Genomic DNA, 57,671 nt, shown 5'->3' with positions numbered 1-57,671 from the left:
ACGGGTTCGTACGTCGTCCGCAGGGGTGGGTCGCCCGAGTCCGCGAGTTCCACCGCCACGACACCCACGCCGGCGACGAGGCCCGCGTAGGAGACCCGGCCGGCGGCCACCGCCCGGACCTGAGTGCCCGGCGGGGCCGCCAGGTCGACGCCGCGGTGGCCGCGGCCGTAGACCGTCACTGGCGGCTCCCAGCCCCGTACCACCGTCGGGCGCGTGCCCACGGGCCACGCCCGGCCGAGAGCCGGGACCGCGGGTTCCGCGGGCGGCCCCGCCCCCACCGCGGCCCCCGCGGGCGGCCCTGCGCCCGTCCCAGCCGCCCTTGCGGCCGCCGTCCCCGCCGGAGTCGCAGGCGCGAGCGCCAGCCCCGCACAGATCAGCAGCGCCGCCCCCGCCCGGGTGATCCGCGCCGAAGCCACCATCGAGGCCGCCGTCGAGCCCGAAGCCGCCACCGAAGCCACCACCGAGGCCGCCGTCGAGCCCGAAGCCGTCACCGAGGCCGCCACCGAGGCCGAACCCGTCACCGAACCCGTCACCGAATCCGCCCCCGACCCCATCGCCGATGCGAATGCCGATGCCGACGCCGATGCCCCTGTCGGCACCCCCGCCGGCCCCTCCGTCCCACCCGTTCCCCACGTCATGTGCCGAGCCTGTCGCAGGCACCCCGTTCGTGCTCGGGTCTGTGGACAGAGGCGGGGTTGTGGACAGCGGCGTCACCCGCTGGTCCGAGGGTCCCGTACACTTCTCTTGGCGATCCGGGTCACCGGGTCGACTTCGCACGCCCCGACACGGCGACCGGCGACGGTCCCTGTCAGCGCCCCTCGGTCCTTCGTGGCACGGCGCACCGCGGGCGTCAGGCGTACAGGCCGCCGGCCTGTGCGGCACAACCGAGAAATTCAAGGAGATACGGCCATGGCCGTCGTCACGATGCGGGAGCTGCTGGAGAGCGGCGTCCACTTCGGTCACCAGACCCGTCGCTGGAACCCGAAGATGAAGCGCTTCATCTTCACCGAGCGCAACGGCATCTACATCATCGACCTGCTCCAGTCGCTGTCGTACATCGACCGCGCCTACGAGTTCGTCAAGGAGACCGTCGCCCACGGCGGCACGGTCATGTTCGTCGGTACGAAGAAGCAGGCGCAGGAGGCCATCGCCGAGCAGGCGACGCGCGTCGGCATGCCCTACGTCAACCAGCGCTGGCTGGGCGGCATGCTCACCAACTTCTCGACCGTCTACAAGCGTCTGCAGCGCCTCAAGGAGCTCGAGCAGATCGACTTCGAGGACGTCGCGGCCTCGGGTCTGACCAAGAAGGAGCTTCTCGTGCTCTCGCGCGAGAAGGCCAAGCTGGAGAAGACCCTCGGCGGTATCCGCGAGATGCAGAAGGTGCCCAGCGCCGTCTGGATCGTGGACACCAAGAAGGAGCACATCGCGGTCGGCGAGGCCCGGAAGCTCAACATCCCGGTCGTCGCCATTCTCGACACCAACTGCGACCCCGACGAGGTCGACTACAAGATCCCGGGCAACGACGACGCGATCCGCTCCGTCACCCTGCTCACCCGCGTGATCGCCGACGCCGTCGCCGAGGGCCTCATCTCCCGCTCGCGCGTCGCCACCGGTGACAAGGGCGAGAAGGCCGCCGGCGAGCCCCTCGCCGAGTGGGAGCGCGACCTCCTCGAGGGCGAGAAGAAGGACGAGGCCGTCGAGGCCGCGGTCGAGGCCGCCGCCGAGGCTCCGGCCCCCGACGCCCCGGTCGCCGAGGCTGTCGAGGAAGCCGCCGCCGAGGTCAAGGCCGAGGCCGAGGGCGACCAGGCCTGACCTCAGCGTCAGCGTTGACGGCGGGGGCAGCGACACCATCCGCGCCCCGGGCGTGATGAAAGTCCGCCCCCGCCGTTCACCCGTAGGTCCAAGGACGGTCCGCGCTCTGCCGTAGATGTGGATCGCTGACCCACCTGATCTTCGATCTTCCGGACTTCCAGAAAGATTCACAGACTCATGGCGAACTACACCGCCGCCGACGTCAAGAAGCTGCGTGAGCTCACCGGCGCCGGCATGATGGACTGCAAGAAGGCCCTGGACGAGGCCGACGGCGACGTCGACAAGGCCGTCGAGGCGCTCCGTATCAAGGGCCAGAAGGGCGTCGCCAAGCGCGAGGGCCGCTCCGCCGAGAACGGCGCCGTGGTCTCCATCATCGCCGACGACAACTCCTCCGGCGTCCTCGTCGAGCTGAAGTGCGAGACGGACTTCGTCGCCAAGGGCGACAAGTTCCAGGCCGTCGCCAAGCAGATCGCCGAGCACATCGCCAAGACCTCCCCGGCCGACCTCGAGGCGCTGCTCGCGTCCGAGATCGAGGCCGGCAAGACGGTCCAGGCGTTCGTGGACGAGGCCAACGCCAACCTCGGCGAGAAGATCGTGCTGGACCGCTTCGCGCAGTTCGCCGACGGCTACGTCACCGCGTACATGCACCGCACGATGCCCGACCTGCCCCCGCAGATCGGTGTCCTCGTCGAGCTGGACAAGCCGAACGCCGACGTGGCCAAGGGCATCGCCCAGCACATCGCCGCCTTCGCGCCGAAGTACCTCTCCAAGGACGAGGTCCCGGCCGAGGTCGTCGAGTCCGAGCGCCGTATCGCCGAGGAGACCACCCGCGCCGAGGGCAAGCCCGAGGCCGCGATCGCCAAGATCGTCGAGGGTCGTCTCAACGGCTTCTTCAAGGACGCGACGCTGCTCGGTCAGCCGTACGCGCTCGACAACAAGAAGTCGGTCCAGAAGGTTCTGGACGAGGCCGGTGTCACCCTGAAGCGCTTCTCGCGCATCAAGGTCGGCATCTGAGTCTGAGTCCGTACCGCGTTCGACGCACGACCCGGATAGGGTCGACAGCAGTCGTCCGGGACGCCGTCACGCACGCGCGTGGCGGACGACAGCAGATCTGACGAGGAGGCCATTGCCGAGCACGGGAGCGAAAAGCGACCCCACCGGCAATGGCCTTCTTCGTATGTGCAGCACCACGTAACAGAGGCGGGATCCCATGACCACCAAGGCCCAGAAGAGCGACGACGGCAAAGTACCCGGCCGGTTTCTGCTGAAGCTGTCCGGAGAGGCATTCTCCGGTGGCGGGGGTCTGGGTGTGGACCCTGACGTGGTGCATGCCATCGCCCGTGAGATCGCGGCCGTCGTCCGGGACGGCGCGCAGGTCGCGGTCGTCATCGGCGGCGGCAACTTCTTCCGCGGCGCCGAGCTCCAGCAGCGCGGCATGGACCGTGCCCGTTCGGACTACATGGGCATGCTCGGCACCGTCATGAACTGCCTCGCGCTCCAGGACTTCCTGGAGAAGGAGGGCATCGACAGCCGGGTGCAGACCGCAATCACCATGGGCCAGGTCGCCGAGCCGTACATCCCGCTGCGCGCCGTGCGCCACCTGGAGAAGGGCCGCGTGGTCATCTTCGGCGCCGGCATGGGCATGCCGTACTTCTCCACCGACACCACCGCCGCCCAGCGTGCCCTGGAGATCGACGCCGAGGCGCTGCTGATGGGCAAGAACGGTGTGGACGGGGTCTACGACTCCGACCCGAAGACCAACCCCGACGCCGTCAAGTTCGACTCCCTCGGGTACGGCGAGGTCATCACCCGCAACCTGAAGGTCGCGGACGCCACCGCCGTCACGCTGTGCCGCGACAACAGCCTGCCGATCCTGGTCTTCGAGCTTCTGGTGGCCGGGAATATCGCGCGGGCCGTCAAGGGTGAGAAGATCGGCACGCTGGTGGGCGACCAGGGCGGCCGGGACTGACCCGGGAGCACTCGTTCCGGTCGTACGGTCTGGTCAGGCAGTACCCGATCCGGTCGTACGTTCCGATCCGGGAGCACCCCGTTCCGGTCGTACCGTCCGGTCCGGGCGACGGACCCTGACCGGGGGATGGACAATGTCCTGCCGGTCGGGAACCGTGCAGGAAGAAGACGCGACGCAGCCGGCCGCCGCCCCAGCGGGGAACCGCAGCCGGGCCTTACTCAAGACACGCAGGAGCAAGTGGTGATCGAAGAGACCCTCCTCGAGGCCGAGGAGAAGATGGAGAAGGCCGTCGTGGTCGCCAAGGAGGACTTCGCCGCGATCCGCACCGGCCGTGCGCACCCGGCGATGTTCAACAAGATCGTGGCCGACTACTACGGCGCGCCGACGCCGATCAACCAGCTGGCTTCGTTCTCCGTGCCGGAGCCGCGCATGGCGGTCGTGACGCCGTTCGACAAGACCGCGCTGCGCAACATCGAGCAGGCGATCCGGGACTCCGACCTGGGCGTCAACCCGAGCAACGACGGCAACATCATCCGTGTGGTGTTCCCCGAGCTCACCGAGGAGCGCCGCCGCGACTACATCAAGGTCGCCAAGGGCAAGGCCGAGGACTCCCGGGTCTCGATCCGTTCCGTGCGCCGCAAGGCGAAGGACACCATCGACAAGCTGATCAAGGATGGCGAGATCGGCGAGGACGAGGGCCGCCGTGCGGAGAAGGAGCTCGACGACACCACGCACAAGTACGTCGCCCAGGTGGACGAGCTCCTCAAGCACAAGGAAGCGGAGCTTCTCGAGGTCTGATGAACGACTCTTCCTGGGGGGCGCCGCAGCAAGCCGGGTACTGGGGGTCCTCTGAGCGAGGGCCTGTCCAGGGGGCTGCTCCGGCGGGTCCCGCGTACGATGCGCCTGAGGCGCAGCACACTCGCCCCATGCCCATCGTGCCCGACGTACCCGCGTTCGGCGGAGACCAGGATGACGGCCAGGGGGCCGCTCGGCCGAGCGGCCCCCTGTTCCGAGACGAGACGTTCCGCGACCAGACGCCGCAGGCGCAGTCCTACGAGATGCCGCAAGCGCAGTCCTACGGGACGGCGCCGCAGAATCCGGAGCCCATGCCCGACTCCTCGCAGCCGGCGCCCGCCCCGCAGAAGAAGAGCGCGGGCCGGGACCTGAGCGCGGCCATAGGGGTCGGCGTCGGGCTCGGTGTCGTGATCATCGCGTCGCTGTTCGTCGTCAAGGCCGCCTTCGTCGGTGTCGTCGCCGTCGCCGTCGTGGTGGGCCTGTGGGAGCTGACCAGCAGGCTTCAGGAGCGCAAGGAGATCAAGGCGCCCCTGGTGCCGCTCGCGGTCGGCGGAGCGGCGATGGTCGTCGCCGGCTATGTCCGCGGTGCCGAGGGCGCGTGGGTGGCGATGGCGCTGACCGCGCTCGCCGTCCTGGTCTGGCGGATGACCGAGCCGCCGGAGGGCTACCTCAAGGACGTCACGGCGGGTGTCTTCGCGGCGTTCTACGTGCCGTTCCTGGCGACGTTCGTCGCGCTGATGCTCACCGCGGACGACGGCCCCTGGCGGGTCCTCACGTTCCTGCTGCTGACCGTGGTCAGCGACACGGGCGCGTACGCCGTCGGCTGGCGCTTCGGCAAGACCAAGCTCGCCCCGCGGATCAGCCCCGGCAAGACCCGCGAGGGCCTGGTCGGCGCGGTCGCCTTCGCGATGGTGGCGGGCGCGCTGTGCATGCAGTTCCTGATCGACGACGGCGCCTGGTGGCAGGGCCTGCTGCTGGGCCTCGCGGTCGCGGCCAGCGCGACCCTGGGCGACCTGGGCGAGTCGATGATCAAGCGGGACCTCGGCATCAAGGACATGGGCACCCTGCTCCCCGGCCACGGGGGCATCATGGACCGCCTGGACTCCCTGCTCCCGACGGCCCCGGTGGTCTGGCTCCTGATGGTCCTCTTCGTGGGCTCCGCCTGACCGGCCCGTACGGCTGTACGACGGCCCCCGCCCGATTCCCGGGCGGGGGCCGTTCGCTGTTCCGGACCGGGGCTACACGGGCGGCGCGAAGGGGTTCCCGTCCGGCGGCGGGGGAGCGTTCCACCACGTCGCCGCCGGCGGCACATAAGTCCAGTCCGGGCCCCGGTGCTCCAGCCACCACCTGCCGATGGTGTGGAACTTCTCCTCGAAGCGGCGATCCCAGTTGAGGAACCCGCTGATCGGCGCCCGCAGCCGGGTGGTGCGGCCCCCCGCCTCGTAGAGCACGACGGTCCGGCTGCCCGCGAAGGACTCGATACGGACGGCCTGGACGTCGGCCCACCGGACGGTACGGCGGTGCAGCCCGTGCACGACGGCCTCCGACGGCGTCAGAGTGACCCCGAAGCCACGCGACACCAGCAGCCCCAGGCACGCCAGAACCGCCCAGAAGACCATCCCCACCAGGTAAGGGGGAACGGACGCTCCGTCGCCCCACCACGCGGTGGAGTACAGGGTGAAACCGATGAGACTGGGCAGTATCGGCACCACGTTCTGCAGGAAGGTCAGCCGGAAACGAACGCGCTCCGGCGATCCCGCCTCACCCTGCGACCTCTCCACGGATCATCCCCGCCCCTCACACCCCGGTCGATCATGATCCGAACAGCATGGCGGAGCGGGAACACCCTGTCCATGCACCGGCCCCCGGACACCGCCCGCCCCACCCCGCCACCCGACCGTCCCAGGTCACCCAAGTGGATCTGAGACACTGGTACCACCATGCCCATTCCCGGAGAACTCACTTTCGTCGCCCCCCGCGGAGCCCAGAAGCCGCCGCGGCATCTTGCCGATCTCACTCCTGCCGAGCGCAAGGAGGCGGTCGCCGGGATCGGGGAGAAGCCGTTCCGTGCCAAGCAGCTCTCGCAGCACTACTTCGCGCGGTACGCGCACGACCCGGCCGAGTGGACCGACATCCCCGCCGGTTCGCGTGCCCGGCTGCAGGAGGCGCTGCTGCCCGAGCTGATGACCGTCGTACGGCATCTGTCGACCGACGAGGGCACCACCCGCAAGACGCTGTGGCGGATGTTCGACGGGACGCTGGTCGAGTCGGTGCTCATGCGCTACCCGGACCGGGTCACCATGTGCATCAGCTCGCAGGCCGGCTGCGGGATGAACTGCCCGTTCTGCGCGACCGGGCAGGCGGGTCTCGACCGCAACCTGTCGACCGCGGAGATCGTGCACCAGATCGTCGACGGGATGCGCGCGCTCCGGGACGGCGACGTGCCCGGCGGGCCCGCGCGGCTGTCGAACATCGTCTTCATGGGCATGGGCGAGCCGCTCGCCAACTACAAGCGGGTCATCGGCGCCATCCGCGCGCTCACCGACCCGAACCCGGACGGGCTCGGTCTGTCGCAGCGCGGCATCACCGTCTCCACGGTCGGCCTGGTCCCGGCGATCCACCGGTTCGCCGACGAGGGCCTGAAGTGCCGCCTCGCGATCTCGCTGCACGCCCCGGACGACGAGCTGCGCGACACCCTCGTGCCCGTGAACACGCGGTGGAAGGTGCGCGAGGTACTCGACGCCGGATTCGAGTACGTCGAGAAGTCGGGGCGCCGGCTCTCCATCGAGTACGCCCTGATCCGCGACATCAACGATCAGGCGTGGCGCGGTGACCGGCTCGGGCGGCTGCTCCGCGGTAAGCCCGTACATGTCAACCTCATCCCGCTGAACCCGACGCCGGGCTCGAAGTGGACCGCGTCGCGTCCCGAGGACGAGAAGGCGTTCGTCGAGGCGATCGCCGCCCACGGGGTACCCGTGACCGTGCGCGACACCCGTGGCCAGGAGATCGACGGAGCCTGTGGTCAGCTGGCGGCCACCGAGCGGTAATCTGGCCCCGTAGGTTTCCGGTCGGATCATCGCCCCGCGATGCCGTCGGCCGGATCGTCACTCCACATCTTCATATTCCGACAGGGGAGCGCCACAGCGCTGAGAGTGCGGCATCGGGCCGCAGACCCTCTGAACCTCGCCCAGGTCATTCTGGGTAGGAAGTTCGGTCTTCACTCAAGCTGTTGTGCCCTGTCCGGGCTGCGCCCGGGCAGGGCCGCGTTCTTCCTGGTGAATCCCAGGAGGAAACAAGTGCACACCAAGGTGTTCGTGGCCGCGGCCGTGGGCCTCGGTCTGGTCACGCTGTCCGCGTGCGGCTCCGGCTCCACCGGCTCCGGCGCGGCGGACTCCAAGACGGTCACGCTGGTCAGCCACGACTCGTGGGCCGCGTCCAAGAGCGTGATCAAGGACTTCGAGAAGCAGTCCGGGTACAAGGTCAAGGTGCTCAAGGACGGCGACGCCGGCCAGGCCGTCAACAAGGCGATCCTGACCAAGGACAACCCGCAGGGCGACGTCTTCTTCGGCGTCGACAACACCCTGCTCTCGCGCGCCCTCGACAACGGGCTGTTCCAGTCGTACACCGCCAAGGGCCTGGACACCGTCGGCGCGTCCTACCAGCTCGACCAGTCCGGCCACCGCGTCACGCCGATCGACTACGGCGACATCTGCGTCAACTACGACAAGGCGTACTTCAGCAAGCACAAGCTGACCCCGCCGCAGTCCCTCGACGACCTCGTCAAGCCGGAGTACAAGAACCTCCTCGTCACCGAGAACGCGTCGACGTCGTCGCCCGGTCTCGGGTTCCTGCTCGCCAGCGCCGCGCACTACGGCGACTCCGGCTGGCAGGGCTACTGGAAGAAGCTCAAGGCCAACGGCGTCAAGGTCGTCGACGGCTGGGAGCAGGCCTACAACGAGGAGTTCTCCGGCTCCGCCGGCGGCAAGAAGGCGCACGCCGACCGCCCGCTCGTGGTGTCGTACGCCTCCTCGCCGCCCGCCGAGGTGATCTACGGCGACCCCAAGCCGAAGACCGCGCCCACCGGGACGTCGTACGGCACCTGCTTCCGGCAGATCGAGTTCGCGGGGCTGCTGAAGAACGCGAAGAACAGCAAGGGCGGCAAGGCGTTCATCGACTTCCTGATCTCCCGGGAGTTCCAGCAGGACATGCCGCTGAACATGTTCGTGTACCCGGTGGTCAAGGGCGCCTCCGTGCCCGCCGAGTTCACCAAGTACGGTGCCGCGGCGACGGATCCGGAGACCATGGCGCCCGCGAAGATCGCCGCCAACCGTGACCAGTGGGTCAAGTCGTGGACGTCACTCGTACTGAACTAGCGCCCGCGGCGAGGGAATCCCGCACGGGCCGCAAGGGGAACGCGGCGCGGCTCGGCCTCATGGCCCTGCCCGTCGTGTTCTTCGGCGTGTTCTTCGCCTACCCCGTCGCCGCGATCGTCGCCCGCGGTCTGCACGCCGACGGGGTATGGCAGTTCGGCCGGATCGGGGACGTCCTCGCCGACCCCGGCATCCGGCACGTGCTGTGGTTCACCACCTGGCAGGCGCTCGCCTCCACCGCGCTCACCCTGCTCGTCGCGCTGCCCGGCGCCTATGTCTTCGCCCGCCTCGACTTCCCCGGCAAGGGGGTCCTGCGGGCCGTCGTCACCGTGCCGTTCGTGCTGCCCACGGTCGTCGTCGGTACGGCGTTCCTCGCGCTGGTCGGCCGCGGCGGACTGCTCGACGCGTGGTGGGGCGTACGCCTCGACACCACCGTGTGGGCGATCCTGATCGCCCACGTCTTCTTCAACTACGCCGTCGTCGTACGGACCGTGGGCGGCCTGTGGGCCCAGCTCGACCCGCGCCAGGAGGAGGCCGCGCGGATGCTCGGCGCCTCCCCGCTCACCGCGTGGCGCCGCGTCACGCTGCCCGCGCTCGCGCCCGCCGTGGCCGCCGCCGCGCTCATGGTCTTCCTCTTCACGTTCACCTCCTTCGGCGTCGTGCAGATCCTGGGCGGGCCGACGTTCTCGACCCTGGAGGTCGAGATCTACCGGCAGACCTCCGAGGTGTTCGACCTCGCCACCGCGGCCGTGCTCACCCTCGTGCAGTTCGCCGCGGTCGGCCTGATCCTGCTCGCCCACGCCTGGACGGTACGGCGCCGGGAGACCGCGCTGCGGCTCGTCGACGCCTCCGCGACCGCCCGGCGCCCGCGCGGCGCGGGCCAGTGGGCGCTGCTCGCCGGGGTCCTCGCCACCGCCGCCGTGCTGCTGGTGCTGCCGCTCGCGGTGCTGGTCCAGCGCTCCTTCGGCGGCGGCCTCGACTACTACCGGGCGCTGACCCACGAGGACGGCACCTTCCTCGTCGCGCCGATCACCGCGATCGCCACCTCGCTGGAGTACGCCGCCGCCGCGACCGTCATCGCCGTCGCGATCGGCGGACTCGCCGCGGCCGCCCTCGCGCGGCGCGACGCGGGACGGCTCGTGCGCGGCTTCGACGCGCTGCTCATGCTGCCGCTCGGCGTCTCCGCCGTCACCGTCGGCTTCGGCTTCCTCATCGCGCTCGACGAGCCGCCGCTGGACCTGCGTTCCTCGTGGATCCTGGTGCCGCTCGCGCAGGCGCTGGTCGGTGCCCCGTTCGTGGTGCGGACCATGCTGCCGGTGCTGCGGGCCACCGACGCCCGGCTCAGGGAGGCCGCCGCCGTGCTCGGCGCGTCGCCCTGGCGGGTGTGGCGGGAGGTCGACCTGCCCATGGTGCGGCGCGCGCTGCTGGTCGCCGCCGGGTTCGCGTTCGCCGTCTCGCTCGGCGAGTTCGGCGCGACCGTGTTCATCGCGCGGCCCGACCGGCCGACCCTGCCGGTCGCCGTGGCCCGGCTGCTCGGCCGGCCCGGCGATCTCAACTACGGCCAGGCGATGGCCCTGTCGACGATCCTGATGGTGGTGTGCGCGGTGGCGCTGCTGGTGCTGGAGCGGCTCCGCCCGCGGACGGCGTCCGCCGGGGCCGCCGACGGAATGGGGGAGCTGTGACTCTGCTGGGGCTGAGGGGCGCGACCGTGCGGTTCGGCGAGCGGACCGTGCTCGACGCCGTCGACCTCGATGTCGCCGAGCACGAGGTGGTGTGCGTGCTCGGCCCGAGCGGCAGCGGCAAGTCGACGCTGCTGCGCGCGGTCGCGGGGCTGCAGCCCCTGGACGCCGGACAGGTGCTGCTGGACGGCGCCGACCACGCGGGCGTGCCCGCGCACCGGCGCGGCGTGGGGCTGATGTTCCAGGACCACCAGCTCTTCCCGCAGCGGGACGTGGGCGGCAACGTCGCGTTCGGGCTGCGGATGCACGGCGTCTCCCGCGCCGAACAGGACCGCCGGGTCGCCGAGTTGCTCGACCTGGTCGGGCTGCCCGGCGCCGCCCGCCGGCCGGTGGCCGCGCTCTCCGGCGGCGAGCAGCAGCGGGTCGCGCTCGCCCGCGCGCTCGCGCCCCGGCCGCGGCTGCTGATGCTCGACGAGCCGCTGGGACAGCTCGACCGGTCGCTCAGGGAGCGGCTCGTCGTCGAACTGCGGGAGCTGTTCGGGCGGTTGGGCACCACCGTGCTGGCCGTCACGCACGACCAGGGCGAGGCGTTCGCGCTCGCCGACCGGGTCGTGGTGATGCGGGACGGACGGATCGCCCAGTCGGGTACGCCACTTGAGGTGTGGCAACGGCCCGCGGACGCGTTCGTCGCGCGCTTCCTCGGCTTCGACAACGTGGCCGAGGCGACCGTCGCCGGTACGGCGGCGATCACGCCCTGGGGCAAGGTCCCGGTCGGCGAGGCCGCCCCGCAGGGCCCGCGCACGGTGCTCGTGCGGCCCGCGGGGGTCCGGGTCGGCACCGCGGGCGAGGGCCTGCGCTGCACGGTCGCCGCCCGTACCTTCCGCGGCACCCATGTCGCCCTCCAGCTCCAGCCAGAGGACGCGCCCCGCCTGGAGGCGGCGTGCGCGCTGCGGGACGCGCCGGAGGTCGGGGCCGTGGTGGGCGTGGAGTTCGACGCGGCGGAGGTCGTGGTGCTGGGCTGAGCGCCCGCGCCGCCCCCTCGGCGGGACGGCGGCGTACGAAGGGCCCGCTCCCGTTGCCGGGGGCGGGCCCTGCGCGTGCGTGCGGGTGCGGTGCCGGTCAGCTGTCCGACTTGGCGCCGCGGCGGCGCATGCCGAAGAAGACGGCTCCGCCACCGACGACGACCAGCGCGGCCGCGATGCCGGCGATCAGGCCGGTGTTGGAGTTCGCACCGGTCTCGGCGAGGTTGGAGGTGCCGGCCGCCGGGGACGGGGCGTTGTCCGAGGCCTCCGCGGGCGCGGTGCTCGAACTGTCCGAGGCGGACGGGGACGGCGAGTCGGACGAGGCCGGCGCCGAGGCGGAGTCCGACGGGGACGGCGAGGCCGACGGGCTCGGGGACTCCTCGGCCGTGCACGCCTTCGACGGGGTCGTCAGGTTCGGCGTGATGTCCTTGTCGACGATCTTGCCGGCCGTGACGTGGACGCGGTAGGTGGCGTTCGGCTTCCAGTCCTCGCTGAAGGAGATGGTGACGCCGGCCTTGGAGCCCTTGACCGTCTGCTCGCCGATCTTCTTGGCGTCGGCGCCGTTGCTCTCGAGGAAGACGGAGACGACGGCCGACTGGCCGGAGGCGTCCGTGTCGGTGACGGTGATGACACCGTTGGCGCCGTCGCAGGAGGCTTCGGCGGAGAAGTCGGCGATGTTGCACGCGAGTGCGGTGCCGGCGGCGCTCAGCGCGAGCGCGGCCGACGCGGAGGCGATGCCGAGCACGCGCAGGGGGCGTGCGGTGCGGCGGGATATGGAGATGATGGCCACTGTGCCCTTCACGGGGTGCGCAATTGCGGGGGGCTGGGACCTGGGGAGGGCGACACGCCGGCGGCGCACGGAACGAACGGCAGTCACCGAGGACTTCACCACCCCCAGAAGACTCACAGGTCTATAAGCGCTCCGTAAGAGGTGTCAATGCATAGGCCCGTCAAGTGCGTTGACTTTACCCGCTTATTAACCGGCGAGACGTTTCAGCGCGCCCGCGGCGTCGTCGATCCGGTCAACGAGGGCGATTCGGGACTCCATCGGCCGTCCCTGCGCAAGAGACCGCAACAGTGGCCATACGGGCAGCCGTTCGGTCCAGTGCACGCGGTCGACGAGCACCATGGGAGCCGGTTCGCCGCGTGACGCGTAGTAGTTGGGCGTGGCGTTGTCGAAGACCTCCTGCACCGTTCCCGCGGCACCCGGCAGGAAGACCACCCCCGCGTTCGAGCGGGCCAGCAGGCCGTCCTCCCGGGTGGCGTTGGCGAAGTACTTGGCGATGTGTGCCGCGAACGCGTTCGGCGGCTCGTGGCCGTAGAACCAGGTGGGGACACCGATCGAGGTCCCGCCGCCCGGCCAGCGGGTGCGCACGTCGAACGCGGCGCGTGCCCAGTCGGTGACGGACGGTTCGAACGACGGTGTTTTGGCGAGGAGTTGCAGGGCCTCCGCCAGCATGGCGTCGTCGAACGGGGCCGCGTACGCGCCCAGGTTGGCCGCCTCCATGGCGCCGGGACCGCCGCCGGTCGCCACGGTGAAACCGGCCCGGGTCAGCTCCCGGCCCAGCCGGGCCGCGCCCGCGTACGCCGCCGTGCCGCGGGCCAGGGCGTGGCCGCCCATCACCCCCACCACCCGTGCCCCGGCGAGGAGTTCGTCGAGGGCGTCGGAGACGGTGTCGTCGTGGACGGCCCGCAGCATCGACGCGAACACGTCGCCGTCCGCCTTGGTCCGCTGGAACCAGGCGTAGGCGCGGGCGTCGGGCGTCGCCGCGTACCCCCGCTCCAGCGACGTGAACAACTCGTCGGGGGAGTAGGCGGCGGCGCGGTACGGGTCGAAGGGGAGACCCGGCACGGGCGGGAAGACCAGCGCTCCCGCGGCCCGGACATGGGCGGCCGCGGCGGGTTCCATCGGGCAGCCGAGGAAGACGGCGCCCGCGCAGTCGGCCGACAGGAGCACCGCCGTACGGTCCGTCAGGTCGACGGCCTGGACGCGGTAGCGGGCGAGCGAACCGCCGCCCGAGACGACCTCGTCGAACTCGGCGAGCGACTCCAACTCGCGGTCGTGGGCGGCACGGTGGGGCAGGGCGGGGGTCTCGGTCACCCGCCCATGCTGTCAGACGGCCCCCGGGACCGAGCCGCCCCGCGCCCGGTCCGCGCCGGGGGCCGGCCCGCCCCGCGCGAGGACCGGCCCTGCCCCCGTGCCCGGTTCAGCCCTGCACCGCCGCGGGGTCCATCCACATGACCTCCCAGGTGTGCCCGTCCAGGTCGTCGAAGCTGCGGCCGTACATGAAGCCCTGGTCGATGGCCTCGCTCGTGCCCGCACCGCCCGCCGCGATCGCCCGGTCGACCAGCTCGTCGACCTTCTCGCGGCTCTCCGCGCTCAGACACAGCAGCACCTCGCTGGAGTGCGCCGGGTCGACGATCTCCTTCTTGGTGAAGGTGGCGTAGTGCTTCTTGCTGAGCAGCATCGCGACGATGGTGTCGCTGATCACGACACACGCGCACTCCTCGGTGCTGAACTGGGGGTTGATCGTGTAGCCCAGCTCGGTGAAGAACCTCCGGGACGCCTCGACGTCGTCGGTGGCCAGGTTCACGAAGATCATCTGTTGGTACATGGGAGCCTTCCCTCGCGGTGGATGCCGTGCGACGAGAGGGACCGGCGGCCGCCGCGAAAGTCATCGGCGGCCTCCCGGATTTCCCTGCGCGGCCGGGACCTGGCCCTCAGTGGGCCAGCGGCAGCGCCGCGAGGTCCGCGACGGCCAGGGTGAGCGGACCGAACACGGCCAGCAGCGCCCCGGCCCTGAGGGCGGCGGCGCCGCGCAGCATCGACGCGGGGGCGCCGAGCCGTACCAGCGCGGCCGTCGTCTCGGCCCGTGCGTGCTTGGCCTCGACGGCGGCGGTGAGCAGCGTGGCCACCGTGCAGCCGGCCACGACGAGGGTGCCCAGCGTGGTCAGCGGGCCGATGGACGGGCCGTGCGGGTCGGACAGCGAGGCCATCGCGTACCCGCCCGACGCCACCGCGCACACCACGCCCAGCGGGCGGCCGACGCGGGTGGCCTCCGCCATCAGGATGCGGCCGGCCAGCAGCCGCAGGGCGCCCGGCCGTACGGCCTGGAGCAGCCGCCCGCACAGATGGGTGAGGCCGGGCCCGGCGAGGGCGAGGCCGAGGGCGGTCAGGGCCCAGCCGAAGAAGACGCCCACCGGGCCGCCGGGCAGGGCGCCGGGCAGGGCCAGCGCGGTGCCCGCCGTCGTACGGGACGCGTAGGCCTCCACGGCGAGTCCGACGGCGAGCACCGCCACCCCCCACGGCAGTCCGCGCGGCGCCTCGCGGGGCACGGGCGGGCGGTGCGGGTCGGGCCGCCCGGCGGCCGCGCCGTCCGCGGCGGCCAGCAGCGCGCCGGCGTCGAGGACGGCACCGGCCGGGACCGCCCCGGCCACCGCGTCCGCCACGCCGTCGGCGGTCGGACCGGTGGCGGCCTGCGCGGCCGGCCCGGGGCCGCTGATCCGGCCGCGCACGGCCGGCGTACGGCCACGGGATCCGCCCCGCAGGGCGGAGGTACGGCCGCCGGACCCGGCGCCCGTGGGGCCGTCCGCGGTGTCCGGCCCGGCCGCCGCAGCGCCGTCGGCCGTCTCCGGTCCGGCCGGCGTGCGGCCGTCGTCCGCCGTCTTCGCGGCCGGTGCCCGGTCGCCGCTCCCGGCACGCGCGACGGCCGTACGGCCGCCGGACCCGCCGCGCGCGCGGAAGGGCCGGTACGCCGCCGAGATCCCGCGGCCCGCCGCCGCGCCGGAGCGCCTCTCGCGCGGCCGCAGGACGACCGCGACCGCCACCGACGCGGTCACCGGCAGCAGTGCGAGCAGGGTGAGCGTCGCGGGCAGCGGCAGCGGCACGTCCCCGGCGAGGAACCGCGCGGCGGCGCCGTCGAACGGCAGCCCCGTCACGTCGCCGCGCAGATGCAGGAAGAGCAGCAGGGCGAGCGCCGAGCCGACGGTGCAGGCGAGGGCCGTGGTGAGGGCAGAGATCGCCATCAGCCGGCCGGGGCCGAGGCCGACCGCCGACAGTCCGGGGCGGGGCCTGGTGCCCGGGTCGGTGCGGGCGACGGCGGTCGCCAGGTGCACGGTCGCGGCCAGCGGCACGGCGCACCACGCGAGGCGCAGCGCGGCGGCGCCCGACTGGAGCGGATGGCCCAGGGCGTAGCCGAGGGTGCACAGCAGCAGGAAGGCGGTGCCACCGGACGCGAGGGCGACGAGGAGGCGGCGCAGCTGGACGGCGGGGCGGCCGCCGCGGGTCAGACGGAGAGCGAGCACGCGGCCCGGCCCTCCGTCTCGGCCACCGGGGGCAGGTGGACGGTGGTGACGCGCCGCCCGTCCAGCAGGGACACCGTGCGGTCGGCGAGGGCCGCGGTGTCGGCGTCGTGGGTGGCGAGCACGACCGTGATGCCGTGCGAGCGGGCCGCGGTCGTCAGGGTGCGCAGCACATGGGCGCGGTCGGCCCGGTGCAGCGGGGCCGTCGGCTCGTCCGCGAACAGCACGGTCGGGCCGGGGGCGAGGGCGCGGGCCAGCGAGACGCGCTGGCGCTCGGCCTGGTGCAGTTCGTGCGGGCGCCTGCGGGCCCGGTCGCCGACGTCGAGCCGGTCGAGCCACTCGTGGGCGGCGGCCTTGGCCCGGCGGCGGCTGACGCCGCGCAGCATGAGCGGGAGGGCGGTGTTCTCCCACACGGTCAGCTCGGGGACGAGCACGGGGGCCGGGTCGATCCAGCCGAACCGGTCGCGGCGCAGCCGCTCCCGGGCCATCGGGCCCATGGTGTGCACGGGCACGCTGTTGAACCAGACCTCGCCGCGCTGGGCGCGTACCTGACCGGACAGGCAGCGCAGCAGGGTCGTCTTGCCGCTGCCGCGCGGGCCGCCGACGGCGAGGATCTCGCCCTCGCGGACACCGAGCGACACGCCGCCGAGTCCGGGGGAGCCGTCGTCGTGGGTGAAGTGCAGGGACCGTGCCCAGAGCACGTCGTTGTCCGGCGGGGCCTCCATGGGCGTACACCTCGGTTCTGATCCGTATTCCCGTTGCCGTTCCCCCGTGCGGGGGAACGAAGGCTGGGCCGATCGGTCACTGGCACGCTAGGCAGCCGTCGGCGGGAGGCCGGACAGCACACGGCCCCGGGCCGCCGTTCTCACTCGAACGGACGGCACCGGGGCCGGGGTCGATCATCCAGCCGGATGATCAGAGCTGATCGGGAACGATCAGAGCTTGGTCCACGCCTCGGTGAGGGTGGCCCGCAGGATCTGCTCGATCTCGTCGAAGGTCTCCTGGTTGGAGATCAGCGGCGGGGCGAGCTGGACGACCGGGTCGCCACGGTCGTCGGCACGGCAGTACAGGCCGTTCTCGAAGAGCGCCTTCGAGAGGAAGCCGTAGAGCACGCGCTCGGTCTCCTCGTCGTTGAAGGACTCCTTGGTGACCTTGTCCTTCACGAGCTCGATGCCGTAGAAGAAGCCGTTGCCGCGGACGTCGCCGACGATCGGCAGGTCGTGCAGCTTCTGGAGGGTCTTCAGGAAGTTGCCCTCGTTGTCCAGCACGTGCTGGTTGATGCCCTCGCGCTCGAACAGGTCGAGGTTGGCGAGGCCGACCGCCGCGGACACGGGGTGGCCGCCGAAGGTGTAGCCGTGCAGGAAGGTGTTGTCGCCCTTGTAGAACGGCTCGGCGATCTTGTCGGAGACGATGCAGGCGCCGATCGGGGAGTAGCCCGAGGTCATGCCCTTGGCGCAGGTGATCATGTCCGGCACGTAGCCGAACTTGTCACAGGCGAACGTCGTGCCGAGCCGGCCGAAGGCGCAGATGACCTCGTCGGAGACGAGCAGCACGTCGTACTGGTCGCAGATCTCGCGGACGCGCTGGAAGTAGCCGGGCGGGGGCGGGAAGCAGCCGCCCGCGTTCTGCACCGGCTCCAGGAAGACCGCGGCGACGGTGTCCGGGCCCTCGAAGAGGATCTGCTGCTCGATCTGGTCGGCGGCCCAGCGGCCGAAGGCCTCGGGGGCGTCGCCGTGGATCGGGGCGCGGTAGATGTTGGTGTTCGGGACCTTGTGCGCACCCGGCACCAGGGGCTCGAACGGGGCCTTCAGGGCCGGCAGGCCGGTGATCGACAGGGCGCCCTGCGGGGTGCCGTGGTAGGCGACCGCGCGGGAGATGACCTTGTACTTGGTGTGCTTGCCCTTGAGCTTGAAGTACTGCTTGGCGAGCTTCCAGGCGGTCTCCACCGCCTCACCGCCACCGGTGGTGAAGAACACCTTGTTGAGGTCGCCCGGCGCCTCGTGCGCGAGACGCTCCGCCAGCTCCACGGCCTTGGGGTGGGCGTACGACCACACCGGGAAGAAGGCCAGCTCGGAGGCCTGCTTGGCGGCGACCTCGGCCAGCTCCGTGCGGCCGTGACCGGCCTGGACCACGAACAGGCCCGCGAGACCGTCCAGGTAGCGCTTGCCCTTGTCGTCGTAGATGTAGGTGCCCTCGCCCCGGACGATGGTCGGGACGGGGGAGTTCTCGTACGAGGACATGCGGGTGAAGTGCATCCACAGGTGGTCGTACGCGGTCTTGCTGAGGTCCTTTGAGCTCACGGTTATCGGGTTCCCCACATGTAGGTCTGCTTCTTCAGCTTCAGGTAGACGAAGCTTTCGGTCGAGCGCACGCCGGGCAGCGCCCGGATGCGTTTGTTGATGACGTCCAGCAGGTGGTCGTCGTCCTCGCAGACGACCTCCGCGAGGATGTCGAACGAGCCCGCGGTCATCACCACGTACTCGACCTCCGACATGGCCGTCAGCGCTTCGGCGACGGGGTCGAGGGATCCCTCGACGTTCACGCCGACCATCGCCTGCCGGCGGAATCCCACGGTGAGCGGGTCCGTGACGGCGACGATCTGCATCACGCCCTGGTCGAGCAGCTTCTGCACCCGCTGGCGCACGGCCGCCTCGGAGAGGCCCACCGCCTTGCCGATCGCGGCGTACGGCCGGCGGCCGTCCTCCTGGAGCTGTTCGATGATGGCGAGGGAGACGGCATCCAGATGGGGAGTGCCGTTCCTGGACTCGCGGGAGTCCCTGGGGTCTGCGCTTCGACTGGCCACGCCCTCACTGTGCACGACGTCTCGACCGTTCCGCAAGGCCGAGGCGATGAAATTCGTTGTTTACGTGGCAGGAACTTGCGGATTTCGCAGCAAGGATCCGGCCAGGGGTGTTGAAAACGTCGGGATGCGGATTAGGGTGGGGTGTCTCAGTGAGTGGACAGCCCGATACAGCTGGACGCCCCCAGCTGACGTCAGAACCTGATCAGGAGGCCGGCAGTGAGCACCGAGCTGCGTCGTCTGCGCAACTACATCGACGGTGAGTCCCGCGACGCCGCCGACGGACGGACCACCGAGGTGGTCAACCCCGTGACCGGCGACGCGTACGCGACCGCTCCGCTGTCCGGGCCGGCCGACGTGGACGCCGCGATGGCGGCCGCCGCCGCGGCCTTCCCCGGCTGGCGCGACACCACCCCGTCCGAGCGCCAGAAGGCCCTGCTGAAGATCGCGGACGCCTTCGAGGAGCGCGCCGAGGAACTCATCGCGGCCGAGGTGGAGAACACGGGCAAGCCCGTGGGCCTCACCCGCTCCGAGGAGATCCCGCCGATGGTCGACCAGATCCGCTTCTTCGCGGGCGCGGCGCGGATGCTGGAAGGCCGCTCGGCCGGCGAGTACATGGACGGGATGACGTCCATCGTCCGCCGTGAGCCGGTCGGCGTCTGCGCGCAGGTCGCGCCCTGGAACTACCCGATGATGATGGCCGTGTGGAAGTTCGCCCCGGCGATCGCCGCGGGCAACACCGTGGTCCTCAAGCCCTCGGACACCACCCCGGCCTCCACCGTCCTGATCGCCGAGATCCTCGGCTCGATCCTGCCCAAGGGCGTCTTCAACGTCGTCTGCGGCGACCGCGACACCGGCCGCGCGATGGTCGAGCACCCGACCCCGGCGATGGCCTCCATCACCGGCTCGGTACGCGCCGGCATGTCGGTCGCGGAATCCGCGTCCAAGGACGTCAAGCGGGTCCACCTGGAGCTCGGCGGCAAGGCGCCCGTCGTGGTCTTCGAGGACACCGACATCGCCAAGGCCGTCGAGGACATCTCGGTGGCGGGCTTCTTCAACGCCGGCCAGGACTGCACCGCCGCGACCCGCGTGCTCGTGCACCACTCCATCCACGACGAGTTCGTCTCCGCGCTCGCCAAGGCCGCCGCCGAGACGAAGACCGGGCAGCCGGACGACGAGGACGTGCTCTACGGCCCGCTGAACAACCCGAACCAGCTCAAGCAGGTCTCCGGCTTCATCGAGCGCCTCCCCGCCCACGCCAAGGTCGAGGCGGGCGGCCACCGGGTCGGCGACAAGGGCTACTTCTGGGCCCCGACCGTCGTCTCCGGGCTCAACCAGGACGACGAGATCATCCAGCAGGAGGTCTTCGGCCCGGTCATCACCGTGCAGTCCTTCACGGACGAGGACCAGGCCGTCGCGTACGCGAACGGCGTCGAGTACGCCCTCGCGTCCTCGGTGTGGACCAAGGACCACTCCCGCGCCATGCGGATGTCCAAGAAGCTCGACTTCGGCTGCGTGTGGATCAACACCCACATCCCGCTGGTCGCCGAGATGCCGCACGGCGGCTTCAAGAAGTCCGGCTACGGCAAGGACCTCTCCGCGTACGGCTTCGACGACTACACGCGCATCAAGCACGTGATGACGTCGCTGGACGCGTAGGCGCTCCGCGCGGGTCGGGTGAGGTACGCCCGCGAGGGTGAGGTACGCCCGCGGCCCCGGAACGGAGTTGCTCCGTTCCGGGGCCGCGGTGTTCCCCCCTCATGGGACGGCCGTGCGGCTCAGGCCCCGAAGCCGCTCGTGGTCAGGCCGGGCCCGCCGTCGTCCTGCCCCACGCCCGTCCCCGACTCGACCTTGTCCAGGGAGGGGGCCTCCCTGCTCGACCCGCTCGCCTTGCCCGACTTCCCCGGCTCGCCGGGCTTCGGCAGCGGCGGCAGCCCGCTGCCCGAGGTGAAGGTGACGCCCGCCTTCGCGAGGATCGGCGCGCACACCTTGACGGCCTTCTTGTAGCTCGCGGAGTTCAGGTCGGAGCCCTTCTGCGCTCCCACCCGTACCTGGAGCCGGATCCGCTTGCCGCTCCCGCTCGCGTGGATGTCCGGGAAGCCCTTCTGTCCCTTGCTCCTCATGCACGTGGCGAAGCGCGTGCTGGCGGTGTTGACGTCGCCGGGCGCGTGTGCGGTGGGCTTGTACGCCACACCGATGCCGACACCCTTGGGCGGCAGGCCGGCCGTGTCACCGCCCTTGCCCTTCTCCTTCACGACGGTGGCACCGGCGATGACCTTCGTGGCCTTGCCCGAGCCGTTCGCGGACGCCGGCCCGGCGGCCTGCGCCGCCGACACGCCGACCGTGCCGAGGGCGGCCGCCGTCAGCACGGCGACGCCGAGGGCGAGCCGATGGGGCCGGGTCGCCAGAGCGCGCATGGTTCCTCCTAGGGGTTGTGCTGCGATCTTGGGGTGGTGCTGCGATGCGTACGCCCCAACCGAACCGCGTCGGCGGTTACGGCACGGGAACGGCCGGGCTTATCCGGGTGTAACCGCCCGGCCGCCACACTGGGCGCCATGCGTGTGCTGGTGGTGGACGACCATGAGGAGCTGGCCCGGACGGTGGCCGCGGGGCTGCGCCGGGAGGGCATGGCGATCGACCTCGCGCACGACGGACCGACCGCGCTGGAACGCGCCGACGTCAACGGCTACGACGTCGTCGTCCTCGACCGGGACCTGCCCGGCCTCCACGGCGACCAGGTCTGCCGCACCCTCGCCGGGAGCGGCAACCGCGCGCGGGTGCTGATGCTCACGGCGTCCGGGACGGTGGCCGACCGGGTGACGGGGCTCGGGCTCGGCGCCGACGACTATCTGTCCAAGCCCTTCGCCTTCGCCGAACTCGTCGCCCGCATCCGGGCGTTGGCCCGCCGGGCGCAGCCCGCGCTGCCGCCGGTGCTGGTCCGCGGGGAGCTGCGGCTCGACCCGGCGCGCCGCCGGGCCACCCGCGCCGACAGTCAACTGCCGCTCAGTCCTAAGGAGTTCGCGGTGCTGGAACTGCTGCTCGGGGCGCAGGGCGCGGTGGTGTCCACCGAGGAACTCCTGGAGCGGGCATGGGACGAGGCAGCCGACCCCTTCAGCCAGACGGTGAAGGTCACCGTCAGCCGGCTCCGGCGCAAGCTGGGCGAACCGCCGCTGATCGAGACGGTGGACCGCGCCGGGTACCGCATCCGGTGAACCGCCGGACCATGCGCCCGACCACGCACCCGGTCATGCGCCCGACCACGCACCCGATCACGCGTCGGATCACGTGCGGGGTGCGGAACCTGCCGTGGCGGCGGCTGTACCCGGCGAGCGTCCGCTGGCGGCTCACCCTGCTGTACAGCGGCCTGTTCGTGGCGACGGGCGCGCTGCTCCTCGGCATGACGTACCTGCTCGTCACACACTCCGAGGCGGGCCGGACGACGGCGGTGCAGGAGGGGGCGAGCTACGGCGAGCTGGGGCCGGGCACCCCGGCGGTCGTACGGACCATCGTGGCCGACACCCGGCAGGACCAGCTGCACCAGTTCTTCGTGGAGGCGTGCGTCGCGTTCGCCCTGGTGGCACTGGTGTCGCTGGCGCTCGGGCGGCTCATGGCCGGGCGGGTGCTGGCCCCGCTGCGCACGATGACGGCGGCCGCCCGCCGCATCTCCGCCGACAACCTGCACGAACGGCTCGCGGTGTGCGGTCCCGAGGACGAGCTGAAGGCCGTCGCGGACACCTTCGACGCCGTACTGGCCCGGCTGGAGGGCGCGTTCGAGGCGCAGAAGCAGTTCGTCGCCAACGCCTCGCACGAACTGCGCACCCCGCTCACCCTCCAGCAGACCATCGTGGACGTCACCCTCGCCGACCCGGACGCCGGTCCCGAGGCGCTGCGCGCCGCGCTGCTGCGGGTGCGGGCGGCCGGCCAGGAACAGGAGCGGCTCATCGACGCGCTGCTGACTCTCGCCCGCAGCCAACAGGGCCTCGAACGCCGCGAGTTCGTCGATCTCGCGGCCGTGGTGGGGGACCTTCTGCCGACGGGCGGGCCGCCGGTGGAGGCCCGCCTCGCCGCGGCCCCGGTGCTGGGCGACCCGCAGCTGCTCGAACGGCTCGTGGTCAACCTCCTCGACAACGCCGTACGGCACAACCTCCCCGCGGGGCAGGGGGGTTGGGTCAGCGTGTGGACCGGCGTGGACGCGGCGGGGCGGGCGGCGCTGCGGATCGCCAACAGCGGCGCGGTGATCCCGGCCGACCAGGCGCCGGGGCTGTTCCAGCCGTTCCGGCGGCTGGGCGCGGACCGGGTGCGGGGACGGGACGGGCTCGGGCTCGGCATGTCCATCGTGTCCGCCGTGGTCGCCGCGCACGGCGGGCGGGTGCTCGCGCACACCCACCCGAGGGGCGGTCTCACGGTCGAGATCATGCTGCCCGCGGCCCCCGGAGACGGGCCTGAGGCGTCCGTAACACGGATGTCACCCGGCCTCCACCCCCGCGTTCGACAAGGTGTCGGTTCCGCATGACCATGCTCGACGCTGCGTCGATTGTCCGTCCGGGCGCGCGCACGGCATGCTGCGCGGGTGCCCCAGACTCCCTTCCTGCCCTCGCCCTCCCGTCGCTCCCTGCTGCGCGCCCTGGGCGGCACGGCCGCACTCGCCGCGCTCTCGGGCTGCGGGGTCCGTGAAGCGTACGTGCCACGCTCCGAGCGTGCCGTGACCGATCTGTCGGCCCGGGACAAGCGACTGACCTGGGCCAACTGGCCGCTCTACATCGATGTCGACGACGACAACCCGAACCTGCGGCCGACGCTCGCGGCGTTCGAGAAGAGCACCGGGATCTCCGTCGACTACGTCGAGGAGATCAACGACAACGACGAGTTCTTCGGCAAGATCAGCCCCGCGCTGATGAACCACCAGCAAACCGGCCGCGACCTGATCGTCATCAGCGACTGGATGTGCGCGCGGTTCGTGCGGCTCGGCTGGGTCCAGGAGATGGACCGGGCGAACCAGCCGAACGTGGCGAAGTACCTCGACCCGCTGCTGCGCTCGCCCGGCTTCGACCCGGGCCGCAAGTACACCGTGCCGTGGCAGTCCGGGATCACCGGCATCGCGTACAACCACCGCAAGCTGGGCCGGGAGGTCCGGCACGTCTCCGACCTGTGGGCGAACGACCTCAAGGGCCGGGTCAGCCTGCTGTCCGGCCTCGACGAGGCGTTCGCGCTGCTCATGCAGGGCAACGGGGTCGACATCACCCGCTGGACGGTCGCCGACTTCCACAAGGTCTGCGACCAGGTCGAGAAGTACGTCCACAACGGGCAGATACGCCGCTTCACCGGCAACGACTACACCAAGGACCTGGTGAGCGGTGACGTGCTGGCCTGTCAGGCGTATTCCGGTGACGTGATCCAGCTCCAGGCGGACAACCCCGACATCCGCTTCGTGGTCCCCGAGGAGGGCGCGGAGCTGTGGGCGGACTCCCTGATGATCCCCGACCGCGCCCGCCACAAGGCCAACGCCGAGCGCCTGATCGACTACTACTACCGGCCCGAGGTCGCAGCCGAGCTCGCCGCCTGGGTGAACTACGTCTGCCCGGTCCCCGCCGCGCAGGCCGTCCTCGCCGACTCCAAGGACAAGGACACCGCGGCCCTGGCGGCCAACCCCCTGATCTTCCCGAACACCGAAATGCGCAAGCGGCTGGTGATCGCCCGCGACATCACGTCCACGGAACGGGTGGAACTCACGAAGCGCTGGAACGCGATCGTGGGGTTGTGAGGCGCGGCCCGCCGGCGGACCCGGGCGGGACCTCGTTTTTGAACATGTTCAGAACGGGCGTACGCTGTCGCCATGAGCGACAGAGCCGCCCTGCTCAAGGGCATTCGCGTCTGGTTGGTGTGCTTCGTCGTCGCGTTGGTGCTGAGCGGGGCCACCGCGTTCCCGCTCGTGCACGAACTGCGCTGGACCGAGAGCCTGTTGCGGGCGCTGTCCGCGCCGGAGCACCTGCCCGGGCTCTACGACTGGATCGTGCGGGTGCGCCAGGGCCTGGACACCGCCGACACGGACTACCCGTTCCTGCTCTACGGGACCGACTGGCTGGCCTTCGCGCATCTCGTCATCGCGGTGGCCTTCTACGGCCCCTACCGCGATCCCGTCCGCAACATCTGGGTCGTCGAGTTCGCGATGATCGCCTGCGCCGGGATCATCCCGCTGGCCCTGATCTGCGGGCCGCTGCGCGGCATCCCCTTCTGGTGGTCGGTGATCGACATGTCGTTCGGGGTCTTCGGCGTGCTCCCGCTGTACGTCGTACGGCGGAAGATCCGGCGGCTGGCGGCCCTCACCACGGACGCCGTGCCGGTCCCGGCGGTGTAGGGAGCCGATCCCCGGCCGGCCGGGGATCGGCGGCGCCGTTCGGCGGCGCCGTTCGGCGGCGCCCCCGTCGCCGCCGGGGCTCAGTCCTGCTGCCGCAGGCGCAGGGCGTGCAGGACGTCGACGCGGTTGGTGGTGATCGAGTCGACGCCCAGGCCGAGCAGCCGGCGCATCGAACGCCGGGTGTCCGGGGTCCACACCGACAGCAGGCAGCCGTCCCGGTGCACCCGCGCCACCAGCGCGTGATCGACCAGCCCGAAGCGGTAGTTGAGCCAGCGCGGCCGTACCGCCGCGAGCAGCGCGGGCCGTGGCGGGGCCAGTGTCGTCCAGGTCAGCGCGATCTCGGCGGACGGATCGGCGGCGCGCACGGCGAGCATGGCCTCGGCGTCCGCGCAGTAGTAGACGCGGTCCTCGGCGCCGCAGGCGCGGACCGCGTCCACCACCCGCTGCGCGCCGCGCCGGTCGCGGGTGCCCGGCAGGTCGAGCATGACCCGGCTGCCGTCCGTCGCCTCCAGCGCGCGGGCCAGCGTCGGCACCCCGCCGTCGGTCAGCCCGTGCACCTCGTCCGCCGACAGGGAGGCGAGGGGCCGGTCGTGTGCCCACAGCCGCTTCAGCGTCGCGTCGTGCAGCAGCACCGGTACGCCGTCCCGGGTCAGCCGTACGTCGACCTCGACCGCGTCCGCGCCCCGGTCGAGCGCGGAACGCAGGGAGTCGAGGGTGTTCTCACGGACGCGGTAGGGGTCGCCGCGGTGCGCCACGGCGGTCACGGTCTGCATGGCCCCCATTGTGGCGGTGTTCAGGGGGCGAGGAACGCCGAGGTGTACGTGTCGATCTCGCCGATGATCCTCGCCTTGCCCGCGTCGTCCAGGAAGGACGCGTGCACGGCGTTCTTGGCCAGTTCGGCCACGCCGCGCTCGTCGAGGCCGAGCAGGCGGGCGGCGACGGCGTACTCGTTGTTGAGGTCGGTGCCGAACATCGGCGGGTCGTCGGAGTTGACGGTGACGAGCACGCCCGCGTCGACGAACTGCCGGATCGGGTGCTCGTCGAGGGTGCGCACGGCGCGGGTGGCGATGTTGGAGGTCGGGCAGACCTCCAGCGCGATCCGGTGCTCGGCGAGGTGGGCGAGGAGCTTCGGGTCCCGCGCGGAACTGGTGCCGTGCCCGATGCGCTCGGCGCGCAGGTCGGTGAGCGCGTCCCACACCGTCTCGGGACCCGTGGTCTCGCCGGCGTGCGGCACGGAGTGCAGTCCCGCGGCGATCGCGCGGTCGAAGTACGGCTTGAACTGCGGCCGGGGCACGCCGATCTCCGGGCCGCCGAGCCCGAAGGAGACCAGGCCCTCCGGGCGCAGGCGGTCGTCGGTGGCGAGCCGCGCCGTCTCCTCCGCCGATTCGAGGCCCGCCTCGCCGGGGATGTCGAAGCACCAGCGCAGCACGGTGCCGAACTCCGCCTCGGCGGCCTTGCGGGCGTCCTCGATCGCGTCCATGAAGGCGCGCTCGTCGATGCCGCGGCGGGTGGAGGAGTAGGGGGTGATGGTCAGCTCGGCGTAGCGCACCTGCTGGCGGGCGAGGTCGCGGGCCACCTCGTACGTCAGCAGCCGGACGTCCTCCGGGGTGCGGATGACGTCCACGACGGACAGGTACACGTCGATGAAGTGGGCGAAGTCCGTGAAGGTGAAGTAGTCGGCCAGCGCCTCGGGGTCGGTGGGGACCTTGGAGTCGGGGTGGCGGGCGGCCAGCTCGGCGACGATGCGGGGGGAGGCGGAGCCGACGTGGTGGACGTGCAGTTCGGCCTTCGGCAGATGGGCGATGAAGGCGTGCAGGTCGCCTGCGGCGGGCTGGGGCTGGGGCTGGTCGGTGGTGGTGTGGTCGGTCAAGGTTCCTCCCCGGAACGGCGGCCCCGGTGACGGCGCGGGTCGTGGGGGCGCGGTGATCGGCTGATCGATGACTCGGGATCATGTTAGGCGGCGTCGCCTTCGGGGGGCGCGACGGCCGCTCCACCGGGGGCGCCTGCGGCCCGGTGGCGCTCTTCGCGCAGTTCCCCGCGCCCCTGGTCGATTGTCCCTGCGGGTCGGTGGGGCTCTTCGCGCAGTTCCTCGCGCCCCTGATCGACTTTCCCTGCGGCCCGGTGGGGGCCTTTCGCGCAGTTCCCCGCGCCCCTGGTCGGCTGGGCTTGGCTGTTTGCGTAGTTCCCGTGGCCCCGGGCGGTCGGTTGTCTCTGCGGGTCGGTGGGGGCTGGTCGCGCAGTTCCTCGCGCCCCTTCTTGGGGGCGCCTCGTAGCCGTGCCCTGGAGGGGCGCGGGGAACTGCGCGAAGGGGCCCCACCGACCCGCGGGGAACTGCGCGACCAACCACCACCGACCCGCAGGGAACGCCGGAGGGGCCTGCGGCAGGCGTGTCGCGGTCGTAGCATGGCGGGACGCACCACGGAGGGGGCCCGCGCCATGTCCGACGACGCGCAGGCACCGGGGACACCGGACGCCACCGCGCACCGATCGGCCCCGCCCGGCCGGCACCACAGCCCGGACTTCGCCCCGTCGGCAGCCCCGCCGGACTTCGCCAGGCCGGACTTCGCCCCGCCGGCCCCCCTGCCGGGCTTCGCCACGCCGGATCTCGTCCCGCCGGCCCCCACGCCGGATCTCGTCCCGTCGGCCGCCAGGGCGGAACTCGCTCCACCGTCCGCCAGGCCGGATCTCGTCCCGCCCGTCGTCTGGCCGCCTCCCGCCGGCCCGGCGGCCGTCTTCGCCGGGCCGCGCCGCTCCTCACCCGCGAGCCCCGCCGCAGGCGTCCCCGTGCCGCCGCCCCCCATCGCCCCCGACGGCCCCGGTCGGCTGCCCTACGGATATCTCGGGGCCTACGCCTACCCCGCCCCACCGCCCCCCGGCTGGTACGACGGCTTCGAGGCGTGGCCGCCGCCCAGCAACGGGCAGGGCACCGCGGCCCTGGTGACCGGCATCCTGTCGACCGTCGGTTTCTTCCTCTCGCCGCTGTCCCTGCTGGCCGGAGCGGTCGCGGTGGTGCTCGGCGTGCTCGGCCGCCGCAGGGTCCTGCGCGACGAGGCGACCAACCGCGGCCAGGCCCTCGCCGGGATCATCTGCGGAGCCACCGGTGTCGTCCTCGGCGCGGCCATGCTGGTCTACTACCTGTCCCCGTAAGTACGGCCTCTCCCCGAACGTCGTAGATACGGCCTCTCCCCGCAGGAAGCGCAGCGCGCCCCCTACCCCAGCCCTCCCCGACGGAGTCGGTCCCGCGCCTCCATCAGTGCGAAGCCCAGCAGGTTCGGCCCCCGCCAGCGCTCCGGGTCGGCGGCGCCCTCGTCCGTCGCCGCGAGGCCGATGCCCCAGACGCGGTCCACCGGGCTGGCCTCCACCAGGACCCGCTCGCCCGTGCCCAGCAGGAAGTCCCGCAGCTCGGGGTGGGCGGAGAACTTGTGCACGCTGCCCTCGACCACGATCGCGAACCGCTCCCGCCGCCAGATCTCCTCGTCGAAGGAGCGGACCAGCCGTCCGGCCTTCTTCGCCAGGGAGGGGTGGTCGGCCGCCAGCACCTGCTCCAGCGCCGGCCCGTCGTCGAAGAGGCGCGCCTTGCCGGCCATCATCCAGTGCTCCGCCGTCCGGTAGGTCACGCCGTCCACCGTGAACGGCGCCGGCCACCACTGGCTCAGGCAGCCCGCGCCCGCCGTGCCGTCCGGCCGCGGCCGGTGCCCCCAGAAGTGCAGGTACTTCACTTTCGCCCCCGCGCGCACGGCGCTGACCAGGGTGTCCCGCGAATCGATCTTCCCCATGCATGCGAGTCTGGCAGTCACCACTGACACTCCGTCCTCCCTTTTCCATGTCGACTCGACACCTGGTCGACAGATTCCGTCGCGTAACCGAAAGGCAACAACGGAATCACTTGTAGGGAACCATTGCCTCTGTCAGGATCGGCATTCAAATCGAGCTGGAGCTACGCCATGAGCGCCCCTGAACATCAGCGGGGCGGCGGCGGAGGAGAGCGAGAGCGACATGCAGAATCCGGGCAGCGAGACCCCGGACCGGTTTCCGGCGCAGGAACGGTTCGCGGACGGCGCGCAGTTCATCGGCGGCCGGCTGACCAAGGGCACATCGGGCCGTACCCACACCGTGATCGACCCGGCCACCGGCGAGGACGTCCTCGTCTACGAACTGGCCGGGACCGACGACGTGGACGCGGCCGTGGCCGCCGCGCGCGAGGCGTTCCCCGCCTGGGCCGCGGCCACCCCGGGCGAGCGCTCCGACGCCCTGCACCGGTTCGCCGCCGTGCTCGCGGAGCGGGCCGAGGACTTCGCCCGCGCCGAGTCCCTCCAGTGCGGCAAGCCGCTGAAGCTGACGCGCGAGTTCGACGTGCCGGGCACGATCGACAACACCGCCTTCTTCGCGGGCGCGGCCCGGCACCTCCAGGGCCAGTCCGCCGGCGAGTACTCGGGCGACCACACGTCGTACGTCCGCCGCGAGCCCATCGGCGTGGTCGGCTCCATCGCGCCCTGGAACTATCCGCTCCAGATGGCCGCCTGGAAGGTCCTGCCGGCGATCGCGGCCGGCAACACGATCGTCCTGAAGCCCGCCGAACTCACGCCGTTGACCGCGCTGCTGTTCGCGCAGGCCGCGACGGACGCGGGGATCCCGGACGGCGTGATCAACATCGTCACCGGCACCGGAAAGGAGGCCGGCGAGCACCTGGTCGGCCACCCGGACGTCGTGATGACCTCGTTCACCGGCTCCACCGCCGTCGGCAAGCGGGTCGCGGAGGTCGCGACCGCCACCGTCAAGCGGCTCCACCTGGAGCTGGGCGGCAAGGCCCCCTTCCTCGTGTTCGACGACGCCGACGTCGAGGCCGCCGCCAACGGCGCGGTCGCGGGGGCGCTCATCAACACCGGCCAGGACTGCACGGCCGCCACCCGCGCGTACGTGCAGCGGCCCCTGTACGACGAGTTCGTCGAGCGCACGGCCGCCCTCATGGAGAGCGTCCGGCTCGGCGACCCGTTCGCCCCCGGCACCGACCTCGGCCCGCTGATCTCGCACGTCCAGCGCGACCGGGTGGCCGGCTTCGTCGACCGGGCGCGCGGCTACGCGCGCGTGGTGACCGGAGGGGAGTCTCCGCAGGACGCGCTGAAGGACGGCGCGTACTACCGCCCCACCCTGATCGCGGACGCGCCCCAGGACAGCGAGGTCGTCCAGGCGGAGATCTTCGGCCCCGTCCTCGTCGTCCTGCCCTTCGACACCGACGACGAGGGCATCCGGCTCGCCAACGACACCCCGTACGGGCTCGCGGCCTCGGCCTGGAGCCGGGACGTCTACCGGGCCAATCGCGCGACCCGCGAGATCAAGGCGGGGTGCGTCTGGGTGAACGACCACATTCCGATCATCAGCGAGATGCCGCACGGCGGATACAAGGCGTCCGGCTTCGGCAAGGACATGTCGGCGTATTCGTTCGAGGAATACACGCAGATCAAGCACGTCATGTTCGACAACACCGCGGTGGCCAGGAAGGACTGGCACCGCACCGTCTTCGGGGACAGATAGCAGAACGTAGAACGTGGCGGACCGCTCCGGGCGGCCGTCACCTCCCGAAAGGGCAGCACGCGCATGGAGCAGTACGAGCCCGACCGCCTGTCACCGGCCGTAGCGGCCGCCGTGCGGCGCAGTTACCGCAACGGACGGGCCGCCATGACCCGCCGTTCGCTGCTGCGCGCCTCCGCGGGCGGCGCGCTCGCCGTCGGTGGCCTGGCGGCGCTGAGCGGCTGCGGCATCCCCGCGGCCGGCAAGACGCAGGGCGGCGTCTCCGCCGACGACCACTCGGCCAAGGAGAAGGTGGTCAACTTCTCCAACTGGCCCGAGTACATCGACGTGGACGACAGCGGCAAGCACCATCCGACCCTGGACACGTTCCGCACGCGGACCGGCATCACGGTCAAGTACACCGAGGACATCAACGACAACGACGAGTTCTTCGGCAAGATCCAGCCGCAGCTCGCCGCGGGCCAGGACACCGGCCGTGACCTCGTGGTGCTGACCGACTGGCTGGCCGCCCGCATGGTGCGCCTCGGCTACGTGCAGAAGCTGGACGCGTCCAATCTGCCGCACGCCTTCGCCAACCTCTCCGACCAGTTCCGCTCCCCGGACTGGGACCCGGGCCGCGCGTACTCGTACGTGTGGCAGGGCATCTCGACCGTCGTCGCCTACAACAAGAAGGCGCTCGACGGCGTCGAGGTGAAGTCGGTCTCCGACCTGCTGGACAACCCCGCCCTCAAGGGCCGGGTGGGCCTGCTCACCGAGATGCGCGACACCGTCGGCATGACCATGCTCGACATGGGCCTGGACCCGGCGAAGTTCTCCGACGACGACTACGACAAGGTGATCGCCCGGATCCAGAAGGCCGTCGACAAGGGCCAGATCCGCCGCTTCACCGGCAACGACTACACGTCGGACCTGAGCAAGGGCGACCTGGCCGCCTGCATCGCCTGGGGCGGCGACATCGTGCAGCTCCAGTCGGACAACCCGGACGTCGCCTATGTCATCCCCGACAGCGGCTACATGACGTCCACCGACAACCTCATGATCCCCAACAAGGCACGCCACAAGACCAACGCCGAGCGGCTCATCGACTTCTACTACGAGCCGGAGCCGGCCGCCCAGCTCTCCGCCTACGTGAACTACGTGAGCCCGGTCGCGGACGTGAAGCCGTACCTTGCCAAGATCGACAAGTCCGCGGCCGACAACCCGCTGATCCTCCCCGACAAGGCCATGCAGGCGAAGTCCGTCGCCTTCCGTGCGCTGAGCTCGAAGGAAGAGACGGCGTACCAGGCGAAGTTCACGAAGCTCACAGGGGCGTGACGACCATGACGACAGACAACAGCGGCGACGTCCGCCTCTCCGGGATCAGCAAGACCTACGGCGCCTTCACCGCCGTGCACCCGCTCGACCTGACCGTGCCGCAGGGCTCCTTCTTCGCCCTGCTCGGCGCGTCCGGCTGCGGCAAGACCACCACCCTGCGCATGATCGCCGGCCTGGAGGAACCTTCCTCCGGGTCCGTGCACCTCGGCGACCAGGAGGTCACCCACCTCCCGCCGTACAAACGACCGGTGAACACGGTCTTCCAGTCCTACGCCCTCTTCCCGCACCTCGACATCTTCGAGAACGTCGCCTTCGGTCTGCGCCGGCGCGGCATCAAGAGCGTGAAGAAGCAGGTCGAGGACATGCTGGAGCTGGTCCAGCTCGGCGAGCAGGCGCGCAAGAAGCCGCACCAGCTCTCCGGCGGCCAGCAGCAGCGTGTCGCCGTGGCCCGCGCGCTGATCAACCACCCCAAGGTGCTGCTGCTCGACGAGCCGCTCGGCGCCCTCGACCTCAAGCTGCGCCGCCAGATGCAGCTGGAGCTCAAGCGCATCCAGACCGAGGTGGGCATCACCTTCGTCCACGTCACGCACGACCAGGAGGAGGCCATGACCATGGCCGACACGGTCGCCGTGATGAACGCCGGACGCGTCGAGCAGCTCGGCGCGCCCAGCGACCTCTACGAGAACCCGCAGACCACGTTCGTCGCCAACTTCCTCGGCACCTCGAACCTGATCGAGGCGGAGATCGACACCCGCAGCGGCGAGGACATCGTCCTCAAGGCCGGCGGCGGCAAGCTCGTCCTGCCCCGCACCCGGTGCTCCGCGCCCGGCACGACCGGCGGCAAGGTGCTCGTCGGCGTCCGCCCGGAGAAGATCACCCTCACCCACGCCGACGACGCGGGCGAGATCGCCGAGGGCCGCAACCGCATCACCGGCAAGATCGCCGACTCCAGCTTCATCGGCGTGTCCACGCAGTACGTCATCGACAGCCCGGTCTGTCCGGAGTTCGAGGTCTACGCCCAGAACATCGACCGGGACGCGCGACTGGTGCCCGGCGCCGACGTCGTCCTGCACTGGAACCCGGCGCACACCTTCGGCCTGGACCCCGCGCAGGACATCGACGCCGGGGTCGACGCGGGGGAGGAGGCCGCCTGATGGCCGCCGTCACCGAGGCGCCACCCCTGGCGCCCGCGCCCGAGAAGAAGCCGCCGCGCAAGCGCGGCCGCTTCACCCCCTACTGGCTGCTGCTGCCCGGTATCCTGTGGCTGCTGATCTTCTTCGCGGCGCCGATGATCTACCAGGCGTCCACGTCCGTGCAGACGGGCTCCCTCGAAGAGGGCTACAAGGTCACCTGGCACTTCGCGACCTACTGGGACGCGCTGTCCTCGTACTGGCCGCAGTTCCTGCGGTCGGTGTTCTACGCCGCCTCCGCGACCGTGCTGTGCCTGCTGCTCGGCTACCCGCTGGCGTATCTGATCGCCTTCCGCGCGGGCCGCTGGCGCAACCTGATCATGATCCTGGTGATCGCGCCGTTCTTCACCAGCTTCCTGATCCGCACGCTGGCCTGGAAGACGATCCTCGCGGACAACGGCCCGGTCGTGCACACGCTGAACTCGCTGCACATCCTGAGCCTCACCGACTGGCTCGGCTGGACGGCCGGCGACCGCGTCCTCGCCACCCCGCTCGCGGTGGTGTGCGGTCTGACGTACAACTTCCTGCCGTTCATGATCCTTCCGCTCTACACCTCGCTGGAGCGGATCGACGGACGCCTCCACGAGGCCGCGGGCGACCTGTACGCCAAGCCGTTCACCACCTTCCGCAAGGTCACCTTCCCGCTGTCGATGCCGGGCGTCGTCTCCGGCACGCTGCTGACCTTCATCCCGGCCGCCGGCGACTACGTCAACGCCGAACTGCTCGGATCCACCGACACCCGCATGGTCGGCAACGTCATCCAGGCCCAGTTCCTGAGAGTCCTCGACTATCCGACCGCCGCGGCCCTGTCCTTCATTCTGATGGCGGCGATCCTTCTGATGGTCACCTTCTACATCCGCAGGTCCGGCACGGAGGATCTGGTTTAAATGACCTTCGTCAACTGGCTCAAGCGCAACCTCGTCGTCATCGCGGGCCTCGCCACCCTCGGCTACCTGCTGCTGCCGAACGTCATCGTGACGGTGTTCTCCTTCAACAAGCCGAAGGGGCGCTTCAACTACGAGTGGCAGCAGTTCTCCACCGACGCCTGGCAGCACCCCTGCGGAGTGGCCGGCATGTGCGGGTCGCTCTCCCTCAGCCTCCAGATCGCCGTGTGGGCGACCATCGGCGCCACCGTCCTCGGCACGATGATCGCCTTCGCCCTGGTCCGCTACCGCTTCCGCGCGCGCGGCGCGATCAACTCGCTGATCTTCCTGCCGATGGCGATGCCCGAGGTCGTCATGGCGGCCTCGCTGCTCACCCTCTTCCTCAACCTGGGCGCGCAGCTCGGCTTCTACACCATCCTCATCGCCCACATCATGTTCTGCCTGAGCTTCGTCGTCACGGCGGTCAAGGCACGCGTGATGTCGATGGACCCGCGCCTGGAACAGGCCGCCCAGGACCTCTACGCCGGTCCCGTGCAGACCTTCCTGCGGGTCACCCTGCCGATCGCGGCACCCGGCATCGCCGCGGGCGCGCTGCTCGCCTTCGCGCTCTCCTTCGACGACTTCATCATCACCAACTTCAACGCCGGCTCGACCGTGACCTTCCCGATGTTCGTCTGGGGCTCCGCGCAGCGCGGCACGCCCGTGCAGATCAACGTCATCGGTACGGCCATGTTCCTGGTCGCCGTGCTCTTCGTCCTCGCCTCGATGGTCATCGGCAACCGCAAGGGCAGGCAGAAGGCATAGCGGCGGCGGCCCGCACCTCCGGGGACGGTCCCCGGGCAGCACCATCACGCACACCCTCGTAGGGAGTTGAAATCATGGCCCCTAGCGCCATGAGCCTTGGCACCGACTGCATCAGATCTCTTTCCGACGCCCAGCCGGTCCCGTACTGGCTGGACGACCCCGGCAAGCCCCGCCCCGAGCCCGCGCTCACCGGCGCCGAGACCTGCGACCTGCTGGTCGTCGGCGGCGGGTACAGCGGACTGTGGACCGCGCTCCTGGCCAAGGAGCGCGACCCCGGGCGGGACGTCGTACTGCTGGAGGGCCACGAGGTGGGCTGGGCCGCCTCGGGCCGCAACGGCGGCTTCTGCGCCGCCTCCCTCACCCACGGGCTGCCCAACGGGCTGGCCCGCTGGCCCGAGGAGATCCACCGCCTGGAGGAGCTGGGCGCCCGCAATCTCGACGGGATCGAGCAGGCGGTCGCCCGCTACTCGCTCGACTGCGACTTCGAGCGCACCGGCGAGATCGACGTCGCCACCGAGCCCTACCAGGCCGAGGAACTGCACGACTGGCACCGGGAGATGAAGGACCGGGGACTCGCCGGCGACGTCGAGTTCCTGGACGCCGACGCGGTCCGCGCGCAGGTGAACTCGCCGACCTTCGAGGCGGGTCTGTGGGACCGCCGGGGCGTCGCCATGCTGCACCCCGCCAAGCTCGCCTGGGGCCTCAAACGGGCCTGCCGCGAGCTCGGTGTGCGGCTGTACGAGCACACCCCCGCCCTCGCCCTCAAGCGGTTCGGCGCGGGGATGGCCGTGCGCACGCCGTACGGCTCGGTGCGCGCCCGGCAGGTCGCGCTCGGCACCAACATCTTCCCCAACCTGGTCAAGCGGGTGCGCTCGTACACCGTGCCGGTCTACGACTACGCCCTGATGACCGAGCCGCTCACCGCCGAGCAGCTCGCCTCGATCGGCTGGTCGGGCCGGCAGGGCCTCGGCGACAGCGCCAACCAGTTCCACTACTTCCGGCTGTCCGCGGACAACCGGATCCTGTGGGGCGGGTACGACGCCGTCTATCCGTACGGCGGCCGGGTGCGCCGCGAGTACGACGACCGGCCGGAGACCTACGCCAAGCTCGCCGCGCACTTCTTCACCTGCTTCCCGCAGCTCGCGGGCGTCCGCTTCACGCACGCGTGGGGCGGCGCCATCGACACCTGCTCGCGGTTCTCGGCGTTCTTCGGCACCGCCCACCAGGGCAAGGTGGCGTACGCCGCGGGCTTCACCGGACTCGGCGTGGGCGCCACCCGGTTCGGCGCGGACGTGATGCTCGACCTGCTGTCGGGGGAGCGGACCGAGCGCACCGAGCTGGCGATGGTGCGCACCAAGCCGCTGCCCTTCCCGCCCGAGCCGTTCGCCTGGACCGGCATCGCGCTCACCAAGTGGTCGCTGGCCCGCGCCGACGCGCACGGCGGGCAGCGCAACCTGTGGCTGCGGACCATGGACAAGCTGGGGCTCGGTTTCGACAGCTGACGACAAATTTCCGGAGCTGACGGCAATTTTCCGGCGCAACCCGCGTAATGCTCGCGCACGACCTCCCTCTCCCTCCTGACGCGATCGGCGTCGACGAGGAAGAGGGAGGTCGTCGCATGACAGGGGCGAAGCCGGCCGTGGAGTGGCTGGCATCGGTGGCGCCGGACCCCGAGGCGTGCCGCTGGGAGTGGGAGCGCAATCCGCACGGGGTGGCGCTGCTGCCCGCGGGGCGGGCCTGGGACGTCCTGATCCTCCCGGCCGGGCTCGGCTATCCGACGCTCGACGTGCTGACCCGGGTTCTCGACCAACCCGGCCCGGTGCTGGTCGACTTCGGAGACGAGCGGATGGGGTTCTTCGTGCCGCCGGGCACCGCGGCCCGCTGGCTGGGCACCGGCATCCGCACGGCGGGGGCCGGCACCTGGATCGTGGTGCCGTACCCGGGGAGGGCGACGGGCGGGGTCCGCTGGCTGGTCGCGCCGGACGGCTCGGGCACCCTCACCGACCCCGCGCTGCTCGAACTCGCGATGCACGAGGCGGCCGCCGCGCTGGCCGCCGAGGCCGTCGGCGCCCCGGGCGCCGAGAGCGCCGAGGACGGCGACGGAGGTCGCAGGACTTGACAACCACAATTGGTCTGGACCAAGTTGTTCGCGCTCCTCACCTCCAATTCCCCCATGCCCGGAGGCACTTGTGGATCGCAGCGGACCCAGATCCCTCCTCACCCTGGTCACGGCGGCCCTGCTGGCCGTGCCCGGTGTCACCGCGCTGTCGTCGGCCGCCCACGCGGCCGACGCGGACCTCGCCCGCAACGGCGGCTTCGAGTCCGGCCTCGACGGCTGGAGTTGCAGCGGCGCGACCACCGTCGCGAGCCCCGTGCACAGCGGCAGCGCGGCACTTCAGGCCACCCCCAGCGGCAGCGACTACGCCCAGTGCGCGCAGACCGTGACCGTGCAGCCCAACTCCCAGTACACGCTGTCGGGTTACGTGCGCGGCGCGTACGTCTACCTCGGCGCGACCGGCACCGGCACCACCGACGTGTCCACCTGGACCCCGTCGGCCGCCGACTGGCAGAAGCTGACCACCACCTTCACCACCGGCGCCGCCACCACCCAGGTCACGATCTACACCCACGGCTGGTACGGCACCGGCGCCTACGGGGCCGACGACATCTCCCTGGTCGGCCCCGGCGCCACCGCGAGCCAGCCGCCCGCCGCGCCGACCGGCCTCACGGCGGGCTCCGTCACCTCCTCCAGCGTGGCCCTCACCTGGTCCGCGGCCAGTGGCGCCACCGGCTACTCCGTCTACCGCGACGGGGTCAAGGTCCAGACGGCGAGCGGCACTTCGGCCACCGTCAGCGGGCTCAGCGCCGCCACGGCGTACTCCTTCCAGGTCACCGCGACCAACGCGGCGGGCGAGTCGGCGAAGTCCGCCGCCGTCGCCGTGACCACCGCCTCGGGCGGCTCCACCGGCGGAGGCGGCGGCACCGACCTGCCCACCCACGCCCTGACCGGCTATCTGCACGCCAGCTTCGCCAACGGCTCCGGCTACACCCGCATGGCCGACGTGCCCGACAGTTGGGACATCATCGACCTGGCCTTCGGTGAACCCACCTCGCCCACCTCCGGCGACATCCGCTTCAACCGGTGCTCGGTCAGCGAGTGCCCGAGCGTGGAGAGCGACGCCGACTTCAAGGCCGCGATCAAGGCCAAGCAGGCGGCCGGCAAGAAGGTGCTGATCTCGATCGGCGGCCAGAACGGCCAGGTGCAGCTGACCACCACGGCGGCCCGCGACACCTTCGTCTCCTCGGTCTCGAACATCATCGACACCTACGGCCTCGACGGGCTCGACATCGACTTCGAGGGCCACTCGCTCTCACTGGACGCGAGCGACACCGACTTCAAGAACCCCACCACGCCGGTGATCGTCAACCTGATCTCGGCGCTGAAGACCCTGAAGGCCAAGTACGGCTCGAAGTTCGTGCTGACCATGGCCCCGGAGACGTTCTTCGTGCAGATGGGCTACCAGTACTACGGCACCGGCAAGTGGGGCGGCCAGGACCCGCGCTGCGGCGCCTACCTGCCGGTCATCTACGCCCTGCGCGACGACCTGACCCTGCTGCACGTCCAGGACTACAACTCGGGTTCGATCATGGGCCTCGACAACCAGTACCACTCCATGGGCGGCGCCGACTTCCACATCGCCATGACCGACATGCTGCTCACGGGCTTCCCCGTCGCCGGTGACACCACCAACGTCTTCCCGGCGCTCCGCCCCGACCAGGTGGCCATCGGGATGCCGGCCTCGACCAACGCGGGCAACGGCTACGTCGCCCCGGCCGAGGTCACCAAGACGCTCAACTGCCTGACGAAGAAGACCGACTGCGGCTCGTACACCACCCATGGCACCTGGCCCGCGCTGCGCGGCCTGATGACGTGGTCGATCAACTGGGACCGCTTCTCCAACTGGGAGTTCCAGAAGAACTTCGACGCCTACTTCGGCTGAGACCCGCCCCTGCCCGCCCCGTCGCCAGGGCGAGCAGGGTCAGCAGCACCGTGCCGAGGCATCCGCTGGCCACGACGTCCAGTGGCCAGTGGTAGCCCCGCCGTACGAGACCGAAGGCGACCGCGAGGACCAGCGCCGCCGCGCCGGCGACCAGGCCCCGGCGGGCCCGGCGGGTGCGCAGCCAGGGCAGCAGGAGCAGGGCGGCGGCACCGTAGGCCACCATGGCCGTCGCGGTGTGCCCGGACGGGTAGTAGCCCGTGCCGGGCGGCACGGCGGGGGTGCCGCCGCGGTCCGTCCACTCCTTCAGAGGTACGACCAGTGCCGGGACCAGAGTCATCACCGTGGCGCCCGCGGCCGGTGGGAGCCACCAGCGGGGAAGGCCGGCACGTCGGCCGCGTGCTCCGGCACACACCAGCGCGATGGCCAGCACGACCACCGCGACCTGCATGTTCCCGAGGTCCGAGAGGAGTTCGGAGGCGCGGTCCGGATGCACCAGGGCATGGCTCGCGCGCTCGTCGAGGCGCACCAGCGGGCCATCGGTGACGACCTGCCAGGTGATCAGCGCGAAGACGGCCGTGGGAACGGCCAGCAGCAGCGTGAGGAGAAAGGAGGTCGGCCGCCCCGGAACAGGGGGGGTGGTTCCGAGGCGGCCGTCCGGATCGGAATGCCGCGCGTCCCGGGGGGTTTGGGACGAGCGGCTGTCCGATCGGTGAGGAGATCCGGAGTGTGAGCCTCCGGTTGTGTGCGCCAGGGCACGACCAGGTCGAAGCTGGGGAGGCCCCGGCCTGGCGTCGCCCACAGTCCCCTGTGGGCGGGGTGTATCTCTCATCTGTTCAGAACCTACGGCAGGGGGTGGGGCGAGGACAGGCGGAAACGCGTCCCGTCATCCACCTCGCACACCTTCTTCACACGCTCTGACGCCGACCGCCCCAGCCCGTGCGCGCGGTGTGCGCGGGGGCTGGGGCGGCTGTGACGTCAGAGGTACCGACCAGTGGTGACGGCCGGGGGCGAGGCTCGGGGGCCCCGCGGGGCCACCGGCGGCCTCAGACGCCGGCGAACGCCTGCTCGATGATGTCGAGACCCTCGTTCAGCAGGTCCTCGCCGATCACCAGCGGGGGCAGGAAGCGCAGCACGTTGCCGTAGGTGCCACAGGTCAGGACCAGCAGGCCCTCCTGGTGGCAGGCCTTGGCGAGCGCGGCGGCCGCCTCCGGGTGGGGCTCCTTGGTGGCGCGGTCCTTGACCAGCTCGATGGCGATCATGGCGCCACGGCCGCGGATCTCGCCGATCGCGTCGAACTTCTCGGCCATGGCGGCGAGGCGGGCCTTCATGATCGCCTCGATGTTCTTCGCCTTGGCGTTGAGGTCGAGCTCCTTCATCGTCTCGATCGCGCCGAGCGCACCGGCGCAGGCGACCGGGTTGCCGCCGTAGGTGCCGCCGAGGCCGCCCGCGTGGGCGGAGTCCATGATCTCGGCGCGGCCGGTGACGGCGGCGAGCGGCAGACCGCCCGCGATGCCCTTGGCCGTGGTGATCAGGTCCGGGACGATGCCCTCGTCCTCACACGCGAACCACTGGCCGGTGCGGCAGAAGCCGGACTGGATCTCGTCCGCGACGAAGACGATGCCGTTGTCGGCCGCGAACTGGCGGATCGCCGGCAGGAAGCCCTTGGCGGGCTCGATGAAGCCGCCCTCGCCGAGCACCGGCTCGATGATGATCGCGGCGACGTTGTCGGCGCCGACCTGCTTGGTGATCTGGTCGATGGCCTGCGCGGCGGCCTCCGGGCCCGCGTTCTCGGCGCCGGTCGGCCAGCGGTAGCCGTAGGCCACCGGCACGCGGTAGACCTCGGGCGCGAACGGCCCGAAGCCGTTCTTGTACGGCATGTTCTTCGCCGTGAGCGCCATCGTCAGGTTGGTGCGGCCGTGGTAGCCGTGGTCGAAGACGACGACCGCCTGGCGCTTGGTGTACGCGCGGGCGATCTTGACGGCGTTCTCGACGGCCTCGGCGCCGCTGTTGAACAGGGCCGACTTCTTGGCGTGGTCGCCCGGCGTCAGCTCGGCGAGGGCCTCGGCGACCGCCACGTAGCCCTCGTAGGGGGTGACCATGAAACAGGTGTGGGTGAAGTCGGCGAGCTGGGCCGCGGCGCGGCGCACGACGGCCTCGGCCGAGGCGCCCACGGAGGTCACGGCGATGCCGGAACCGAAGTCGATGAGGCGGTTGCCGTCGACGTCCTCGATGATGCCGCCGCCGGCGCGGGTGACGAAGACCGGCAGCGTGGAGCCCACGCCCTGCGCGACCGCGGCGAGGCGGCGGGTCTGAAGTTCCTGCGACTTCGGGCCGGGAATGGCGGTGACGACGCTGCGCTCCTGCGGGATTGCGGTCATGGGGGGCTCCCTGAAGATCTTGCGTACCCGGTCTCCCGGCGGCGCGGGAATTCCGGGTGGGCGTTTTTCGGACGCTTTCCTTCTTTTCTCGCAGGCTAGGACGGGGAGCGGGAGCTGGGCATGCTCCATGTGGGCGTTGTCCGCGACCCCGGTTGTCCGCCGTGGACATAGAGCGGACCCGGATCGGACAGGACGGCACACCGACGCGGGGCCGCGCCATCGGTGAACTCCCCTTGCCGTGGCGTTAGATTGGCCCGCGGACGGGTGACGGAGCGGCTGGTCAGGGGGCGCAGGCGATGGAGAGCGACGGGACGCAGGACGCGCGGGGCACACACGCCAACCCCGTGCCGCGTCCGGCGGGGCCGGCCGACGGTCCGCCGATGCCGAAGGAGGCGCCCAGGACACCGTCCCGGCCGACCGCGCCCCCGGCCGCGGGCGGACCGGCCCACGGCCCGCGGACACCCGTCGCGGACTGGCTCGACGCGCCCCGCCCCGCCGCCGGCCCCGGCATCTGGCGCCACGGCTACCGCGCGCCACGGCCGACGTCGGGCCGCGGCCGGCTCTCCCCGGTCACCATCGTCGGCCTGCTGGTCCCGCTGGTCGCCGCGCTGCTCATCTGGTCCCTGTGGCGGCACGGCAGCATCCCCTACCAGTGGGCGGTCATCCGGCTGTTCACCCCCTCCGACTGGTGGTGGGGCGGCACCAGCACCCCCAAGGGCAAGGGCGTCGAGGCCGTCACCGTCGCCGACGGCGTCTTCTTCGCGCTGCTCGTGTGGACCATGGGCCGCCTCGGCGCCTGGCCCGAGATCGTCCGGCACGTCGTCACCCGCCGCGCGCAGCCCGCGCGCGCCCTGTTCGCCGCGCTCGGCGCCCTGATCACCCTCAGCTTCGTCTTCCCGGACGCCTTCCCCGGCGTCGGCTGGGACCCGCTGCCCGTCGTCGACCCGGTCTTCTCCCTCGTGGTCCTCGTCACCGGCGGCTACGACGTCTTCACCTCCCGGCTCTTCACCGACGGCCTCTACGCCCTCATCACCCTGCTGGTGCTGTGGCCCTTCGCCCGCATCGGCGGCTGGCGGTCCCTGGTCCGCGACGCCCTGGCCGCCCGCCGCGCCCGCGCCGCGGGCGTCCCCGAGCCCGCCGAGGAGGACAAGCCGGCCCGGTGGCCCCAGCTGCGCGAGGCAGGACAGCAGGCCGCCGCCGACCTGCTCACCGCCGAGGTGCTCGCCGGCCGGATGAACGACGTCGACTGCGCCCGCGTCACCCACGCCTGGAACGGGGCCCGCCGGCACGCCCGGATCGCCACCTTCACCGAGACCGTGCTCCGGCACGGCGCCGCCGCCTGGACCCACCCCTCCGGCGACCGCGACCTGCCCGCCCGCGCCGCCGCCCACGACGTGCTCACCCGGCAGGTGCGGATCGGGCAGTGGGCCCCCGCCGAACGCACCCCGGCCGCCTACCGCGGCGCCGGCGCCGCGCTCGGCCCCGACACCCTCGCCACCTCGCTGCTCGTCGTGGGCCCGGCCGGCTCCGGCAAGACCCGCAAGGTGATCGCCCCCGTCGTCGAGTCCCTCGCGCTCCAGGCGCTGACCCGGCGCTGCGCCGTCGTCGCGGTCGGCGCGGCCGCCACCCCGCTCGGCCCCGACGCGTCCTTCGACGTGCTGGTCCGGGTCGGCCACACCGACTCCGTCCACGACCTCGACCCCTACGCCGACTCCGAGGACCCCGACGAGGCCGCGGCGTTCCTCGCCGAGGCCCTCGCGGGCGACCTGGAGTCCGTCTCCGCCGAGCGGGCCACCACCGCGCTCGCCCAGCTCCTCGGCCCGCACCGGGCCGCCTTCGGACGCTTCCCCGACCTGCCCGAACTGCGCGACCTGCTGGAGGGCGAGCCCGCCGCGCTGACCCGGCTGCGGGACGCCCTCATGGCCGACGAGCACGCCGTCATGCGCCGCGAACTCGACGCCCGGCTGCGGCAGACCGGCACCGCCGCCGACCCCGGCCCGGCCCTCGCGGACCGGCTCGCGCTGCTCGACCGGCCGGCCTTCGCGGGCTTCTTCGGCGCGAGCGCGGCCCGGGACGCCGGCGCCCGGCCGTTCTCGCTGCGCGCCGTCGCCCACCATCCGCTGCGGGTCCGTGTCGACCTGCCCGAGCACGGCCACGAGGAGGCCGCACGGCTGATCGCCCGGCTGCTCCTCGCCCAGTTCTCCGCCGTCGTGCGCGGCCGCGACACCAGCCACTTCGCCGCCCTCGTCCTCGACGACGCCACCGGCACGGTCACCCCCGGCGCCGTCCGCCGCATCCAGGGGCTGCGCACCGAGAACGCGGGCGTCGTGCTCGCCCTGCGCACCGTCGGCGACGTGCCCGAGACCCTGCACGGCCCGCTCTACGGCGCCGTCGGCTGCCGTATGGCCCTCGCCGGGGTCACCACCTGGGACGGCAGCCGCTTCGCGCAGGCGTGGGGCACCGCCTGGGTGGAGACCCGGGACGTCGCCCAGCACACCGTCTTCGCCGACCAGCCCATGACCCGGGCCATCCACGCCCTGCGCAAGCTGGTCACCGGCAAGGCGGTCACCACGGAGGCGGTCACCGTGCGCCAGGTGGAACGGGAGCGGTGGTCCGCGTCCGAACTCGCCCACGAGGTGCCGCCGGGCCACGCGGTGCTCTCCCTGACCGACGCGCAGGGCGAGCACGCCCCGCCGTCCCTGGTGGACCTGCGGAGCTGAGCGGGGCCCCGCGCGCCGGGCACGGTGCCGCGCGCCGGGCACAGGGCCGCGCGCCGGGCACGGCCCGGTGCGCGCCGGTCCGGTGCATCCGCCCCGGCCGTGCCTTCGCACATCGGCGCGCACGGTGACCGTACGGTGAGGCAGAATCGGCACAGGCCGTTCATACGCGACGGCCAAGAGATCACGGGGCGGTACGGCCGTACCGCCGACCGCCCCGCATCCCAGCCGACCGCCCGCCGGTCCCTCGTCGATCCCCGCCGACCTGAAGGCCCCATGCCTCCCACGCTCGCCTCGCTCGTCCACCACTCCGCGCTCAAGCTGACCGTGCGGGCCGGCGAGGACCGCCTGGACGTCCCCGTCCGCTGGGCACACGTCAGCGAGCTCGCCGACCCCGTGCCGTACATGGAGGGCGGGGAGCTGCTGCTGATCACCGCGCTCAAGCTGGACGCCGAGGACCCCGAGGCCATGGGCCGCTATGTGAAGCGGCTGGTCGGCGCCGGGGTGGTGGGGCTCGGCTTCGCGGTCGGCGTCAACTACGACGACATCCCCGAGGCGCTCGTCGCGGCCGCCGGGCAGGAGGGCCTGCCGCTGCTCGAAGTGCCCCGGCGCACCCCGTTCCTCGCCATCAGCAAGGCCGTCTCCGCGGCGATCGCCGCCGACCAGTACCGCGCCGTCACCGCCGGATTCGCCGCCCAGCGCGAACTCACCCGGCAGGCGCTGACGGCGGGCCCCGAGGGGCTGCTCGCCGTGCTCGCCGGACAGGTCGACGGCTGGGCCGCGCTCTACGACGCCTCGGGCGCCGTCGTCGCGGCCGCGCCGGAGTGGGCGGGCCGGCGGGCCGCCCGGCTCACCGCCGAGATCGAGCGGCTGCGGGAACGGCCCGCGCCCGCCTCGGCGGTCGTCGGCGGCCCCGAACACGAGGACCGGGTCGAACTGCACTCCCTCGGCACCGGGCGCAGGCCGCGGGCCGCGCTCGCCGTCGGCACCGCGGCCGCCCTCGGCACCGCCGAGCGCTACGCCCTGCACTCCGCGATCGCCCTGCTCACCCTCACCACCGAGCGCTCGCGCTCGCTGCACGCGGCCGAACTGCGCGTCGGCGCGGCCGTGCTCAGGATGCTGCTCGCCGGGGAGCCCGACCACGCGCGCACCGTCGCCGGGGACCTGTACGGGGGGCTGCTGGACGCGCCCTTCCGGATCGTCGTCGCCGAGTCCGCGTCCGCGTCGGCCGCGCGCGCCCACGCCGACGCGCACGCGCGCGGTCCGGCCGAGCCGGCGAGCCGGTCCTCGGCGGCGCTGCTCGCCGCCGCCGACTCCGGCGGCGACCCGCTCGCCGGGCTCGCCGAGACCGTGGAGGCGGCCGCCGCCCGCTCCGGCGAGGCCGTGCTCGTGGTGCCCGACGGGCAGCGGCTCGTGGTGCTCGGCGCGGACGGCGGGGCCGCCGTTGCGGCCTGCGGCCAGTACGCGACGGCCCTGGAGGCGGCCCGCGCCTCGGGTGTGCGCGAGCGGGCCGGCGAGGACGACGAGCTCGTGGTCGGCGTGTCCGCGCCGGTCGGGCCGATCGCCGCGGCCGCCGCGTACAAGCACGCCGAGCAGGCGCTGTCGGTGGCGCGGCGGCGGGGGCGGGTCTACGTGGAGCACGAGCAGCTGGCCGCGGGGTCGGTGCTGCCGTTGCTCGCGGACGACGCGGTGCGGGCGTTCGCGGACGGGCTGCTGCGGCCGCTGTACGCGCACGACGCGACGGGGCGGGGTGACCTCGTCGCCTCGCTGCGGGCGTGGCTGTCGCGGCACGGGCAGTGGGACGCGGCCGCGGCGGACCTCGGGGTGCACCGGCACACGTTGCGGTACCGGATGCGGCGGGTCGAGGAGATCCTCGGCCGCTCCCTCGACGACCCGGACGTCCGCATGGAACTCTGGCTGGCCCTGAAAACAGCGTCCCCGAGCTAGCCCACCCGCCTCGCCCGTTCGCGCAGTTCCCCGCGCCCCTGGGGTGGGTGGGTCTGAGGCCTCTGGGTCTCTGCGGGTGGTGGTGGGCTGGTCGCGCAGTTCCCCGCGCCCCTGAGGGGGCGGCCTGAGCCTCGCCCCGCAAGGGGCGCGGGGAACTGCGCGCTCAGCCACGATGCGCCTGAGGGGTGCAATCCGGGCTGTGCCCGTCAAGGGGCGCGGGGAACTGCGCGCTCAGCCACGATGCGCCTGAGGGGTGCAATCCGGGCTGTGCCCGTCAAGGGGCGCGGGGAACTGCGCGAACGGGCACGACGCGCCCGAGGGTGCAATCCGGGCTGTGTCCGTCAAGGGGCGCGGGGAACTGCGCGGACGGGCACGATGCGCCCGAGCGTGCAGTCCGGGCTGTCCCCACCCCAGGGGCGCGGGGAACTGCGCGGACGGGCGGCGGGTGCCGGCACCCGAAAAGCCGACCCCCACGGAGTGGGCCCCGTGTGCCAAACCGGAGTGGCACGGCACCGCACTGGTACGGCCCGGACAAACCCCCACCCGCCGAAGCCCACCTACCGTGGACCCCGTACACCACGCACCCCAACGACGCGGAAGGGCCGGGACTCGCACATGACTTCCACCACCCACGCCTTCTGGCTCGCCGGCCGCCAGGCCACCGGCGAGGACACCTTCGACGTCACGTCCCCCTGGGACGGACGCCTGGTCGGCAAGGTCGGCGTGCCGACCGACGCCCAGGTCGAGGAGGCCGTGGCCGCCGCCCACGCGGTACGGGACGAGTTCGCCGCCACCCCCGCCCACGTGCGCGCCGCCGCCCTGGACCACGTCAGCAAGCGCCTGACCGAGCGCACCGAGGAGATCGCCCAGCTGATCTCCGCCGAGAACGGCAAGCCGATCAAGTGGGCCCGCGGCGAGGTCGGCCGTGCCGTCTCGGTGTTCCGGTTCGCCGCCGAGGAGGCCCGCCGCTTCAACGGCGGCGAGGCCCAGCGCCTGGACACCGACGCCGGCGGCCAGGGCCGCCTCGCGCTCACCCGCCGCTTCCCGAAGGGCGTCGTGCTCGGCATCGCGCCGTTCAACTTCCCGCTCAACCTGTGCGCCCACAAGATCGCCCCGGCGATCGCGGCCGGCGCCCCGATCATCCTCAAGCCGGCGCCCGCCACCCCGCTCTCCGGCCTGATCCTCGGCGAGCTGCTGGCCGAGACCGAGCTGCCGGCCGGCTCCTGGAACATCCTGCCGGTCGCCAACGACAAGATGCCCGCCCTCGTCCAGGACGAGCGCCTCCCGGTCATCTCCTTCACCGGCTCCGAGACGGTCGGCTACGCGATCATGGACTCGGTGCCGCGCAAGCACGTCACCCTGGAGCTCGGCGGCAACGGCGCGGCCGTCGTCCTCGCCGACTTCGCGAGCGACGCCGACCTCGACTGGGCCGCGACCCGCATCGCGACCTTCTCCAACTACCAGGGCGGCCAGTCCTGCATCTCGGTGCAGCGCGTGATCGCGGACGCGTCGGTGTACGACCGGCTGCTGCCGCGCATCGTCGCCGCCGTCGAGGCGCAGGTCACCGGCGACCCCTCGGACGCGACCACCGACGTCGGCCCGCTGGTCAGCGAGGCCGCCGCGCAGCGCGTCGAGTCCTGGGTCCAGGAGGCCGTGGACGCGGGTGCCAACCTGCTCACCGGCGGCAAGCGGGACGGCGCCTCCTACGCGCCGACCGTCCTCACGGACGTCCCGGCCGGCGCCACCCTCGCCTGCGAGGAGGTCTTCGGACCGGTTCTCACCGTGCAGAAGGTGGACAGCGAGGCCGCCGCGTTCGCCGCGGTCAACGAGTCCAAGTACGGCCTCCAGGCGGGCGTGTTCACCCACGACCTCCAGGTCGCCTTCCGCGCCCACCGGGCGCTGGAGGTCGGCGGCGTGGTCGTCGGCGACGTGCCGTCCTACCGCGCCGACCAGATGCCCTACGGCGGCGCCAAGAAGTCCGGTGTCGGCCGCGAGGGCGTGAAGTTCGCGATGGACGACTACACCTACGAGCGCGTGCTGGTCCTCACGGGTCTCGCGCTCTGATCCCGGAGCGGTCCGGCCTGACCCGGAACCGCTCCACCACGGCCGACGGCCGGAGCCCGCTGTGCGGGGGCTCCGGCCGTCGGCCGTTCTCCGGACCCGTCCTACTCGGCGACCGGCAGCCGCGCCCCGTCCCGCAGGAACAGCGGGATGCGGTCCAGCGGCGCGTCGACCGTGACGGCCGTACCGCCCTCGTACGACTCTCCCGTCCACGCGTCCGTCCACCAGGCGCCCGCCGGCAGGTACGCCGTGCGGGCCGTGGCGCCCGCCGTCAGCACCGGCGCCACCAGCAGGTCCCGGCCCAGCAGATAGGCGTCGTCCACCGTCCAGGCCGCCTGGTCGTCGGGGAACTCCAGGAACAGCGGCCGCATCACCGGCAGCCCCTCCTCGTGCGCCTGCCGCATCACCTTCAGGAGGTACGGCCGCAGACGTTCGCGCAGCCGCAGGTAACGCTCCAGGATCGCGCCCGCCTCGGCGCCGTAGGACCACACCTCGTTGGGGCCGCCGGTCATGTCCGGGCCCAACGGCATCCCCGGCGCGCGGAAGCCGTGCAGCCGCATCAGCGGGGAGAGCGCGCCGAACTGGAACCAGCGGACCAGGACTTCGCGGTACGCCGGGTCGTCCGGGTCGCCGCCGTGGAAGCCGCCGATGTCCGTGTTCCACCAGGGGATGCCGGACAGGCCGGTGTTGAGGCCGGCGGCGATCTGCCGGCGCAGGGTCGCGAAGTCGGTGCCGATGTCGCCCGACCACAGCGCGGCGCCGTAGCGCTGACTGCCCGCCCACGCCGACCGGTTGAGGGTGATCACCCCGTCCTCGCCGGTCTCGCGCAGCCCGTCGTAAAAGGTGCGGGAGTTCTCCCGCGGGTACAGGTTGCCGACCTCCGGGCCGGGGCCCGCCCAGTAGCGCAGGTTCTCCTGGAAGCCCGGCTTGATCTCGGGCTCGCACGCGTCCAGCCAGAACGCCCGGATGCCGTACGGCGTCAGGTAGTTGTCCCGCACCCTCGACCACACGAAGTCCCGCGCCCCGGGGTGGGTGGCGTCGTAGAACGCCACCTGCACGGTCGAGTCGACGCCCTTGTCCGGCCAGTCGGCGTGCGCGAGCGGGCCGTACTCGGTGCCGATGAAGTGACCGCGCTGCTCCATCGGCCCGTGGTTCTCGGACAGCGGGGACACCGACGGCCAGACGGAGACGACCAGTTCGATGCCGAGGTCCCGCAACTCCTCGACCATCGCCGCCGGGTCGGGCCACTCGGCCGGGTCGAACCGCCACTCGCCCAGCTGCGTCCAGTGGAAGAAGTCGCAGACGATCGCGCTGATCGGCAGCTCGCGCCGCTTGTACTCCCGTGCCACGGCGAGGAGTTCGTCCTGGGTGCGGTAGCGCAGCTTGCACTGCCAGAAGCCCGCCGCCCACTCCGGCAGCATGGGCGTACGGCCGGTCGCCGCGCTGTAGCGGCGCTGACCGTCGGCGGGGGTGCCCGCGGTGATCCAGTAGTCGATCTGGCGCGCCGCGTCCGCCACCCAGCGGGTGCCGTTGCCCGCGAGCTCGACCCGGCCGATCGCCGGGTTGTTCCACAGCAGGGTGTAGCCGCGGCTGGAGGTCAGCACCGGCACCGCGACCTCGGTGTTGCGCTGCACGAGGTCGACGACCAGGCCCTTCTGGTCGAGGTGCCCGTGCTGGTGCTGGCCGAGGCCGTACAGCCGCTCGCCGTCGTAGGCCGCGAAACGCTGTTCCAGGCGGTGCGAGCCGCCCCCGGCGGGGGTGTAGAGGCGCGCGCCCGGCCACCAGAAGTGGGCCCGCTGCTCGGCGAGCAGTTCGGCGCCGTCCTCGGTGCGCAGAAAGCGGATCATGCCCTCGGGGCTGATCTCCGCGGTGAGCGCGCCGACGGTGATCCTGGCCCCGGCGTCGGTCACCTCGACGCCGGTCGTCCCGGTGGCGGGTGGCGCTGTGGGCGCCTCGGGGGAGGCCGGGGCGGGGGGCGCCCCCGCCGAGTCCCCGGCGGCGGGCGGCCCCGCGGAGTCCGCGGCGGCCGGGGCGTCGTCGAGCAGTGCGCCCGGCAGGCCGTCGAGGACCGGGCCGCCGAGCCGGGCGCGCACCCGGACCGCGTCCGGGCCCCACGGCTCGATCCGTACGGTCTCCTGACGGCCGCTCCACTCCAGCAGCCCGTCCCGCTCGCGGAACGAGCCGACGGTGGGGGAGGACTGTGCGAGGCTCACCGCACCCGACGGGGGCCGTGCTTGCGCGGACTGGTTCACGAGGCGTGCTCCTGGGGGAGTGCGGACCGGGGGTGCGCGCGGGGTCGTACGACGGGCAGGGCCGGACGACGGGCTGGGCGGACGGATCAGGAAGCGGCGGGTGCCGGGCCCGTGCTCGCCCGTACCGTCAGCTCGGGTGCGATCAGCACGACCTCGTCGCCTCCCCGGCCGTCCAGCTTGGCGACCAGGCGGGCCACCGCGTGCCGGCCCATCTCCTGCGCCGGGATGGCCACCGACGTCAGCCGCACCGAGGCCTGGACGGCGACCTGGTCCGGGCAGACGGCGACCACCGACACGTCCTCGGGCACCGCGCGGCCGCGCTGGCGCAGCAGCGCGAGCAGCGGCTCGATCGCGGACTCGTTCTGCACGACGAAGCCGGTGGTGCCGGGGCGCTCGTCGAAGATCCGGGCCAGCGTGAGCGCCATCGCGTCGTACCCGCCCTCGCACGCCCGGTGCACCAGCCGGATGCCCAACTCCCGTGCCCGGGAGCGCAGTCCGTCGAGGGTGCGCTCGGCGAACCCGGTGTGCCGCTCGTAGACCGCGGGGGCCTCGCCGATGACCGCGAGGTCCCGGTGGCCGAGCATCGCCAGATGCTCCACGCACAGCGCCCCGGTCGCCCGGAAGTCCAGGTCGACGCAGGTCAGCCCAAGGGTGTCGGCGGGCAGCCCGATGAGCACGGACGGCTGGTCGGTCGCCCGCAGCAGCGGCAGCCGCTCGTCGTCCAGCTCCACGTCCATCACGATCATCGCGTCGGCGAGCCCGCTGCCGGTGACCCGGCGGACCGCGTCCGGCCCCTCCTCGCCGGTGAGCAGCAGCACGTCGTACCCGTGCGCGCGGGCGGCGGTGGTGACCGCTATGGCGATCTCCATCATCACGGGCACGTACATGTCTGTACGCAGCGGGATCATCAGCGCGATGATGTTGGACCGGTTGCTGGCCAGGGCCCGCGCGCCGGCGTTGGGGTGGTAGCCGAGCAGCTGGATGCTCCGCTCGACCCGCTGCCGGGTGGTGGCGGAGATGGACCGCTTGCCGCTGAGGACATAGCTCACCGTGCTGGCCGATACGCCGGCGTGCTGAGCGACCTCGGCGAGAGTGACCATCCAGCTCTCCAACTTTTGTGAAGCGCTTCGACGCCGCGCTCAGTGGACCGGGACGAGTGACGGTGGGATGACAGTAGCTTTCGGCGTGGCCCGGTGTCCATACATGTCGAAGCGCTTCGACAGCCAACTCCGGCTCCGTGCAAGGCCGCCCGTACTCGGCCGTTTGCGCCGAACGGCCGCGCGAGGACTGGTGGGGTCCGCCCGTTTCGGGTACCAACGATCCAGTAGCACTGGTCGGTAACGAATGGTCCTCTCGACACCCCTATCAGCGGCGAGGTGAGCCTCATGTCCGCCCCCTCCACGAAACCCACCGTCTCCGAACGTGAGGCACGTCAGGTGGCGGAGGCCGCCCGCGAACAGGACTGGCGCAAGCCCAGCTTCGCCAAGGAACTGTTCCTCGGGCGCTTCCGGCTCGACCTCATCCACCCGCATCCGCTGCCCTCGGACGAGGCGGTCCAGCGCGGCGAGGAGTTCCTCGCCAAGCTGCGCGACTTCTGCGAGACCAAGGTCGACCCCGGGCAGATCGAACGCGACGCGCGCATCCCCGACGACGTGGTCGACGGGCTGAAGGAGATCGGCGCCTTCGGCATGAAGATCGAGACCAAGTACGGCGGTCTCGGTCTCACCCAGGTGTACTACAACAAGGCGCTCGCGCTGGTCGGTTCGCTCAGCCCCGCGATCGGCGTGCTGCTCTCCGCGCACCAGTCGATCGGCGTGCCGCAGCCGCTGAAGCTCTTCGGCACCCAGGAGCAGAAGGACGCCTTCCTGCCGCGCTGCGCCCGCACCGACATCAGCGCGTTCCTGCTCACCGAGCCCGACGTGGGCTCCGACCCGGCCCGGCTCGCGACCTCCGCCGTACCGGACGGGGACGACTACGTCCTCGACGGGGTGAAGCTGTGGACCACCAACGGGGTCGTCGCCGACCTGCTGGTCGTGATGGCGCGGGTGCCGAGGAGCGAGGGCCACAAGGGCGGCATCACCGCCTTCGTCGTGGAGACCAACTCGCCCGGCATCACGGTCGAGAACCGCAACGCCTTCATGGGCCTGCGCGGCATCGAGAACGGCGTCACCCGCTTCCACCAGGTCCGCGTTCCCGCCGCGAACCGCATCGGCCCCGAGGGCGCCGGCCTGAAGATCGCCCTCACCACGCTGAACACCGGGCGGCTGTCCCTGCCCGCGTCCTGCGTCGCGGCCGGCAAGTGGTGCCTGAAGGTCGCCCGCGAGTGGTCGGCGGCGCGCGAGCAGTGGGGCAAGCCCGTGGCCCAGCACGAGGCGGTGGGCTCGAAGATCTCCTTCATCGCGGCCACCACCTTCGCGCTGGAGGCCGTCACCGACCTCGCGTCGCAGATGGCCGACGAGGACCGCAACGACATCCGCATCGAGGGCGCGCTGGCCAAGCTCTACGCCTCCGAGATGGCCTGGCTGATGGCCGACGAGCTGGTCCAGATCCGCGGCGGCCGGGGCTTCGAGACGGCCGACTCGCTGCGGGCGCGCGGCGAACGCGCGGTCCCCGCCGAGCAGATGCTGCGCGACCTGCGCATCAACCGCATCTTCGAGGGCTCGACCGAGATCATGCATCTGCTGATCGCGCGGGAGGCGGTGGACGCCCACCTCACGGTCGCGGGCGACCTCATCGACCCCGACAAGTCCCTCTCGGACAAGGCGAAGGCGGGCGCGGGAGCGGGCGTCTTCTACGCCAAGTGGCTGCCCCGGCTGGTCGCCGGACAGGGCCAGGTGCCGCTCTCCTACGGCGAGTTCCGCCGCGACGTGGACCTCTCCGGGCATCTGCGCTACGTCGAGCGGCACGCCCGCAAGCTGGCCCGCTCGACGTTCTACGGCATGTCCCGCTGGCAGGGCCGGATGGAGACCAAGCAGGGCTTCCTCGGCCGGGTCGTCGACATCGGCGCGGAGCTGTTCGCGATGAGCGCGGCCTGCGTCCGGGCGGAGCTGCTGCGGAGCAACGGCGACCACGGCCGCGAGGCGTACCAGCTCGCCGACGCGTTCTGCCGGCAGTCCCGGCTGCGCGTGGAGGAACTGTTCGGCCGCCTGTGGAGCAACACCGACGACCTGGACCGCACGGTCGTGAAGGGTGTCATGTCCGGCACCTACGAGTGGCTGGAGGCCGGCATCGTCACCCTTCCGGACGACGCGCCCTGGATCGCGGAGACGGCCCCCGGCGCGTCCACCGCGGAGAACCTCCACCGGACGATCGGCTGAGGGTTCCGCTGCGCGGGGCCCGGGATCGTACGCGCGGGTGCGTCGTGGCTGATCGCGCAGTTCCCCGCGCCCCCTGGTGGGCTGCGGGCAGCGCCGCTGAAAGGGGCGCGGGGAACTGCGCGACAAGCCACGACGGTGCCACGCGGGGGACGTGCTGTCCTCGAAGGATTCGGTTGCGGCAAGAATGGAGGGATGAGCGACAGTCCAGCCCCCCTCGCCGATCCGCATCTCGTCTACGACCCGCTCGCGGGCGGCGGTCCCAAGGACGTGGTGATCCTCGGCTCCACCGGGTCCATCGGCACCCAGGCCATCGATCTCGTGCTGCGCAACCCCGACCGCTTCCGGGTCACGGCGCTCTCCGCCAACGGCGGCCGGGTCGCGCTCCTCGCCGAGCAGGCGCACCGGCTGCGGGTGCGGACCGTCGCGGTGGCCCGCGAGGACGCCGTACCGGAGCTGCGCGAGGCGCTCGCGGCGCGGTACGGCGCGGGCGAGCCGCTCCCCGAGATCCTCGCCGGGCCCGGTGCCGCCACCGAGGTGGCCGCCTCGGACTGCCACACCGTGCTCAACGGCATCACCGGCTCCATCGGCCTCGCGCCCACCCTGGCCGCCCTGGAGGCGGGCCGCACCCTCGCCCTCGCCAACAAGGAGTCGCTCATCGTGGGCGGCCCGCTGGTCAAGGCGCGGGCCAAGCCCGGCCAGATCATCCCGGTCGACTCCGAGCACGCCGCGCTCTTCCAGGCGCTGGCCGCCGGCACCCGCGCCGATGTGCGCAAGCTCGTCGTCACGGCCTCCGGCGGACCCTTCCGCGGCCGTACGAAGGCGGAGCTGGCGGACGTCACCGTCGAGGACGCCCTCGCCCACCCGACCTGGGCCATGGGGCCGGTCATCACGATCAACTCCGCGACCCTCGTCAACAAGGGCCTGGAGGTGATCGAGGCGCACCTGCTGTACGACATTCCCTTCAGCCGCATTGAGGTGGTCGTGCACCCGCAGTCGTATGTCCACTCGATGGTTGAGTTCACGGACGGATCCACGCTCGCCCAGGCGACGCCCCCCGACATGCGCGGGCCGATCGCCATCGGTCTCGGCTGGCCCGAACGGGTACCGGACGCGGCGCCCGCCTTCGACTGGAGCACGGCCTCGACCTGGGAGTTCTTCCCGCTCGACAACGAAGCCTTCCCCTCCGTGAACCTCGCCCGGCACGTGGGCGAGCTCGCGGGCACCGCCCCGGCGGTGTTCAATGCGGCGAACGAGGAATGCGTGGAGGCGTTCCGCGCGGGCGCGCTGCCGTTCAACGGAATCATGGAGACGGTGACACGAGTGGTCGAGGAACACGGCACACCCGCCGCGGGAACTTCACTCACCGTGTCGGACGTCCTTGAGGCGGAGACCTGGGCGCGCGCCCGTGCCCGGGAACTGACAGCGCAGACGACTACGGCCAGCGCGGAGGCGCGTGCATGACCACACTGATGTTCATCCTCGGCATAGGCGTCTTCGCGATCGGCCTGCTGGTCTCGATCGCCTGGCACGAGCTGGGCCACCTCTCGACCGCCAAGCTCTTCGGCATCCGCGTGCCGCAGTACATGGTCGGCTTCGGCCCGACCATCTGGTCGCGGAAGAAGGGCGAGACGGAGTACGGGTTCAAGGCCATCCCCTTCGGCGGCTACATCCGCATGATCGGCATGTTCCCGCCGGGCGACGACGGCCGGATCACCGCGCGTTCCACCTCGCCCTGGCGCGGCATGATCGAGGACGCCAGGTCGGCCGCGTTCGAGGAGCTCAAGCCCGGCGACGAGACCCGCCTCTTCTACACGCGGGCCCCGTGGAAGCGGGTCATCGTGATGTTCGCCGGCCCCTTCATGAACCTGATCATGGCGGTGGTGCTGTTCCTCATCGTCCTCATGGGCTTCGGCATCACCCAGCAGACCACCTCGGTCAGCTCGGTCTCGAAGTGCGTGATCTCGCAGAGCGAGAACCGCGACACCTGCAAGTCCACCGACCCGGCCTCCCCGGCCGCGGCCGCGGGCCTGAAGGCCGGCGACAAGATCGTCTCCTTCGACGGGGTGAAGACGGACGACTGGGACAAGCTCTCCGACCTCATCCGCGCCGTCCCCGGCAAGCAGGTGCCGATCGTCGTCGAGCGCGACGGCAGGCAGCTCACCCTGCACGCCAAGATCGCCAGCAACCAGGTCGCCCAGAAGGACTCCAGCGGCCAGATCGTCGACGGCAAGTACGTCACCGCCGGCTTCCTCGGCTTCAGCGCCGCCACCGGGGTCGTGCACCAGGACTTCGGCGACTCCGTGACCTGGATGACCGACCGGGTCGGCGAGGCCGTCGACTCGATCGCGAGCCTGCCCGCGAAGATCCCCGCCCTGTGGGACTCCGCCTTCCACGACGCGCCGCGGCAGGCCGACTCGCCCATGGGCGTCGTCGGCGCGGCCCGCGTGGGCGGCGAGATCTTCACGCTGGACGTCCCGGCCAGCCAGCAGCTCGCGATGTTCGTGATGCTGGTCGCGGGCTTCAACCTCTCGCTGTTCCTGTTCAACATGCTCCCGCTGCTGCCGCTCGACGGCGGCCACATCGCGGGCGCCCTGTGGGAGTCGCTGCGCCGCCACACCGCGCGCGTGCTGCGCCGCCCGGACCCCGGCCCGTTCGACGTGGCGAAGCTGATGCCGGTGGCGTACGTCGTGGCGAGCGTCTTCGTCTGCTTCACCGTCCTGGTGCTCATCGCGGACGTGGTCAACCCCGTGAAAATCTCCTAGCCACGCACCGTTCACGGCGGCCCGGGACACTGTGTTCCGGGCCGCCTCCCATTGGGTGGGTTTACCGGCGCGGTGTGCCCGGTCCGGGGGCGGTGACGTAATCTCGAAGCCTGGAGCCCGCCGATCCGGGACCGGACCTTGATCCACGACTTGGGGTTGCACAGCAGATGACTGCGATTTCTCTCGGCATGCCGTCCGTTCCGACCAAGATCGCCGAGCGGCGCAAGAGCCGGCAGATCCAGGTGGGGTCCGTGGCCGTCGGCGGCGACGCACCGGTGTCCGTGCAGTCCATGACGACGACGCGTACGTCCGACATCGGCGCGACCCTCCAGCAGATCGCCGAGCTGACCGCGTCCGGCTGCCAGATCGTCCGCGTGGCCTGCCCCACGCAGGACGACGCGGACGCGCTGGCGACGATCGCCCGCAAGTCGCAGATCCCGGTGATCGCGGACATCCACTTCCAGCCGAAGTACGTCTTCGCGGCGATCGAGGCCGGGTGCGCGGCGGTGCGCGTGAACCCGGGCAACATCAAGCAGTTCGACGACAAGGTGCGCGAGATCGCGCGGGCCGCGAAGGACCACGGCACCCCGATCCGGATCGGCGTGAACGCGGGCTCGCTGGACGCGCGGCTGCTGCGGAAGTACGGCAAGGCCACCCCGGAGGCGCTCGTCGAGTCGGCGCTGTGGGAGGCGTCGCTCTTCGAGGAGCACGACTTCCGCGACATCAAGATCTCCGTGAAGCACAACGACCCGGTCGTGATGATCGAGGCGTACAAGCAGCTCGCCGCGCAGTGCGACTACCCGCTGCACCTCGGTGTGACCGAGGCGGGTCCGGCCTTCCAGGGCACGATCAAGTCGGCCGTCGCGTTCGGTGCGCTGCTCTCGCAGGGCATCGGCGACACCATCCGTGTCTCGCTGTCGGCGCCGCCCGCGGAGGAGGTCAAGGTCGGCATCCAGATCCTGGAGTCCCTGAACCTCAAGCAGCGCGGCCTGGAGATCGTCTCCTGCCCGTCCTGCGGGCGCGCGCAGGTCGACGTCTACAAGCTGGCCGAGGAGGTCACGGCGGGGCTGACCGGCATGGAGGTGCCGCTGCGGGTCGCCGTCATGGGCTGCGTCGTCAACGGGCCCGGCGAGGCCCGCGAGGCCGACCTCGGCGTCGCCTCCGGCAACGGCAAGGGCCAGATCTTCGTGAAGGGCGAGGTCATCAAGACCGTCCCCGAGTCCAAGATCGTGGAGACCCTCATCGAGGAGGCCATGAAGCTGGCCGAGCAGATGGAGGCGGCGGGCGCGGAGTCGGGCGAGCCGACGATCTCTGTGGCGGGCTGACGTCCCACCGGGCCGCGGTCGCCCCGGGCGCGGGGAGTGTTCGCCGGCCGCGGGCCGTTCGCGCAGTTCCCCGCGCCCCTTCAGGG

The 57,671-nt window shown here is 71.9% G+C and carries 46 protein-coding genes and 1 pseudogene (1 of these 47 running past the window's edge); 30 read left to right on the top strand and 17 right to left on the bottom strand.

Annotated elements, in window-relative coordinates; genetic code table 11:
- A protein-coding gene (locus WN71_RS34875) for a peptidoglycan DD-metalloendopeptidase family protein (RefSeq protein ID WP_420856554.1) crosses the window boundary here: on the bottom strand, positions 1-179 show its beginning. Its footprint begins 265 nt before the window's first position; 179 of the gene's 444 nt are visible here — the first part of the coding sequence; it begins with the start codon at positions 177-179; its stop codon lies beyond the left edge, outside the window.
- Between the two features lie 730 nt (positions 180-909).
- Here WN71_RS34875 and rpsB point away from each other — a divergent pair.
- From rpsB to WN71_RS34850, 5 genes are all read left to right on the top strand, one after another.
- Positions 910-1,812, top strand: coding sequence for a 30S ribosomal protein S2 (gene rpsB / locus WN71_RS34870; RefSeq protein ID WP_046582318.1), 903 nt, complete (start codon positions 910-912; stop codon positions 1,810-1,812).
- Positions 1,813-1,989: 177 nt separating this feature from the next.
- Entirely contained in the window at positions 1,990-2,826 is an 837-nt protein-coding gene (tsf, locus tag WN71_RS34865) for a translation elongation factor Ts (protein WP_046582320.1), read from the top strand.
- Positions 2,827-3,022: 196 nt separating this feature from the next.
- A complete protein-coding gene (gene pyrH / locus WN71_RS34860; RefSeq protein ID WP_046582322.1) occupies positions 3,023-3,781 on the top strand; it encodes a UMP kinase in 759 nt (252 codons plus the stop codon).
- 240 nt (positions 3,782-4,021) lie between these two features.
- A complete protein-coding gene (gene frr / locus WN71_RS34855; RefSeq protein ID WP_046582397.1) occupies positions 4,022-4,579 on the top strand; it encodes a ribosome recycling factor in 558 nt (185 codons plus the stop codon).
- The gene (locus WN71_RS34850; protein ID WP_046582324.1) at positions 4,579-5,742 is read left to right on the top strand and encodes a phosphatidate cytidylyltransferase; all 1,164 of its coding nucleotides are present in this window, start codon (positions 4,579-4,581) and stop codon (positions 5,740-5,742) included. Before frr ends, WN71_RS34850 begins: the two co-directional genes overlap by 1 nt.
- Before the next feature lie 72 nt (positions 5,743-5,814).
- On the opposite strand, the gene WN71_RS34845 is transcribed toward WN71_RS34850, so the two are convergent.
- Positions 5,815-6,357 carry a hypothetical protein gene (locus WN71_RS34845; RefSeq protein ID WP_046582326.1) on the bottom strand — a complete coding sequence of 181 codons (543 nt, stop codon included), beginning with the start codon at positions 6,355-6,357 and terminating at the stop codon, positions 5,815-5,817.
- Positions 6,358-6,516: 159 nt separating this feature from the next.
- Between WN71_RS34845 and rlmN the strand changes: the two genes are divergently transcribed.
- The 4 genes from rlmN (at position 6,517) to WN71_RS34825 (ending at position 11,647) form a co-directional block, all read left to right on the top strand.
- Complete coding sequence (rlmN, locus tag WN71_RS34840; protein ID WP_046582329.1) at positions 6,517-7,623, top strand: dual-specificity RNA methyltransferase RlmN; 1,107 nt, start codon at positions 6,517-6,519, stop codon at positions 7,621-7,623.
- Positions 7,624-7,872: 249 nt separating this feature from the next.
- Positions 7,873-8,949 carry a thiamine ABC transporter substrate-binding protein gene (locus WN71_RS34835; RefSeq protein WP_046582331.1) on the top strand — a complete coding sequence of 359 codons (1,077 nt, stop codon included), beginning with the start codon at positions 7,873-7,875 and terminating at the stop codon, positions 8,947-8,949.
- Positions 8,950-9,008: 59 nt separating this feature from the next.
- The gene (locus WN71_RS34830) at positions 9,009-10,628 is read left to right on the top strand and encodes an ABC transporter permease (RefSeq protein ID WP_046582332.1); all 1,620 of its coding nucleotides are present in this window, start codon (positions 9,009-9,011) and stop codon (positions 10,626-10,628) included.
- Positions 10,625-11,647 carry an ABC transporter ATP-binding protein gene (locus WN71_RS34825; protein WP_046582335.1) on the top strand — a complete coding sequence of 341 codons (1,023 nt, stop codon included), beginning with the start codon at positions 10,625-10,627 and terminating at the stop codon, positions 11,645-11,647. Before WN71_RS34830 ends, WN71_RS34825 begins: the two co-directional genes overlap by 4 nt.
- A gap of 97 nt (positions 11,648-11,744) precedes the next feature.
- On the opposite strand, the gene WN71_RS34820 is transcribed toward WN71_RS34825, so the two are convergent.
- The 7 genes from WN71_RS34820 to WN71_RS34790 form a co-directional block, all read right to left on the bottom strand.
- Positions 11,745-12,428 carry an LAETG motif-containing sortase-dependent surface protein gene (locus WN71_RS34820; RefSeq protein ID WP_206300226.1) on the bottom strand — a complete coding sequence of 228 codons (684 nt, stop codon included), beginning with the start codon at positions 12,426-12,428 and terminating at the stop codon, positions 11,745-11,747.
- Positions 12,429-12,623: 195 nt separating this feature from the next.
- Positions 12,624-13,748, bottom strand: coding sequence for an LOG family protein (locus tag WN71_RS34815; protein ID WP_046582338.1), 1,125 nt, complete (start codon positions 13,746-13,748; stop codon positions 12,624-12,626).
- A 106-nt stretch (positions 13,749-13,854) separates the two neighbouring features.
- Positions 13,855-14,262, bottom strand: a complete 408-nt coding sequence (locus WN71_RS34810) for a VOC family protein (protein WP_046582340.1) — start codon at positions 14,260-14,262, stop codon at positions 13,855-13,857.
- A gap of 106 nt (positions 14,263-14,368) precedes the next feature.
- Positions 14,369-15,952, bottom strand: a complete 1,584-nt coding sequence (locus WN71_RS34805) for a hypothetical protein (protein ID WP_046582341.1) — start codon at positions 15,950-15,952, stop codon at positions 14,369-14,371.
- Complete coding sequence (locus WN71_RS34800; protein ID WP_046582343.1) at positions 15,934-16,674, bottom strand: ABC transporter ATP-binding protein; 741 nt, start codon at positions 16,672-16,674, stop codon at positions 15,934-15,936. The genes WN71_RS34805 and WN71_RS34800 overlap by 19 nt, the downstream gene beginning before the upstream one ends.
- A gap of 210 nt (positions 16,675-16,884) precedes the next feature.
- Positions 16,885-18,249 carry an aspartate aminotransferase family protein gene (locus WN71_RS34795; RefSeq protein WP_046582344.1) on the bottom strand — a complete coding sequence of 455 codons (1,365 nt, stop codon included), beginning with the start codon at positions 18,247-18,249 and terminating at the stop codon, positions 16,885-16,887.
- A 2-nt stretch (positions 18,250-18,251) separates the two neighbouring features.
- Positions 18,252-18,767: an Lrp/AsnC family transcriptional regulator gene (locus WN71_RS34790; RefSeq protein ID WP_046582345.1), complete on the bottom strand. Its 516-nt coding sequence runs from the start codon at positions 18,765-18,767 to the stop codon at positions 18,252-18,254.
- A 201-nt stretch (positions 18,768-18,968) separates the two neighbouring features.
- Here WN71_RS34790 and WN71_RS34785 point away from each other — a divergent pair, with 201 nt between their 5' ends.
- Positions 18,969-20,408, top strand: a complete 1,440-nt coding sequence (locus WN71_RS34785; protein ID WP_046582346.1) for a gamma-aminobutyraldehyde dehydrogenase — start codon at positions 18,969-18,971, stop codon at positions 20,406-20,408.
- 119 nt (positions 20,409-20,527) lie between these two features.
- Here WN71_RS34785 and WN71_RS34780 read toward each other — a convergent pair whose 3' ends face one another.
- Complete coding sequence (locus tag WN71_RS34780; protein WP_046582347.1) at positions 20,528-21,166, bottom strand: hypothetical protein; 639 nt, start codon at positions 21,164-21,166, stop codon at positions 20,528-20,530.
- A gap of 138 nt (positions 21,167-21,304) precedes the next feature.
- Between WN71_RS34780 and WN71_RS34775 the strand changes: the two genes are divergently transcribed.
- From WN71_RS34775 to WN71_RS34760, 4 genes are all read left to right on the top strand, one after another.
- Entirely contained in the window at positions 21,305-21,961 is a 657-nt protein-coding gene (locus WN71_RS34775) for a response regulator transcription factor (RefSeq protein WP_046582350.1), read from the top strand.
- Between the two features lie 35 nt (positions 21,962-21,996).
- The gene (locus WN71_RS34770) at positions 21,997-23,262 is read left to right on the top strand and encodes a sensor histidine kinase (RefSeq protein ID WP_079178353.1); all 1,266 of its coding nucleotides are present in this window, start codon (positions 21,997-21,999) and stop codon (positions 23,260-23,262) included.
- A 57-nt stretch (positions 23,263-23,319) separates the two neighbouring features.
- The gene (locus WN71_RS34765; RefSeq protein WP_046582352.1) at positions 23,320-24,510 is read left to right on the top strand and encodes a polyamine ABC transporter substrate-binding protein; all 1,191 of its coding nucleotides are present in this window, start codon (positions 23,320-23,322) and stop codon (positions 24,508-24,510) included.
- A gap of 72 nt (positions 24,511-24,582) precedes the next feature.
- Positions 24,583-25,104 (top strand): hypothetical protein, encoded by a 522-nt coding sequence (locus WN71_RS34760; RefSeq protein ID WP_046582354.1) that lies wholly within the window; start codon positions 24,583-24,585, stop codon positions 25,102-25,104.
- Positions 25,105-25,184: 80 nt separating this feature from the next.
- Here WN71_RS34760 and WN71_RS34755 read toward each other — a convergent pair whose 3' ends face one another.
- Positions 25,185-25,877: a glycerophosphodiester phosphodiesterase gene (locus WN71_RS34755; RefSeq protein WP_046582401.1), complete on the bottom strand. Its 693-nt coding sequence runs from the start codon at positions 25,875-25,877 to the stop codon at positions 25,185-25,187.
- Between the two features lie 20 nt (positions 25,878-25,897).
- Positions 25,898-27,043: pseudogene (locus WN71_RS34750) on the bottom strand (adenosine deaminase).
- A gap of 497 nt (positions 27,044-27,540) precedes the next feature.
- Here WN71_RS34750 and WN71_RS42370 point away from each other — a divergent pair.
- Positions 27,541-28,251: a DUF4190 domain-containing protein gene (locus tag WN71_RS42370; protein WP_206300225.1), complete on the top strand. Its 711-nt coding sequence runs from the start codon at positions 27,541-27,543 to the stop codon at positions 28,249-28,251.
- Positions 28,252-28,313: 62 nt separating this feature from the next.
- On the opposite strand, the gene WN71_RS34740 is transcribed toward WN71_RS42370, so the two are convergent.
- A complete protein-coding gene (locus tag WN71_RS34740; protein WP_046582357.1) occupies positions 28,314-28,880 on the bottom strand; it encodes an NADAR family protein in 567 nt (188 codons plus the stop codon).
- A gap of 220 nt (positions 28,881-29,100) precedes the next feature.
- Between WN71_RS34740 and WN71_RS34735 the strand changes: the two genes are divergently transcribed.
- The 8 genes from WN71_RS34735 (at position 29,101) to WN71_RS34700 (ending at position 38,826) form a co-directional block, all read left to right on the top strand.
- Positions 29,101-30,636 carry a gamma-aminobutyraldehyde dehydrogenase gene (locus tag WN71_RS34735; RefSeq protein ID WP_046582359.1) on the top strand — a complete coding sequence of 512 codons (1,536 nt, stop codon included), beginning with the start codon at positions 29,101-29,103 and terminating at the stop codon, positions 30,634-30,636.
- Positions 30,637-30,699: 63 nt separating this feature from the next.
- Positions 30,700-31,947, top strand: a complete 1,248-nt coding sequence (locus WN71_RS34730) for an ABC transporter substrate-binding protein (protein ID WP_046582361.1) — start codon at positions 30,700-30,702, stop codon at positions 31,945-31,947.
- Positions 31,944-33,101: an ABC transporter ATP-binding protein gene (locus tag WN71_RS34725; RefSeq protein WP_046582364.1), complete on the top strand. Its 1,158-nt coding sequence runs from the start codon at positions 31,944-31,946 to the stop codon at positions 33,099-33,101. The genes WN71_RS34730 and WN71_RS34725 overlap by 4 nt, the downstream gene beginning before the upstream one ends.
- Positions 33,101-34,024 (top strand): ABC transporter permease, encoded by a 924-nt coding sequence (locus WN71_RS34720; RefSeq protein ID WP_046582366.1) that lies wholly within the window; start codon positions 33,101-33,103, stop codon positions 34,022-34,024. The genes WN71_RS34725 and WN71_RS34720 overlap by 1 nt, the downstream gene beginning before the upstream one ends.
- Positions 34,025-34,825: an ABC transporter permease gene (locus WN71_RS34715; protein ID WP_046582368.1), complete on the top strand. Its 801-nt coding sequence runs from the start codon at positions 34,025-34,027 to the stop codon at positions 34,823-34,825.
- A gap of 74 nt (positions 34,826-34,899) precedes the next feature.
- A complete protein-coding gene (locus WN71_RS34710) occupies positions 34,900-36,327 on the top strand; it encodes an NAD(P)/FAD-dependent oxidoreductase (protein WP_046582371.1) in 1,428 nt (475 codons plus the stop codon).
- A 116-nt stretch (positions 36,328-36,443) separates the two neighbouring features.
- A complete protein-coding gene (locus WN71_RS34705) occupies positions 36,444-36,944 on the top strand; it encodes a hypothetical protein (RefSeq protein ID WP_046582372.1) in 501 nt (166 codons plus the stop codon).
- Between the two features lie 70 nt (positions 36,945-37,014).
- On the top strand, positions 37,015-38,826 hold the full coding sequence (locus WN71_RS34700; RefSeq protein WP_046582374.1) for a chitinase: 1,812 nt from the start codon (positions 37,015-37,017) through the stop codon (positions 38,824-38,826).
- Here WN71_RS34700 and WN71_RS34695 read toward each other — a convergent pair.
- Entirely contained in the window at positions 38,765-39,415 is a 651-nt protein-coding gene (locus WN71_RS34695; protein WP_420856556.1) for a phosphatase PAP2 family protein, read from the bottom strand. The two genes, WN71_RS34700 and WN71_RS34695, sit on opposite strands and share 62 nt — an antisense overlap.
- Positions 39,416-39,869: 454 nt before the next feature.
- The gene (gabT, locus tag WN71_RS34690) at positions 39,870-41,204 is read right to left on the bottom strand and encodes a 4-aminobutyrate--2-oxoglutarate transaminase (RefSeq protein ID WP_046582376.1); all 1,335 of its coding nucleotides are present in this window, start codon (positions 41,202-41,204) and stop codon (positions 39,870-39,872) included.
- A 296-nt stretch (positions 41,205-41,500) separates the two neighbouring features.
- Between gabT and WN71_RS34685 the strand changes: the two genes are divergently transcribed.
- The 3 genes from WN71_RS34685 to WN71_RS34675 all read left to right on the top strand — a co-directional run bounded on the left by WN71_RS34685 (position 41,501) and on the right by WN71_RS34675 (position 47,932).
- Entirely contained in the window at positions 41,501-43,924 is a 2,424-nt protein-coding gene (locus WN71_RS34685; protein WP_046582378.1) for a hypothetical protein, read from the top strand.
- Between the two features lie 273 nt (positions 43,925-44,197).
- Positions 44,198-45,868: a PucR family transcriptional regulator gene (locus WN71_RS34680; RefSeq protein WP_046582380.1), complete on the top strand. Its 1,671-nt coding sequence runs from the start codon at positions 44,198-44,200 to the stop codon at positions 45,866-45,868.
- Positions 45,869-46,483: 615 nt separating this feature from the next.
- Complete coding sequence (locus WN71_RS34675; RefSeq protein WP_046582382.1) at positions 46,484-47,932, top strand: aldehyde dehydrogenase family protein; 1,449 nt, start codon at positions 46,484-46,486, stop codon at positions 47,930-47,932.
- A 101-nt stretch (positions 47,933-48,033) separates the two neighbouring features.
- Here the strand turns inward: WN71_RS34675 and WN71_RS34670 are convergent, their stop codons facing one another.
- Both WN71_RS34670 and WN71_RS34665 read right to left on the bottom strand, forming a co-directional pair.
- Complete coding sequence (locus WN71_RS34670) at positions 48,034-50,181, bottom strand: glycoside hydrolase family 31 protein (protein ID WP_046582383.1); 2,148 nt, start codon at positions 50,179-50,181, stop codon at positions 48,034-48,036.
- 86 nt (positions 50,182-50,267) lie between these two features.
- Positions 50,268-51,281, bottom strand: a complete 1,014-nt coding sequence (locus WN71_RS34665; protein WP_046582385.1) for a LacI family DNA-binding transcriptional regulator — start codon at positions 51,279-51,281, stop codon at positions 50,268-50,270.
- Between the two features lie 285 nt (positions 51,282-51,566).
- Between WN71_RS34665 and WN71_RS34660 the strand changes: the two genes are divergently transcribed.
- The 4 genes from WN71_RS34660 to ispG all read left to right on the top strand — a co-directional run bounded on the left by WN71_RS34660 (position 51,567) and on the right by ispG (position 57,585).
- Positions 51,567-53,498: an acyl-CoA dehydrogenase family protein gene (locus WN71_RS34660; protein WP_046582386.1), complete on the top strand. Its 1,932-nt coding sequence runs from the start codon at positions 51,567-51,569 to the stop codon at positions 53,496-53,498.
- Between the two features lie 192 nt (positions 53,499-53,690).
- On the top strand, positions 53,691-54,959 hold the full coding sequence (dxr, locus tag WN71_RS34655) for a 1-deoxy-D-xylulose-5-phosphate reductoisomerase (RefSeq protein ID WP_046582388.1): 1,269 nt from the start codon (positions 53,691-53,693) through the stop codon (positions 54,957-54,959).
- Positions 54,960-54,967: 8 nt separating this feature from the next.
- On the top strand, positions 54,968-56,260 hold the full coding sequence (locus WN71_RS34650) for a M50 family metallopeptidase (RefSeq protein WP_107469852.1): 1,293 nt from the start codon (positions 54,968-54,970) through the stop codon (positions 56,258-56,260).
- Between the two features lie 167 nt (positions 56,261-56,427).
- Positions 56,428-57,585: a flavodoxin-dependent (E)-4-hydroxy-3-methylbut-2-enyl-diphosphate synthase gene (gene ispG, locus WN71_RS34645; protein WP_046582393.1), complete on the top strand. Its 1,158-nt coding sequence runs from the start codon at positions 56,428-56,430 to the stop codon at positions 57,583-57,585.
- Positions 57,586-57,671: the final 86 nt, after the last annotated feature.

It is taken from the genome of Streptomyces mangrovisoli, assembly GCF_000974985.2.
Lineage (GTDB): Bacteria > Actinomycetota > Actinomycetes > Streptomycetales > Streptomycetaceae > Streptomyces > Streptomyces mangrovisoli.
The sequence above is the reverse complement of the archived record's forward strand: the minus strand, read 5'-3'. Positions and strand labels throughout refer to the sequence as shown.

Excerpts from the sequence above, each read along its gene's own strand:
- WN71_RS42370 (WP_206300225.1), top strand. The coding sequence starts at position 27,541 with ATGTCCGACGACGCGCAGGCACCGGGGACACCGGACGCCACCGCGCAC.
- WN71_RS34800 (WP_046582343.1), bottom strand. The coding sequence starts at position 16,674 with ATGGAGGCCCCGCCGGACAACGACGTGCTCTGGGCACGGTCCCTGCAC.
- WN71_RS34810 (WP_046582340.1), bottom strand. The coding sequence starts at position 14,262 with ATGTACCAACAGATGATCTTCGTGAACCTGGCCACCGACGACGTCGAG.
- ispG (WP_046582393.1), top strand. The coding sequence starts at position 56,428 with ATGACTGCGATTTCTCTCGGCATGCCGTCCGTTCCGACCAAGATCGCC.
- WN71_RS34780 (WP_046582347.1), bottom strand. The coding sequence starts at position 21,166 with ATGCGCGCTCTGGCGACCCGGCCCCATCGGCTCGCCCTCGGCGTCGCC.
- WN71_RS34740 (WP_046582357.1), bottom strand. The coding sequence starts at position 28,880 with ATGGGGAAGATCGATTCGCGGGACACCCTGGTCAGCGCCGTGCGCGCG.
- WN71_RS34705 (WP_046582372.1), top strand. The coding sequence starts at position 36,444 with ATGACAGGGGCGAAGCCGGCCGTGGAGTGGCTGGCATCGGTGGCGCCG.
- WN71_RS34650 (WP_107469852.1), top strand. The coding sequence starts at position 54,968 with ATGTTCATCCTCGGCATAGGCGTCTTCGCGATCGGCCTGCTGGTCTCG.
- WN71_RS34715 (WP_046582368.1), top strand. The coding sequence starts at position 34,025 with ATGACCTTCGTCAACTGGCTCAAGCGCAACCTCGTCGTCATCGCGGGC.
- dxr (WP_046582388.1), top strand. The coding sequence starts at position 53,691 with ATGAGCGACAGTCCAGCCCCCCTCGCCGATCCGCATCTCGTCTACGAC.
- WN71_RS34660 (WP_046582386.1), top strand. The coding sequence starts at position 51,567 with ATGTCCGCCCCCTCCACGAAACCCACCGTCTCCGAACGTGAGGCACGT.
- WN71_RS34685 (WP_046582378.1), top strand. The coding sequence starts at position 41,501 with ATGGAGAGCGACGGGACGCAGGACGCGCGGGGCACACACGCCAACCCC.
- rlmN (WP_046582329.1), top strand. The coding sequence starts at position 6,517 with ATGCCCATTCCCGGAGAACTCACTTTCGTCGCCCCCCGCGGAGCCCAG.
- WN71_RS34850 (WP_046582324.1), top strand. The coding sequence starts at position 4,579 with ATGAACGACTCTTCCTGGGGGGCGCCGCAGCAAGCCGGGTACTGGGGG.
- WN71_RS34710 (WP_046582371.1), top strand. The coding sequence starts at position 34,900 with ATGGCCCCTAGCGCCATGAGCCTTGGCACCGACTGCATCAGATCTCTT.
- WN71_RS34760 (WP_046582354.1), top strand. The coding sequence starts at position 24,583 with ATGAGCGACAGAGCCGCCCTGCTCAAGGGCATTCGCGTCTGGTTGGTG.
- gabT (WP_046582376.1), bottom strand. The coding sequence starts at position 41,204 with ATGACCGCAATCCCGCAGGAGCGCAGCGTCGTCACCGCCATTCCCGGC.
- WN71_RS34775 (WP_046582350.1), top strand. The coding sequence starts at position 21,305 with ATGCGTGTGCTGGTGGTGGACGACCATGAGGAGCTGGCCCGGACGGTG.
- pyrH (WP_046582322.1), top strand. The coding sequence starts at position 3,023 with ATGACCACCAAGGCCCAGAAGAGCGACGACGGCAAAGTACCCGGCCGG.
- WN71_RS34720 (WP_046582366.1), top strand. The coding sequence starts at position 33,101 with ATGGCCGCCGTCACCGAGGCGCCACCCCTGGCGCCCGCGCCCGAGAAG.
- WN71_RS34675 (WP_046582382.1), top strand. The coding sequence starts at position 46,484 with ATGACTTCCACCACCCACGCCTTCTGGCTCGCCGGCCGCCAGGCCACC.
- tsf (WP_046582320.1), top strand. The coding sequence starts at position 1,990 with ATGGCGAACTACACCGCCGCCGACGTCAAGAAGCTGCGTGAGCTCACC.
- WN71_RS34665 (WP_046582385.1), bottom strand. The coding sequence starts at position 51,281 with ATGGTCACTCTCGCCGAGGTCGCTCAGCACGCCGGCGTATCGGCCAGC.
- WN71_RS34680 (WP_046582380.1), top strand. The coding sequence starts at position 44,198 with ATGCCTCCCACGCTCGCCTCGCTCGTCCACCACTCCGCGCTCAAGCTG.
- WN71_RS34770 (WP_079178353.1), top strand. The coding sequence starts at position 21,997 with ATGCGCCCGACCACGCACCCGATCACGCGTCGGATCACGTGCGGGGTG.
- WN71_RS34755 (WP_046582401.1), bottom strand. The coding sequence starts at position 25,877 with ATGCAGACCGTGACCGCCGTGGCGCACCGCGGCGACCCCTACCGCGTC.
- rpsB (WP_046582318.1), top strand. The coding sequence starts at position 910 with ATGGCCGTCGTCACGATGCGGGAGCTGCTGGAGAGCGGCGTCCACTTC.
- WN71_RS34735 (WP_046582359.1), top strand. The coding sequence starts at position 29,101 with ATGCAGAATCCGGGCAGCGAGACCCCGGACCGGTTTCCGGCGCAGGAA.
- WN71_RS34830 (WP_046582332.1), top strand. The coding sequence starts at position 9,009 with ATGGCCCTGCCCGTCGTGTTCTTCGGCGTGTTCTTCGCCTACCCCGTC.
- WN71_RS34730 (WP_046582361.1), top strand. The coding sequence starts at position 30,700 with ATGGAGCAGTACGAGCCCGACCGCCTGTCACCGGCCGTAGCGGCCGCC.